The following is a 43658-nucleotide window of genomic DNA, read 5'->3' as shown; positions in this document are numbered from 1 at the left end:
GCCCGGCGCGGCATTGAGGGCGGCGCCGGCCAGCGCGCTCTGGATAAAGCCGCGCCGCGTCAGCGCGGGCGCCGGCCCGGCCTCCGGCGCGTCGTCGGACTGGCCCGCAGCGGGGCGGACGTCAAGTGGATCGGGCATAACGGCTCCTCCTGGAATGGTCAGCCGATTATCCGCCGCCGCCTCGCCCGCTCCGTGCGCTTCCTAACTTAAACGCTTACTCCGGCAGCGGCGGCGCATGCGACGCCGGCACCGCGGTCTGCGCCGCGTTCATCACCATCGCCAGAAACGTGTAGTAGCCGTTGATTCCCATCAGATCGACCACGCCGTGCTCGCCGAAGGCGGCCAGCGCCGCCGCATAGGTGGCGTCGTCCACCCGCTGCCGCTGCTGCAGCTGGATGCAGAAGTCATACACCAGCGCCTCCTCCTGCAGCAGGCCGGCCGGCCGCTGGCGCGCCGCGATCGCCGCGATCACCTCGTCGGCGATGCCATAGTCACGCGCGATCGGCGCGTGGATCGCCCACTCCACCTGCTGGCTCCACTGGCGCGCCGTCACCAGGATCGCCAGCTCCGTCAGCCGCGTGCCGATGGCGCTGCGGTAGCGCAGATACTCGCCCATGCGCTGCGCCGCCGCCATCAGTTCCGGGCTGCGGATCAGCGGCACGAACGGCCCGTACAGCGCCCCGCGCGGCCCATTGATCACCGCCTGCGCCGCCACCTGCTGGGCCGCGCTCAATTGTTCGAAAGCGATGGGCGGCAGTCGATCATTCGTGGACATGTTTTCCTGGGATGACATAGTGAAGGCCACCTCATACAATTTCGCTGGCCTGCGCCAGGAATTCATCTTCCGACAGGATCAAGATTCGCTCCGTTGACGGGACCTGCAATACCACCTGCCGCGTGCGTCCTTTCAGGCCCATGACCTGATACACCTCGGGATCCTGATCCAGCCTGAAATGCTTCCCAAGCATAAGCGACTGGATGGCGGCTGGCTTGAGCAGAGCCTGGCCCTGATTCATTTGCTTTGTCATGGATTTTTCTTTACTGATGGCGCTCAATGTCCCTGGTGAACAAACTAGTGCCTGCTTATATCGTTTGCCACGATCAGGATGACCACCACCATCCACGCAAACGACTTCTCCAGCGCGTCTAAAAAATCCCTGGTTCGCCCACGCTTGCGCTCCATCTCGTTCAGCACGGTCTCAGCATGCACTCCCTGACGCTCAAGGCTGATTTTCTGCGCGCGCGCCGCAAGCAGACCATCCAATAGACCCGGGTATTTCTTCGTCATGCTCAATCCCCGTCAATATTTGACGGCAGAACCAGCCGGCGTAGGAATATTGTTCTTGAATCGTACCACGCTGAATTTCGCCGTCGTCCCCATTGAGTTAAACAGCAGAATCGCCGGCTTGCCGCCCAGGGAAATCGGCACACCACCGTGCATGTACTTGCTGCCGCTTGGCATCAAGGCCTGGAACTCTTTCGAGAACTCGACCATGTGGCCCTTGCAGTCGTTCAAAAACACCTGCGTTGAAACGTTGTTGATTTCATCGCCCCGCAACACCACATCCGGGCAGCCGTCGCCGTTCAGGTCCGCCGCGTAGCTATGAATATGTGAGGCATTGCTCAATTGAAGATTGCTGCCAAACCACGCAACGGTAGCATCCTCGAATGTCAGATTGCCCTTGTTGATCAACAACTGCGTGGTGGAACCGCCTCCGCCGCTGGTGTTATACGAATGGTGCGTGATCAACAGATCCGGCAAACCATCGCCATTGAAATCCGCCGACGTGATCTGCTTGACCGTCAGGTTTTCGCAGTTGCTCTTCTGGTAGCAATCGATTTTGGCGTAAGGACCATTCGGCAGCGCGATCATGGGGCTGCCAGCAAAGCTGCCGTTCGCATCCTGCTTCAAAACGATGGTGTCGACCGAATTCAAGGAAGGATTCACCAGCGCCGCGGAATACGAGTACAGGCTGCCAAGCACCAGCTCGTCGACGCCATCCCCATCCAGATCGACGGCCAGCGCGGCGGTGACCGGAAAATCCGCGCTGGTGAAATAGCCATTCAACGCCGTGCTGGCCACGCCGACATAGTCCGGCAGCCGTCCATTCATCTTGGCCGACGTCCCATCCGGTGCGATCTCGACCAGATAGCTCGGGCCGAAGGCATAGTCGCCGATGAAGGCCACCTTGTTGGCCTTGTCGCGCAGCTTCACGGCGGCGCCGCCATGCACCCAGCTGTAGTAACCAGCCGTCCCGGCATTGTTCGGCAGTTGCGTCGTGACATAGCCGCTGCTGCCTTGCGACAGCAGCGCATAGGTGGGTTCGCCCTTGTTGCCATCGGTGTCAGGCCCGTTGCCGCCCAAGATCACATCGGGCCGGCCGTCGCCGTTAAAGTCGCCCACCATCGAACCCAGTTCGGACTGGAACATCGCGGGAATCCCGCCTTTGACCGCCGACAGCGAGATATCGTCGAAGGTCTTGCCGTTCCATTTCAGCAGGTTCTGCGGCCCGGCCCGGTAACGGTCCAGCCCTTGCAGCGAAAAGTCCCAGTAGGTGTTCCCCACCATCAGCACATCGCCGGCAGCGCCCTGCTGGAGTTGCTGAATCGTCGTCACCAGCGAATAGTGGGTATCGACATTCCCGCCCGAGAAAACGTCAAATTGCAGGTCGACATAATCGGTCAATGTGTGGGTGGCCGGCAAATCAGCCGGACCCGGCACATAATCGATGCCGTCCGCCAGCGTCGGATTGACCCTGGCCTTGTTCTCGGCGCTGTCGCTAAAGCTGAACAACACGCTGGGCCGCGGGGCGCCGTTGGCCATGATGGATTCCCACCATGCGACGCCGGCCGCCTCGCCGGCCCGGTGCAGGATATTGTTGTACAACAGATTGATCAGCCCGGCGTCGCTGACGCTGGCGCCATAGGCATCCTTGAATTCCCCCGAACCGATGAAGTCAGCGGCAACGCCCAGCAAGTCGCGCCCGTTCTGGTTCGCGGCGATCCAGTAACCCAGGCCAGCCAAATCCGGCGTGCGGTTGAAGGCGGCCTGATACAGCCGATATACCTGTCCCGGCGCACCATCCACATCGAACGAGGTAAACACGTCGATAAACTTGATCAGCGATGGTTTGGCATAGGTCTGGACCTCGTTGGTGATCTTGTTGGTCAAGGTCACCATCCCGCTATCCTGGGCCCTGCTGATCGTATAGTTTGCGCGATAACCGGCGACCTGGACTTGATCGGGCTGCTGATCGCTAGCCAGTCGCGCGCCGCCCTCGGACACTTTGGCGACGCGCGGCGCGGCGCTGTCCGTGCTGGAACCGCATGCGGCCAAGACCGCCAGCATCAGCAAACCGCCCCCCAATTTTCCTGCATCCATTCCCCGCTCCCGAAAACATTTCTACGCGATAATAGGTTGCCACTGACTTTCGCGAATCATCCCAAAGGATGATTGTTGGACCAATAGTAACAAACGGGATATATGAAGCAACTGGACAGCATCATCGAGCAGGTCTACGACGCCGCGCTCGATCCGGCGGCATGGCATGGCCTGCTGGCCGACATCGCGTCGGCCGTCGATGCCGTGGCGGGGTTTTATGCCGGACTGGACATCCGCCATGGCCGCGGCGCCTTCTGGTATGCGGTCGGCCATGAACCCGGCATGCAAGCCCTCTACAACGAGCGCTACCTGGCCATCGATCCGACCCTGGCCCACGTCATCAAAATGCCGGGCAAAGCGTTTGCCTGCAGCGACTACCTGTCGGATGCCGAGATCGCCGCGAGCCGGTTCCATACCGAGTTTCTGCTGCCCAATGGCATCCGGCACGTGTTGAGCGGCGTCGTCAGCATGCAAGGCAGCACCCTCAGCTTTTTCGGTTTCCAGCGCCACCTCGGCCAGCCGCCGTTTTCACCCACCGAGACCGCCGTCCTGCAACGCTTGATACCGCATTTCGCCAAGGCCGACCAGGTGGCGGCCAAAGTCAGCACCGTCAGCGCCGCCCGGCGCATCGCCATGGCCGTCCTGGACCGCCTGGACTACGGCATTGTTATCGTGGATCAGACCGGTCATGTACGGATGACCAACCAACGCGCCGAGCAGTGGCTTCATTCCGGCGCGGTGGTGCGGTCACTCCTCGGCAAGGTGCGGTTGACGAACCTCAAGGACAATGAGGCGCTGGACAGCCTGGTGCGCGCTGCCGCGCAGGCCGACGGCGGCGACGTGCAGGCGCACGCCATGGAAACGCTGGCGGCCGACGGCAACACGCGCGTCAACCTCCTGGTGCTGCCGGTCAGCAGCGACGCCAGGAAGCAACTCGATGACGACGGCGCCGATGTCGCCATCATCATCTCGGAGCCCAATCAGCAGCGCGCCATGGCCGCCAACGTTCTGCAGAACTCGTATGGACTGACCGCCGCTGAAACCAGGGTGGCGATGGGACTGGCCGGCGGCCGGACGCAGGATGAACTCAGCGCGGCATTATTCGTCTCGCTGGCAACGATCAAAACGCATACACAGCACATCTACCGGAAAATCGGCATCGGCAGGCAGGTAGACCTGGTCCGCCTGATCTACGGCCTGCCCGCGCTGTTCTGACATCGATTTGCCGTCCGAATTATCCGGCCAGGTTCCGGCGTAGATCAACATCACGCCGGCCAAACGCGGCTACCGTTGGCAGTCTGCCCCGCCAACGAAAGGACGCCATGAGCCACCTCATCCACCGCAACCTGCGCCGCACGCCGCCCGTCGCCGTGCGCGCGCAAGGCCTCACCATCACCGACAGCGCCGGCCGCACCTACCTCGACGCCAGCGGCGGCGCCGCCGTCTCCTCGCTGGGCCACGGCCACCCGCAAGTGCTGGCCGCGATGCACGCCCAGATCGACGGCAGCGCCTACGCCCACACCGCCTTCTTCACCTGCGAGGCGGCCGAGGAACTGGCCGCGCGGCTGGCCGCCGACGCTCCCGGCGACCTCGATCACGTCTACCTGGTCTCCGGCGGCTCGGAGGCGATGGAGACCGCGCTCAAGCTGGCGCGCCAATACTGCCTGGAAGCCGGCCAGCCGCAGCGCGGCGTCTTCCTCGCGCGCCGCCAGAGCTACCACGGCAACACGCTGGGCGCGCTGGCGGTGGGCGGCAACGAATGGCGCCGCCGCCCGTTCGCGCCGCTGCTGCTCGACGTGCCGCATGTCTCGCCCTGCTACGAATACCGCGGCCGCGCCGAGGGCCAGAGCACCGACGACTACACCGCCGCCCTGCTGCATGAACTGGAGCAGGCCATCCTCGCCGCCGGCCCGGAAAACCTGATCGCCTTCGTCGCCGAAACCGTGGTCGGCGCCACCGCCGGCGCCGTGCCGCCCACGCCAGGCTACTTCCGCGGCGTGCGCAAATTGTGCGACCAGTATGGCCTGCTGTTGATCCTCGATGAAGTCATGTGCGGCATGGGCCGCAGCGGCACGCTGTACGCGTTCGAACAGGAAGGCGTGCTGCCGGACCTGGTGGTGCTGGGCAAAGGCCTGGGCGCCGGCTACCAGCCGATCGGCGCGGTGCTGGCGCGCGAGCACATCGTGCGGCGCCTGCGCGACGGCAGCGGCGCCTTCCAGCACGGCCACACCTACATGGGCCACCCGGTGGCCGCCGCCGCCGCGCTGGCGGTGCAGAAGGTGATACAGAAGGAAGGCCTGCTGGGCGCCGTCACCGTGCGTGGCGCGTCCTTGCGGCGCATGCTGCGCGCGGCCTTCGGCCAGCATCCGCATGTCGGCGACATCCGCGGACGCGGGCTGCTGATCGGACTGGAACTGGTGCGGGACCGCGCCAGCAAGGCGCCGTTCGACCCGGCGCTCAAGCTGCACGCCCGCATCAAGGACGAGGCCATGGCGCGCGGCTTGATGGTCTACCCGATGGGCGGCACCATCGACGGCCGCCAGGGCGACCACATCCTGCTGGCGCCCCCTTTCATCGCCACCGAGGCGGAGCTGGCGGAAATCACCGGCCGCCTGGCGGACGCCCTGCGGGCCGTTGTTGCAATTTCGCAATAAAAACCATATGGCAATTAAATAATATTCCCATAAGTCAACATTGTTGCTTATAATTAATATTTACATGCCAATTACGCCAGCCAGCCCATGAAGAAAAGTATCGGTATCCTGCTGTTGTCCACTCTGTGCGGCGCCCTGCCGCTGCAGGCGCAAAACGTCGACAACCTGACGCCCGAGCAGCAGAAACAGCTGCTCAACCTGCTGCTTCTGCAGCAGAAGGTGGCGCAGCTCAACGCGCAAAACGGTTACACGCCGCAAGCGGCGGTGGCCCCGGCGGCGGCCGCGCCACAACGCAGCGACGCCGAACTGGCCGCCGCCTTCGACGCCTTCCCGGCCCTGACCGCCGGCGTCCAGTTCGAGCGCTTCCGCGACGGCTTCGCGATCAACGGCCGCCGCTACATCGACCCGGAAGGCAAGATCACCAGCTACGGTTTCGACGCCCAGTCCGGCGACTTCACCTATCTGGCGGAAACCAATGCCGGCGAATACGTCCTCAAGTCGGGCCGCGCGCTGGCGTCGGCCGAGCCGGTCACCATCGCCACCGCCCGCAAGCAGGGCGCGCAGTGGCAGGTGAGCACCGTCACCGGCAAGAAATTCACGGGCTACCGCCTGATCCCTTCGTCGCGCGGCTTCGTGATCGCGCGCGACAACACCGGCTTCCGTTTCGTGCCCGGCCACGGCACCACCAACATCGTTGCGCCGGAAACCTTCACCATCGCCGCGCTGCAGAACGGCGACATCGCCAACACCGGCTACATCCTGCTGGAGCGCACGCCGGAATCCAACGGCTCGCAGGCGAACAATTCGCTCGGCTCCCTGTTCAACGCGGTGAAATCGCTGGGCAGCGTGGTTGGCGTCGGCAAGAAAGAGGACTACGCGCTGCTCAATATCGAGAACAACCGCCTCGTGCCGGTCAACGTCTCGCTGGAGGACAAGCAGGTGCAGGTGATGAGCGCCTGCCGCCAGCGCAACATGCTGATCGCGCAATGCGACAAAATGGACAGCTATGACAGCGTCTTCCAGCCGAACGGCATGCGCAACATGAGCCACTACTTCTGGCGCATCAACTGGTTCAACGTGCCGGGCCGGCCGATCCTGGTATCCCAGGAAGGCGGCCTGTCGAAGGTTTCGGCGACCGACCTGAACTCCGGCAAAAAGGTCATCCTGTTCGAACGCACGCTGGGCATCGCCAACTTCGCCGCCACCCAGCAGGCCAACGGCAAGATCAGCGTGACGGCGCAGATGGGCTTTTCCAGCGAAACCCGCGACGACGTCGCCGCCCTGCTGGACACGCTGCCGGACGTCGCGGAAAAAACCGCCAACTGAGGCAGCTGGCGGCGGCAGGCTTACTTGGTCGCCTTCCAGGCGATGACTTCCTGCTGCTGCTCGCCCAGGCCGGCGATGCCGAGGCGCACCACGTCGCCCTTCTTCAGGAAGCGCTGCGGCTTGCGTCCCATGCCCACGCCCGGCGGCGTGCCGGTGGCGATCACGTCGCCCGGCTCCAGCGTCATGCACTTCGATACATAGCTGACGATCTGCGCCACCGAGAAGATCATGGTCGAGGTGTTCCCGGTCTGCATGCGCTTGCCGTTGACCTCCAGGTACAGGTCCAGGTCCTGCACGTCGTACAGGTCTTCCGGCGTCACCAGCCACGGGCCGACAGGGCCGAAGGTGTCGAAGCCCTTGCCCTTGTCCCAGGTGCCGCCGCGTTCCAGCTGATACTCGCGCTCCGACACGTCGTGCACCACCGTGTAGCCGGCCACGTACTTGAGCGCATCGGCCTCGCTGACGTACTGTGCGCGCGTGCCGATGACGATGCCCAGCTCCACCTCCCAGTCCATCTTCTTCGACCCTTGCGGCATCATGATCGGATCGTCGGGGCCCGACAGCGCGGTATTCGCCTTCAGGAAGATGATCGGCTCCTTCGGAATCGGCATGCCCGCTTCGGCCGCGTGGTCGGAATAATTCAGGCCAATGCAGACGAACTTGCCGACGCGCGCCACCGGCACGCCGAAGCGCGGATTGCCGCGCACCAGCGGCAGCGACGCGTGCGCCACCTTCTCCAGCTTGCGCAACGCCTTCGGCGCCAGCTGCGCCGCATCGACGTCGTCGATCACGCCGGACAAGTCGCGCAGCTTGCCTTCATCATCGATCAAGCCTGGTTTTTCTTTGCCTGGACGGCCATAACGCACTAGTCTCATACTTCACCCTCGGTTATCAGTTCAACGCCATTCTAACCGTAGCGCTCTTGTCGCAACCATTTGTTGGCGATGATCTTGATCCCCTTGACCACCGGCGCGCCGCCATGCAGCGTCTGCGTATCCGGCTGGTGATTGCTGTCGGTGTTCAGGAACCACAGCGCATTGCCCTTCTTCGGGAACACCTCCAGCCCCAGCGAAGGGAAGACCGTGCCGCCGCCCTGCTCCACGTCGGACAGATACAGCACGAAGGTCGCCAGCCGCTGGCCGCCGCGCGCCAGGTGCGGCCGGTGGCCGGCGCTGTCGGGATCGAGCCAGTCGTAGTGCGGCCGGTATTCCTGCGTCTGGCCGTACTTCTGCAGCTGGAACGGCTCGGTGCATTCGGGCGACCAGTGCGCCAGCGCCGCCAGCCGGCGGTCGATGCGCTCGGCCACCTCCGCCTCGCCGCGCTGGATGAACGCCATCTCCGAGGTGCGGCCCTCGTGCACCACGCTGGCGCCGTCGGCTTCGGCCGTCACCGTCGAGCGGGTGTAGCGCGTGCCGCAATGGGCGACGATGGCGTCGCACTCCGCGTCGCTGAGCACATTCCCGAGCAGGATCACCTGCGGCTTTTTCAGCACGAACAGCACCTCCACCTCGCGGTCCGGCGTGGCGATGCGGTTGCTGCTGACGTCAATATAAGGCATCTCGCGCGGCGCGGAGAAGGCGCTGGCGGCAGCCGGCGCCTCGGCCACATCGCCCGCGGTGGCCGCGCCGGCGCGGATGCGCACCGCCTCGTCGATGGCCGCGCGCGCGGCCGTCATGCTGTACTGGCCGGAGCGCGCCATGCTGTTGGCCATGTCGAGCGGACTGCAGGCGCGCGCCAGGTTTTCCATGATCCAGTCGCGCCAGGTGAGCGGCAATGAAGCAAAGGCGTTTTGATCTTGGGTCATCACGTAATCAGGAGCGAGTCGGACGGGGATTCCATTCTACCGGATTGCGCCTGCCCGCCGCACAAACCAGATCAGTCCCGGGAGCTGCAACAGCACCAGCAGCGCGAACGCCGCCTGATAGCTCTGCGCCGGATAGTGTCCCGTCACATCCGGCCGCCAGCATCCGACTACCAAGCCGAAACCCGCCTGCACCGCGAACGCGCCGAGGAAGATCAGCAGATTCAGACAGGTGGCCGCGCGCCCCGTCAGCGCGCCGGGCAGGCTGAGGGCGACGATGGTGTACTCGATGCCGGTCACCGTGCCGACCAGCGTAAACAACACCGACAGCAGTTGGTAGCTCGGCCGCCAGTTGCACACAAAGCCCACCTGCACCGCGATGAACAGGGCCACGCCGGCCGCCGCCACGCGGATCGGCTGCACGCCGCGCCGTCCGGCCCACTCGGTGATCATGCCGACCGCGATGGCGCCGAAGATCACCGCCGCCATGCCGAGGTACAGCAGGTAGCCGACCGCGTTGTCCGAATAGCGCGCGACATCACTGAGCCAGCGCCCGATCCACAGCCCCTGGATGCCGAAGAACACCGTGTGCGGCACCAGCACCAGCGCCGCCATTTCGCGGAAGGCCGGATGGCGATAGACTTCGCGCATGGCATCGAGCAGCGCCGGCTTGCGCGCCGCGCCGGGCTGCGGCGGCGACAGCGCGCGGATCAGGAAGCCGATCAGCGCCGCCGCGGCCGCCAGCCACAGGAACAGGCCGCGCCAGTCCATGTAGTCCAGCGCCATCCGCACCGGCAGCGTGGCCGCCGCCGCACCGAGGCCGCCGATGGCGATCAGATAGCCCTGCACCGACGGCAGCCGCGCCGGCGCGATCCAGGTGGAGATGGCCTTCACCGCCGACATGAAGCAGCCGCCCAGTCCCAGGCCGATCACGGCGCGCGCCACCAGCAGCTGCGTGAAGGTGTGGCCGCCGGCGAAAGCCAGCGCGCCGACGCCGGCCAGCAGCAGCATCGGCGGCTGCACCGTGCCCGGTCCCCAGCGGTCCAGCGCCATGCCGACCGGCAGCTGCGCCAGCGCGAACGCCAGGAAGAAGGCGCTGGTCAGCAACCCAAGTTCGCCGGGCGTCAACGCCAGCGCCGCCACCAGTTGCGGCGCCAGCGTCGCGTTCACCGTCCGCATCAGGCACGAAAGAAAGTGCCCCAGCGCGAACGGCAGAAACACCATCACAAACACCGTGCGGCCGGACAGCGACGACGCGGCGGCAGCCGGCGACGAGAACGGCGCTGACGCAACGCGGATGGACGACGACTCGGCCGGCGGCGCGCCGATGCCGGACGCCGCGTCGTCTGGCGGCGGCGCTGCGGGCGTGGCGGAATCGTCGCGCATCATCGCCGTCCCGCGTTCAGGCAGCGGTGTGCGAGTCGCAGCCGGCCGCCGACGCCGCGCCGCCCTCCGCGCGCGCCGACAGCAGTGGAATCACCTTGCGCACGCCCGGCGGCTCGGCGCCATACTCGCTGCGGCTGCCGCCCTCCTCCTCGAAGAAAAACTTCTCCCTGCCGAACGCCGGTTTCAACTCATCCATCCACGTCGCCAGCGGATCGAACTTCGCATAAAACGGCTTGCGCACCCAGTCCGGATTGCGCGCCTGCAGGAACTGCAAGGCAAACACCTTCTCGCCGCCGATGGTCGCGATCCCGTCGATCACCACCTTGCCCGGGAAAGCGCTCATCGACGGCCCGCGCACCGTGCGCGACAAGCCGGACACCATCTGATACGCCGCCTGGAAAATCTCATGCGCGCGCGCCAGCGGCAGCTGGAAATACTCGCGCGGCCCGGTATCGCGCTCCACGAACATATAGTACGGAATGGCTCCCAGCCGCACGCCGGTCTGCCACAGCTCCGCCCACGACGCCGGATCTTCATTGATATGCCGGATCAGCGGCCCCTGCATGCGCAAGGTCGCGCCGGTGCCGACGATGCGCTTGACCGCCTGCTGCGCCACCTCCTGCCGCAGCTCCACCGCATGGTTGTAATGCCCCATGATCGCCATGTTCTTGCCCGCCTTGACCACGCGTTCGAAGAGCCGCAGCAAATCATCCGCGTCGCGGTCCGACACAAAGCGCTGCGGCCAATACGCCACCGACTTGGTGCCGATGCGGATATTCTGGATATGCCCCAGCTCCGGCGCCAGCAGCGGTTCAATGTACGCCTCCAGCGACCGCGTATTCATGATCAGCGGATCGCCGCCGGTGATCAGCACATCGGTCACCTCCGGATGCATGCGCAGGTACGACGCCAGCTCGTGCGACTCCTTCGCATCGAACTTCAGATCGTCCATGCCGACGAACTGCGGCCAGCGGAAGCAGAAGGTGCAGTACGCATGGCAGGTCTGCCCGGAACTCGGGAAGAACAGCACCGTCTCCTTGTACTTGTGCTGCAAGCCCCTCAGCGGCGCATCGTTCACGCGCGGCACGTTGTGCGTCATCTGCCCGGCCGGATGGGGATTCATGCGCAGGCGGATGCGCCGCACCAGCTCCACCAGCGCCGCCTGGTCGGCCTTGCCCAGCACCAGTTCCTTGAGCCGCGCATAGTCGTCCGGCGCCAGCATGTCGCGGTGCGGGAACGTCAGCCGGTAAATCGGATCGTCCGGGATGTTGTTCCAGTCGATCAGATGATCGAGCACATATTCGTTGGTGCGAAACGGCAGCACATGCGACACCACCTGAACCGCCTCCTGCAAATCGGGCGGTATCCATTCCCACTGCCGCGAGTGCGAAATGGTCTGGCGTATAAACGGTTTGAATTTAGGCGTATCCATCACGAAGTCCTGTTGTGAAAGGTCGGAAACCCCATGCTAGGCCGCGCGCCGCCACTCAGTCTTGCGCGAACGCAACTCCTGAAATTGCTGGCGGCGTACAGTTCATAGCGTCATCCACCCGACAGGAGTTCGCTCATGAAAACCCTCGTTAGCATCGCGCTGGCCACCTTCACGCTGTCCGCGCTGGCCTCCGAACCGACCGAAAAAGACGCCATCGCCATGGCCGAAAAAGGCGCAGCCTTCATCAAGACCAACGGCCAGGACGCCTTCATCAAAAAGATCGCCGCCAAGGATCCCGATTACCTGCAAGGCTCGCTGTACGTGGACGTGCGCGACATCAAGACCGGCATCGTGCTGGCGCACCCGGTCAATCCGTCCATCGTCGGCAAGGACCTGACCGACATCCCCGACGCCAGCGGCAAGAAGTACCGCCGCGAGATCATCGAACTGGCCGCCAAAAAAGGCCACGGCTGGGTGGACTACCAGTACAAGAATCCCACCACCGGCAAGATCGAACCCAAGACCACCTACATCCTGCGCGTCGGCGACATCGTGCTGGAAGCGGGCATCTACAAAAAATAGGCGCCGCGCCGGCGCCGGGAGGGCATCATGTTGAACAAACTGCGTATCGGTCCCAAACTGCTGCTCGCGCCGATGCTGGTGCTGGTGCTGCTGATCGCCACCGCCACCGCGTCCTACGTCGGCATGGTACGCCAGAACGCGTCGCTGGAAAACCTGGTGCAGGTGCGCGCCGCCCGCCTCAAGATCGCGGCCGACGTCAGCGGCGAAGCGCGCTACGCCCATGCCCACATCTACCAGCTGCTGGCCTGGGTCAACGGCAGCTTTGCGCAGGCGCGCCTGGACGCCCTGTCGCGCGACATCAGGACGCGACACGCCGCCATCGACAAGCAGCTGCGCGACCTCGACGCGCTGGCCGACGACAGCGAACGCAAGATCGTCGCCCAGTCGCTGCAGGCGCTGGCCGCCTACCGCAAGGCCGTCCTCGAAACCATGGACATGGCGCAGGCCGACCAGAGCATCGCCACCAACGCCATGGCCATCGCCGAAAAACAGTTCCTGCTACTGAACGAGCAACTGGCGCAATTATCGGCGCTGGAAAAGCAGCTCAGCGAGGAAGCGCACGCGCAAGCCAAGGCCGATTTCAAGACGCTCAACACCGGCATGACCATCATGGTGCTGCTGTCGATCGCGCTGTCGATCGGCGTGACGATGGCGGTGCGCGGCGCCATGCTGCGCGACATCCGCGCCATCGCCGACGTGGTGATCGCGCTGGCCGCCGGCCGCCTCGCCGCCGGCCGCAGTACCGAGGGCCGCGACGAAATCGCCGACACCGCGCGCATGCTGGACCAAACCATGAGCAACCTGACGCAAACCCTCACCACCATCCTCGGCGCGGTGCGCTCGATCGACACCGCCGCGCGCGAAATCGCCACCGGCAACCTCGATCTGTCGACGCGCACCGAAATGCAGGCCAGCTCGCTGGAGCAGACCGCCAGCGCCATGAACAGCCTGACGCAGGCGGTGCAGGCCAACGCCGCCAACGCGCGCCAGGCCTGCCAGCTGGCCGAAGGCGCCAGCGACCTGGCGCGCCACGGCGGCGCGGCGATGGAGGACGCGGTGCAGACCATGGCCTCGATCCGCGCCAGCTCGCGCCAGATCGTCGACATCATCGCCGTCATCGACGGCATCTCGTTCCAGACCAATATCCTGGCGCTGAACGCCGCCGTCGAAGCGGCGCGCGCCGGCGAACAGGGACGCGGCTTCGCCGTGGTGGCGGCCGAAGTGCGCACGCTGGCGCAGCGCTCGGCCGCCGCCGCCAAGGAAATCAAGACGCTGATCGCCGCCTCGGTCGCCACCATCGACAGCGGCAGCGCCTCGGTGCAGCAGGCCGGCGAGCGCATGGGCGGCATCGTCGCCGCCGTGCAGCAGGTCAACGACATCATCGCCCGCATCAGCGCCGCCAGCGCCGAACAGGCGCAGGGCATCGCCGAAGTCAATCAGGCGGTCGGACAGATGGATGATGTGACGCAGCAGAACGCCGCGCTGGTGGAACAGGCCGCGGCGGCGGCGGCCAGCCTGCAGGACCAGGCCGGCCACCTGTCGCAGGCGGTGTCGGTGTTCAAGCTAGAGCCGTCGCATGGGCTTGCTCAAAAAGCGCGACCCGCCCTCGACGAAGCGCCACGGCAGCTCCACCGCTTTGGAGATGCCGATGCGCGGGCCGGCTAGCACCTCCAGCGGCCGCGCCGCGTCGCGCGGCAGCAGCAGGAACGGCGGCTCCGCCAGGGGCAGATTGTTCAGCGCCCGCGTCACGCCCAGCGCCTGGCCGAGCCGTCCCGGTCCGGCGCACAGCAGCCGCACATCGTCCAGCCCGCGCCGCGCGCGCATCGCCTCCACGCCTTCGACCGGCTCCAGCGCGCGGATCAGCACCCCGGCGCCGTGCCCCGGCGCGCGGCAGACGAAATTCAGGCACCAGTGGATGCCGTGCGACTGGTACACATAGCTGCGCGCCGGCGGTCCGAACATGGAAAAATTGCGCGGCGTCTCGCCGCCGTAGCAGTGCGAGGCCGGCTCCTCGCGGTCGTAGGCCTCGGTTTCGACGATGCGGCCGCCGACGCCGTTGACCAGCAGCGTCACGCCGATGAGCTGCTCGGCCACCAACTCGGATGGCGCGCTGAAATCGATCCCCGCAAGATTCGTAATCATGCGTCTATTCTAAATGGCAAACTGGACCACACGATTACACAAGTCATGCCAAATGATTATCAAATCCCGATAATTCGCGACAAAATATTGCCCGTTGCACAGAAAATCAGCACAAATTCGCGCAATCGCCGGCCGCTTGCGGCGATAATCGAGGGTACGATTGCCTTTACCCCTGAGAATCACAATGACGACAGCAGCTGCCCAAGCCTTGCCAACAGAAAACGCGGTGGAAGACGCCCTGATGCGCTCCATCCGGATTCCGCCTCGGCCGAGCCTGCTCGTCGACCTGCAGCGCGAACTGGCCAAGGACGACCCGTCGCCGCGCCAGATCGCCCGCATCATCGGCAACGACGTCGGCATGTCCGGCGCGCTGCTGAAGCTGGCCAACTCGCCGTTCTTCGGCGCCGCCCGCAAGGCCAAGTCGGTCGAGCAGGCGATCAACTTCCTCGGCATCAACCAGTGCGCGGCGCTGCTGACCGGGCTGCTGGCGCGCCAGGCCATCGAGGGCAAGGAGTCGGACCTGAACGCGTTCTGGGAAGTGTCGGCGCGCCGCGCCCAGGCGCTGGTGTTCACCTCGCGCAAGCTGCGCATCGCGCCGCCGGACATCGCCCATACCTTCGGCCTGTTCTGCGACATCGGCGTGCCGCTGCTGATGAACCGCTTCACCGACTACGCCGCCACCTACGACCAGGCCTGCAACGACGCCGACGGCGTCTTCACCGCCATCGAGGACGCGCGCTACAGCACCAACCACGCCGCCATCGGCTGCCTGCTGGCGCGCAACTGGGGCCTGTCGCCGGACGTCTCCTGGGCCATCCTGCTGCACCACGACTACCGCGTGCTGGACGACCCGGCCACCGACGACGCCATCCGCTCGCTGGTGGCGCTGTCGCTGCTGGCCGAAAAAGGCATCCAGCGCCTGCACAACCGCACCACGTCCTACGAATGGGACAAGGGCGGCGAAAGCGCCTGCCGCCACCTCGGCCTGAGCGAGGATGAAACCGAGGATCTGCTCGACGAGCTGAACGAAACCTTCCACACCGAACGATAAGAACAAAGCAAGCCCATGCCTAAGAACAAGCGCCCCGTACCGCGCAAATCCGCCAACTCCCCTGAAGCCAAAGACGAGCAGAACACCACCGAGCTGTGCACGCTGGCGCTCGACCTGGCCGACGAGTCGGCCGGCGCCGACATCATCGCCGCCAGCACCCGCGAGGAGCTGGCGCAAAAGCACATCGCATTCCAGCGCCTGCTGCGCCGCCTGCTGGCGCAGGGTAAAAATGAAGTGCTGTACGGCGCCATCGAAATGGCGCGCGACGAATCGCTCGACGGCTACCGCTACCTGCGCGGCGCCGCCGAGGAAGGCGCCGCCAACCTGCTGCTGCGCCGCGAGCACGGCGCCGACCTCGAGATCGACGCCTTCGCCATTCCGGTGTTCGTGCACAGCCAGGGCGGCCTCGACCCGGCGGCCGACTTCCAGGACCCGGACGCCTACCAGGCGCTGGTCGACAGCTTCACCGACGCCGGCCTGGAAAGCCCGAAAGCGCAGGTGGTGCTGGTCAGCCACGCCTACGACCTGAGCGAAGTCGAACGCATCAGCTACGGCCAGCTGCACGCCATGCTGCGCGAGGCGGCGCAATCGCTGACCGACAAGAAAATCGCCGCCGCGCCGGCGCTGGAACGCAGCCTGGCGGCCGGCTGGTCGGCCACCAGTTTCGGCGCCGACGACACCGCGGTCGAACTGCGCTTCCTGCTCGGCTTCGCGCTGAAGCGCGCCGACGACGCCTTCTACAAGGTGCCGGCCAGCGAGAAGGCCGCCGACGCCTATTTCGCCAAGCGCGCCGACGCTTATCAGAAATGGACCGAAACGCATGCGCCGCTGGTGGCGCGCTGCCTGGGCCGCGCACGCGGCGCCGCTCCGGCGCTGACGCTCAACTTCCTGTACCAGGACCTGTTCTTCGGCGCGCGCGCGCAGGGCCAGTCGGAATACGACATGCTGGGCCTGCTGTCGACGCTGAACCAGGCGCTGGCCGGCCACGATCCGGCGCAGGCGCAGGCCGTCATCGCCCCCACCGACGATGACGACGAACCGGCGCTGCGGGTCCAGCTGTCGCTCGGCGGCGCCGTGCTGGCCACCGCCGACAAGCCGCTCGACCCGGCCGCCGAGCTGGCCCTTGCGCTGGACGACCTGACCGACGCCCTGTCGAGCCTGGGCCTGACCGATATTGCCGTCTCGCAGGACCCGCTTTCCTGAAAGCGATTTCTCGTTTGACAGCCCTCCCTTAGCCGAGGATACTTTCCAGAACGCGGAACGCAGATTCCGCTGCCTGGTGCGGCGCCGGCTTGTGCTCCGCAGCAAAGGGAGACACGTCATGAAAGCATGGTCCCTCATCCTGTGCGCCGCCGCATTCCTCAGCGGTTGCGCCAGTCAGCAGGTGGCGCACGTCGCGCCCGCACAGCAACTCTTCCACGACCAGTTGTTCCAGCCGGCGGCGGCGCCGATCGACACCGCCAGCGTGTTTGCCGTCAGCCCGGCCATGCACGCCTACCTGCAGCGCGAGATCGGCAAGCCGCTGCCCGGCCGCGACGTGCGCCGCATGCTGTTTGAGGCGCTGTACCGGCGCGACAAGCTGCAGCTCGAATATGACGCCGCCATCACCCGCACCGCCGCCGACACCTTCACCGAGCGCGCCGGCAACTGCCTGTCGCTGGCCATCATGACCGCCGCCCTGGCCCATGAGCTGGACCTGCCGGTGCTGTTCCAGCAGGTGCAGATGGACGAGGTGTGGAGCCGCTCCGGCAACCTGTATTTCGCCAGCAACCACGTCAACCTGTCGCTGGGCCGCCCCACCTCCGGGCAGAATCCCTACCTGGCCACCACCATGGACATGGCCAACACGCTGACGGTGGATTTCGTGCCGATCTCGCCCAAGTCGCGCGAAGCCGCGCGGCCGCTGACCGAGAAGACCGTGCTGGCCATGTTCCTCAACAACCGCGCCGCCGAACTGCTGGCGGTCGGTCAGATCGACGACGCCTACTGGGCCGCGCGCAAGGCGGCCGAGGTCGATCCGCTGTTCACCAACGCCTACAACACGCTGGGCGTGGTCTACCAGCACCACGGCAACCAGGCCGAAGCCGAGCAGGCGCTGCGCTACGCGATGTCGCAGGCGCCCGACAACACCATCTTCCTGTCCAACCTGGCGCAGACGCTGGAAAACGCCAACAAAATGGACGAGGCGGCCGTGCTGCGCGCGCGGCTGGCCCAGCTCGAACCGTATCCGCCGTTCTACTTCTTCAACCTGGGCCAGGAAGCCATGAAGCTCGGCGATTACGGCCGCGCCCGCGCCATGTTCCAGCGCGAACTGGACCGGGTGCCGGACTACCACGAATTCCATTTCTGGCTGGCGCTGGCCAATTACCAGCTCGGCAATCTGCGGGCGGCCGACCTGCACATGGCGCAAGCCATGGAAAACAGCACCACGCGCGGCGATCACGACCTTTATTCGGCCAAGCTGGACCGCTTGCGCGCCTACGCGGCCCAGGTGAAATAGCGGGAGGCAATGGTATGCTGGACAGGCTTTAACTTGACACTGAGTTGCGTTCGCGCAACAATTGCAAGTAAATTAAGCCGCATCCGCCTCTACCACAAGGATTTTCGTCATGCTGAGACTCAGGCCCGCCCACGCCGCCCCGTTGATCATCGCCGCGCTGCTGGCCGGCTGCGGCGGCGGTGGCGGCGGCGGGAGCAGCAGCGGCGGCGGGACCACCACGCCGGTGGCCAGCCCCGCCCTCACCTTCACCCCGGGCAGCCTCACCGGCAGCGTCACGGCCGGCACCTCGCTGACCAGCAACATCGTCGCCGCCGTCACCCGCCCGGGCGACTTCACCAACGCCAGCGTGACCGCCGTGGTGGTCGACAGCGCCGGCGTGCTGCTGCCGAACATGCAGCTGGTGCAGGACACCCCCAGCCAGTACCACGCCGTGCTGCAGACCGCGCCGACGCTGGCCGCCGGCCGCTACCAGGGCAACTTCACCGTGCGCCTGTGCCGCGACAGCGCCTGCGCCAGCCAGTTCCCCGGTTCGCCGGTGACGCTGCCGTATGACTTTACCGTGCAGCCGGCCGGCAGCGCGGCCTTCACCGCCGTGCCGGCCATGCCGCTGACCGCCACCATCCAGAGCGGCGGCGCGGCGCCGGCCAGCGTGCCGGTGGCCATCACCAGCAGCGGCAGCTGGAGCGCCGCCAGCGGCGCCACCTGGCTCAAGCTGAGCGCCGCCAGCGGCAGCGGCAACGCCAGCCTCAGCGTCAGCTACGACGCCACCGGCCTGGCCGCCGGCACGTACAGCACCAACCTGAATATCAGCAGCGCCGACAGCACCGTCACGCTGCCGGCCACGCTGACCGTGCTGCAGCCGACCCTGACCCTGGACAAAGGCAGCCTGACGTTCACCGCCATCAATGGCACCTCGATCGCCAGCCAGATCGTGGCGCTGGACACCGACGTCAAGATCACCACGCCATGGACCGCCAACAGCAACACCGCCTGGCTCAGCGTCTCGCCCACCAGCGGCACCACGCCGGCCACCGCCGTGCTGACGGTGGACCCGACCGTGGGCACGCTGGCCAGCGGCAGCTATCCCGGCTCGATCACCATCCAGCCCACCGGCCTGGCCGCGCGCACCCTGCCGGTCACGCTCAACCTGACGCCGGCCACGCTGCAAACCTCGGTCCCCTCGATCGTCCTGGGCGGCACCTACGGCCGCGACTTCGGCAGCACCCAGGTGGCCCAGCCCTTGAAGATGACGCTCAACACCGGCAGCAACAGCTGGCCGTGGGTGTTCGACTTCGTGCCGTCGTGGGCCAGCGCCGGCACCGCCGGCGGCACCATCAACGCGGTCGGCGCCAGCACCACCTTCAAGGCGGTGGCGGCCACCGCCCCGCTCGGCACCACCGATTCCTCGTTCACCGCCAAGGCCATGGTCAACGGCGACACGATCCGGGCGACCGTGGGACTGCTGCTGAACAAGGACCAGCACAAGCTGCTGCCGGCCGAAACCGCCGTGGCCTTCGTCAGCACGCCGACCTGGAGCCGCATGACGCGCACCATCGCCGTCAGCGACAACTACGGCGCCTTCGGCGGCATGAGCGCCACCAGCGACCAGCCGTGGCTGGTGGCGGGCGTCAGCGGCAACCAGCTGACCCTGACCGCCGACGACAGCCAGCAGCTGACCGACACCGTCGCCACCGCCACCATCACGCTGGCCGCCCTCGATCCCGACGCCAAGGCGTCGGAGCCGATCCGCGTGGCCTTGTGGAAAGGCACGGCGGCGCCGACCGCCGCCATCTCCACCGCGCTGCCTTACACCAACGTGGTCACCGATCCGGCCCGCCCGTATGCCTATGTGCACAACGGCGGCGCCTACATCGACGTCTACAACGTGTACACCGGCCTAAAGGAAGCAAGCATCACCGGCTTCTCGGCGCATCTGGGCGACATGGCGGTCACGCCCAACGGCGACGCGTTGTACGTGGTCGACATCGACAACAGCCGCATCACCACGGTCGACCTGACCACGCGCGCCATCAGCACCCAGCTGGCGCTGGCGGTGCCCGGCAACGCCGCCACCCGCATCAAGCTGATCCGTCCGAACGGCGTCGGCATGCTGGTCTTGAGCGATGGCCAGGTGTATCTCACCGCCGACAACACGCGCCTGCCCAAGCTGCCGCTGGGCACCGGCGGCACGCTGGCGGCCAGCGCCGACGGCAAGCGCGTGGTGCAGCAGGACGAAGGCAACAGCACCATCCAGCACACCACCGTCAGCGTCGACTACGCGGCGCTGGCCGGCGGCACCCTGTTTGCCGCCAAGCTGGCCAGCGCCAGCCACGGCAGCCCGGGCGCGCAGGGCCAGGATCTGTGGGTCAACAGCGACGGCAGCCGCGTGGTGTACGCCGCCACCGCGCCGAAAGCGTGCACCATCATGGACGGCGCCACGCTGGGCATCCTGGGCTACATGCCCATCGGCGACGCCACGCCCAACAACGTGGTGGTGACGCTGGACGGCCGCATGGTCTGCGCCGGCGCCGCGCGCGGCAATACCAACGACGTCTACCTGTACGACAGCGCCGGCGCCAAGCTGATCCAGCAATACAAGCTCAACAACGGCAAGACGCTGCTGCCGCGCCAGCTGGCGGTGTCGGGCGATGGCTGGATCCTGGTCGGCATCACCAATGACGGCGCCCTCACCTTCCTGCCGATCGGCCCGTAAAAAAGCACCCCGACCGAAAGGGTCTGACCCCATGCGGGGTCAGACCCTGGCCGCAGCGCTGTGCGGGTCGAGCGGGTGCCGCGAGCATCAAGGCAAAGCGCGATCTCGCGCCGTGGGGGTCAGTACCCGGTACTCCGCCCCGCAATGACAGGCAACTCATCATCCGTCGTCAACGACCAGATCAGCCGCGCAATGGTTTCCGACGCCACCACCGTATGGTGATTCCCCTGCGCCATCAGCTTTTCGCGGATCTCGCGCCGAACGGCGGGGATGCCGGTCAGGTCAAACAGGATATCGATGCCGCTGCCCAGCGCCACAATTTCATCCAGCGAGGCGATGTTGAGGCCGGCGTCCACCGCCTGCTGGCGGCCGGGCGTGTCGCCGGTTTCGGCCACGCCGACCAGCTCCACGCCGTGGCCGCTGCGGGCCAGCAGATTACGCAGGAAAGCCGAGCCGATGCGGCCCAGACCGATGATGGCGATTTTTTGAGTTTCCACGTTTCCCCCTGTTTTAGCTACACTGTCGTTGTCAGACTAGCATAACCACAAGGCAAGATTCATGCAACGCAATCCCACGCTGGACCATATTTTCTGGCACACCCTGAACGGCGCGCATCGGCAGTGGTCGAGCGGCACCGACACGGCGCGCCGCTACACCCAGGGCTTCTCGCCGATCATCGCCTTTGCCGACCCGGCGCAGCCGGACTTCGCCGCGCTGCAACCCTGGTGCGCCGCCGGCGAGCACTTCTATTGCGAAAACTGGACCGGCGCCGCGCCGCCCGGCTGGCGCATCGACGCCGAAACCACCATGTTCCGCATGCTGTGGGACGGCCCGCTGCCGGCGGCCGACCCGGCGCCGGACGCCGTGCCGCTGCGGCCCGAGCACGCGCAGCAGGCGCTGGACCTGGCGACGCTGTGCAAGCCGGGCCCGTTCGGCATCCGCACCATTGAGCTGGGCGATTATTTCGGCTATTTCGACGGCGAGCGCCTGATGGCCATGGCCGGCGAACGCCTGCGCGCGCCGGGCCTGACTGAAATCAGCGGCGTCTGCACCCACCCGGACGACCAGGGACGCGGCCTGGCCAGGCGGCTCATCGGCAAGCTGATCCGCCGCCACATGCTGCGCGACGAGCGCTCCTTCCTGCACGTGATGCGCACCAATCCCGCCCACCAGCTGTACCTGAAGATGGGCTTCAAGGATTACCTGGAATCGACCGTGCGGGTGGTGGTGGCGGAATAGTCAGCCGAAGGCGGTGTAGGCGACGCCGTTCTGCATCACGCCGACCAGCGCGGCGATGTTTTCCGCGCTCTGGCTGAAGCTGGCCAGCACGTCGGCGGCGGTGCCGCCGTGCTTCATCGCATCGACCCAGTAATCGAAGCCGGCCTGGTCCGGCGTCCGGTGCAGCACGTTCTGGTAGTAGCGCCCGACAATGTCGGCGTTGCTTGGCTGCGCGCCATACAAGTCCTGGAACTCCTTCGAGCTGACAAAGGACTTGCTGACGTCGAGCAGGCTGCCGCCGTGGTCCATCACGCTGATCCAGTAACCGAGGCCGGCGGCGTCGGGGGCGCGGTTGAACGCGGCCTGGTACACGCGGTAGGCCTGGCCGGCGACGCCATCGACGCCGGTGTCGAGCGCCACGCTGGCGTCGCTGAATTGCAGCCGTTCGACGCCGTGCAGCAGGTCGGCGCCGCTCGCATTGCTGACCTTGTAGCCGCCGTCGCCCTGCCTGGCGATGGTGTTGGCGGCCAGCGTGTCGCTGGCGTAGGCCACCTTGTCGAGGCCGGCGCCGCCGTCGATGCTGGCGCCGCGCGGACCGGCGGTAAACAGATCGTCATGCGTGCCGCCGACCAGCTGCTTGAATTGCGCCGAGCCGTACAGATGCAGGCCGGCGTCGGCGCTGCGCGACACCAGCATCTTGTCGCTGTCGATCACATGCGTGCCGTCGCGCACCACCAGCGCACTGGCGGCCAGCGACGGATCGATCACCACGTCGAGCGACCAGTGGCCGCTGGCGTCGGCCTTGGCCTGCGCCAGCAGCGTATTGTGCTCCAGCACGCTGGTGGTGGAACCGGCCTGCGCCGTACCGCTCAGGTGCAGCAGGTTGCTGGTCATGGCGCTGCTGACGGTGCTGCCGGTCACCACCGGCTTGACCAGGCCCTTGCCGGTCAGGCTGCCGTCGGACAGCGCCAGGTTGTCCGGCATGGTCACGGTATAGCCGAGGCCTTGCAGGATCAGCACGTCGAGCTGGCTCATCTCGTAGTGGTGGCCGCCGTAGAAGTACAGGCCGTTCATGATGTCGTCCAGATAGCCGGCCTGCAGGTTGGTGGCGTCGCCCAGGTGCGAATTGTTCTGCGACACCGACGTGCTGCTGACCTCCACCGGATCGATGCCGTGCGACGCGAAGTTCGGCATGTCGAGATACAGCTTGCCGTTGGCGGACGTCACGTATTTATCCCACACCGTGCGCCAGATGCCGTTGTACTGGGTGGTGGCGGTGTCGCGGTAGGAATTGATGCCGAGGCCGTGCATCAGCTCGTGCAGCACCACCGACAGGCCGTCGGTCATGGTGTTGGGCACCGAGCGCGGGGCGTCGTAGGCGCCGCCGTCGAAGTACAGGCCCTTGAAATAGCTGCTGGTCGGATCGACGTAGATGGTGAGGTCGGCGGCGCTGCCGTTCAGGTTGGCGCCGGCCGCGAATTCAGCGGCGGCTTCGGCCTTTAAAATATTCAGGCCGTTTTCGGTGGTGTACTCCGCATAGTTGGCGCCGCCGCCGGCAAAGCGGCCGGTCGACGTGGCGCTGACCGACACCGTGACATTCAGCGTGGTGCTGCCGACAATGAACTGGTTCAGGTACGTCACGGCCGACTGGATCGCCGCGTTGAACAGCGTCTTGTCCGTCATGAAGTTGTTCGGGTCTTCATACGTAATTGCAACGTTCCACATCCGCGGCTCCGATCATTTTAAGATCGTCAATATTACCACTGGGAAATTAGTTGTCAATATAAGAATCTAGCGCGTGACGCTGAAATGGTTGACCGTGGTTTTGCCGGTGCCGGAAATGATCTCCGTGCCCATTTCGATCGAGTTCATGTAGTTGTCCGCCTTCAGCCAGCCTTTGCCGATCAGGTAGTCGTTGATCGACTTCATCTTCATGCTGCCGCGCAGGTGGTCCTCCTTCACCAGCAGCTCGACGTTATAGCGCGGGATATTCTTGGCCACATCCATTTCCACCTGCATGTAGACGTAGTAGGTGATGCCGTCGATCACGGTGGTTTCGATGAACTGGTGCGGATTGCCGCACTCGTCCATGCAAACCTTGGTGGGCCGCAGCATCACCGTCACCGAGGACAGCCATTCATTGGTGTCATGCGTGGCGATGTAGGTGCCCTGGATGAAGGTCTGGTCGATGCCGTCCGACGCCACCGCGACATCATGGTTTGCCACCAGGTCCACCTGCGACACCAGCAACGGCAATACCGAAGCGGCCGAGGTGGCGCCGCCGAGCTGGCGGCCGTAGATGATTTCGGGGAAGGCCTTCACATAGCCGGCGGTGTTGGTGGCGCTCTCGGGATAGCGCCAGTCCGCCTGCGGCAGCGACCAGTTCCACGCCGCGCTGATGGCGTTGTCCGCCAGGTCCTTGCCGCCGGCGCACTCGGTGTAGGCGAACGGCAGCGGCTTCGGATGGCCGGCGGCGTCGACGATATTCCACTCGTTGGTCGAGACGTTATAGCCCGAGAACACCAGCGGCTTGTCGGCCGGCGTATGCGCGCAGACGCTTTGCGCCGTCGCCGGCACGAACGGCACATAGTCAAAACCGTTGGCCATCACCGGCTGCAGATTGGCTTTGTTCTCGGGCGAGTCGGCAAAACTGAACAGCACGGCGTTGCGGAGCGCGCCGTTGTTCAACTGACCCGCCCACCAGTCGACGCCGGCCGCCTCGCCGGGACGATGGAGTATGTTGTTGTAGAGGGCATTGGTGAAGGCGACGTTGGACACGTTGTCGCCATACAGCTGCCTGAATTCGCCCGAGCTGATGAAATCGCTGGCGATGCCCGGCAAGTCCCGCCCGCTTTGATTGACGGCGATCCAGTAGCCCAGCCCGGCCAGATCCGGCTGCCGGTTGAAGGCCGCCTGGTACAGGCGATACACCTGCCCCGGCGTGCCGTCCACCTCCAGCGACACGTAGCGGTCAAAAAACTTGAGGAGCTGGGCGCCGGCATAGCGGGCGGCCGCGCCGCTCTGCTGGTTCGTCACGGTGACCACGCCGTCCGCCGCGCGGGCCACGCTGTAATCAGCGCGGTATCCCGGAACCCACACCACGGAGGCGGCGGCGCCGGCGGCGCCCAGCGCGGCCATTTTTTTCTGTGGCGCATCCTGCGTCGTGCCGCCGCAGGCGCCCAGAATGATCGAGACGGCAACAGTCAGCAAGCGTTTCATTTTTCTCCTGCGGCAAGCAATGGACGTAAGCCCAGCCAGCTCTCAAGCTTTTTATCGACGGCCAGGGTATACGCCGGGCTGGAGGACGGGAGTTCAACGGTGCGGATGGCGTCATGGGCGGCCGCCAGCTGCTTGAGCCCGAGCCGCGCGGCGGTCTTGCCATTGAAGGCCACCGCCCGTAATTGCGGCAGCGTGCCGACAAGGCCGGACAGGTCATTGCTGCGGTGATCCCTGATACGGCTGTCCAGGCTGCCATCCCTGGTGGCATCGGCCACCACATCCCACAAGCCGACGCCGTGCGCCAGCAGCGTGGCCAGCCGGTCCGCATAGTCCAGCCCAACCAGATCCGTCCCCAGCAATTGGGAAAGCAGATACCAGAAGGCGTTTTGTTTGTTGGCGTAGTACTGGCCTTGCGCCAGCGACTTGTCGCCCGGAAGGCTGCCTAGAATCAGGATTTTTGTGTCGGCATTCACGACTGGCGGAAAGCACGCTTTACTGCTCATTCTTCGTCCCGGACGTCTCGTTCATACGCGTCATTGTAGGTGTAGAATCATTATCAGTCGATAACAATAACTTGCCGGAGACAACCATGCCGCAACACCGCACGATCGATACGCTGCTGGCCAAATACAGCGAAAGCCACCTCAACCACACCAACGAACTGATCCATTTTGTCTGCGTGCCCGTCATCGTGTTCACGCTGCTGGGGATGTTGTGGGCGCTGCATCCCCTGGTGGCGCTGGGACTGGCCGCGGCCTCGATGCTGTACTACTTCCGCCTGTCGAAGCCGTTCGCGGTCGGCATGCTGCTGATGGCGGCGCTGATGCTGGCGATCCTGGCGGCGCTGCCGCCGCAGACTGTGCTGCCGCTGTCGATCGCGATTTTCGTGCTGGCGTGGATCGGCCAGTTCATCGGCCACAAGATCGAGGGCAAGAAGCCGTCGTTTTTTGAAGACCTGCGCTTCCTGCTGATCGGCCCGCTTTTCGTGCTCAGCTTCCTGTACCGCCGGCTGCACCTGGCGTACTAAGTCAGCGCAGCAGCGCGTAGAACATGGCCGTGGCGGCGCCCTGCATGCCATCATCGGCCAGCATCAGCACCAGCGCGGTGCTCAGGGCGACATAGCCCAGCAGCGTGACGACCTTGATTTGCAGCGCGGTGCTCATGGCGCCCTCCGGTTGGCGATGATTTGGGGTGTGATTTCACTATACTTGGTCTTTAGACAAATACTGCTGAATTTACACGCCAGATACAACTTCGTTGGCAATCTGTTGCGCCGCAACAAAAAGCTGGCCGCTAGGCAAGATGCAAGCCGGGCAGCTATACTCGTTCGATGTCCTCGCCACTCTTATTCCTTACCGCCTGTTTGATCTGGGGTTCCACCTTCTTCGCTATCACGCTGCAACTCGGTGAGGTCGCGCCCGCCGTCTCGGTGGTGTACCGCTTCGCGCTGGCCTCGGCGGTGCTGTTCGCCTGGTGCGCGGTGCGCGGCGACCGCCTGCTGCTGCCGTGGCGCGTGCAGCGCTGGATGATGCTGCAAGGCGCAGCCACCTTTGCCGCCAGCTACATCTGCACCTACACCTCCGAGCAATACCTGGTGTCCGGCCTGGTGGCCGTGCTGTTCGCGCTGATGGTGTTCTGGAATCCACTCCTCAACCGCATCGCTTTCGGCGCCGCGCTGGGCTGGCGCACCTGGGCCGCCGGCATCGTCGCCATCTGCGGCATCACCCTGCTGTTCCTGCACTCCATCGGCGACGCCTGGCAGCAGATCCGCAGCGGCGGCGACGGCCACTTCCTGCTCGGCCTGATGCTGGCGCTGACCGCCACCCTGGCCAGCTCGGTCGGCAATGTGGTGGTGGTCAAGGTCCGCCAGCAATCCGACAATGTGCTGCTGACCATGGCCTGGTCGATGCTGTGGGGCACGCTGCTGGTGGCGCTGTGGGTGATCGTCAGCGGCCAGCACTTCAGCCTGCCGACGACGGCGACATACTGGGGCGGCCTGCTGTGGCTGTCTCTGCTGGGTTCGGTGATCGCGTTCGCCGCCTACTTCACGCTGATCCACCGCATCGGCTCGGACAAGGCGGTCTACATCGGCGTCGTCACGCCGGTGATCTCCGTGCTGTTGTCGATCCAGCTGGAACATTACCGCCCCGGAACCATGGAATGGCTGGGCATGATACTGTGTCTGTCCAGCGTCGCCTGGGCGCTGCAACCGAATTCTTCCACTACCTCCAAAACCTGATGAGCTCTTCCGAACTGACCATCCGCCCGGCGACGCCGGCCGACATTCCCGCCATCTTCGGCATGATCTTCGAGCTGGCCGTGTTTGAAAAACTCGAACACATGGTCGTCGCCAACGAAGCCATGCTGCACGACAGCCTGTTCTGCGACAAGCCGGTGTGCGAGGCGCTGGTGGGCGAAACCGGCGGCGAGGTGGTCACCTTTGCGCTGTTCTTCCACAACTTCTCCACCTTCCTGTGCAAGAAGGGCCTGTATCTGGAGGATCTGTACGTGCAGCAGTCGCAGCGAGGCAAGGGCTACGGCAAGCAGATGCTGGTGGCGCTGGCGCAACTGGCGGTGGAGCGCGACTGCGGCCGCTTCGAATGGTCGGTGCTGGACTGGAACGCCAATGCGATCAAGTTCTACGAAGGCATGGGCGCGACCGTGATGCCGGATTGGCGCATCTGCCGCGTTACCGGCGACGCGCTGGCGCAGCTGTCGGCGCAGGGGTAGCAGCTCGCGGCACCAACCCAACCCGCACACCGCTGCGGCCAGGGTCTGCCCCCGTACGGGGTCAGACCCTTTCGTTTGGGGTGGAAGCATGCGCACGTAAAAAAATCCCACCCAGCGACAAGCGCTGGATGGGTGGAACCCGTTGTCAGTGGGAGGGAGATTGAATCAACGGATTCACTATATCTCCCGTCGCAACCGCGCGCCGCAGGCCTTACAAATCATTACGGCGCCTTGAATTCGCTTACACCGGCTTTACAGAAAAGCGATGCCTGTTAAGCACAGCATGCTCCAGCAACTCGAATACACCCTGTGTCAGCAATGCCAATATTGCTGCTGGGATAGCGCCAGCCAGCAACATATCGTTGTCGTTCAAGGCCAGGCCGATGGTGATGCGCTCGCCGAAACCGCCGGCGCCGATGAAGGCGGCGATGGTCGCCGTGCCGACACTCAGCACGGCGGCGGTTTTCACGCCGGCCAGGATCACCGGCAGCGCCAGCGGCAAATCGATATGCACCAGCCGCTGCATCGGCCGCAGGCCGATCGCCTGCGCCGCCAGCTTCAGTCCCGGCGACACCTGCAACAGCCCGGTGCAGGTGTTGCGCACGATCGGCAGCAGCGCATACACCACCAGCGCCACCAGCGCCGGCGCCGTGCCTATCATGCCGAGCAAGGGAATCAGCAACGCCAGCAGGGCAAGCGACGGTATCGTTTGCAGCATGCCCGTCAGGCCGAGCACCACTTGCCGCAAGCGCGGCAGCCACGCCGCCAGCACGCCCAGCGGCACGCCGATCACGCAGGCGATCGCCACCGCCAGCAGCACCAGCGTCAGATGCTGGCGCGTCAGATGCCCCAGATTCTTGTCGAAGATTTTCGCCAGCAGGCCGTCGCGCGCAGCCGGCACGGCGCCTGGGGCCGCAGCAGCGATGGCGCCGGCAGCCGCTGCGCCAGCTGCGGGCGCCGACAGCGGATGCGCCGCCAGCCAGTCGCTCGCCACGCGCGAAAAACTCTGGCCATCGATTTCAGCGGCCGCATTCATCGCAATCATATCCTTCTCGCTGATACGCCCTTCCAGCCTGCTGATCGCCTGCCACGCCGCCGAAAACCGCCTGGCCGCGTCGAGCCGGTACAGCAGCACCGCATCGTAACGCGGGAAGTATGCGCGGTCATCCTCCAGCACCCGCAAGCCATACTGGCTAATGCGCGCCTCGGTCGAATAAATATCCACCACATCCACCTGCTTGTGTCGCAACGCCTCATACGCGATACCGTGGTCCAGTCCCTCCGGCCGCTGCGTCAGACCATAGCGCGCCGCCAGTCCCTGCCAGCCATCCGCACGGCCGATGAACTCATGCGACAGACCAAAGCGCAGCTGCGTGCGCCCCGCCAGCTCGCTCAGCTTGTGCGGCGCATCCGCATCGCCGCGCATCGCCAGTGCATAGGTATTGTTGAAGCCCAGCGGCACCGCCACACCCAGCCCCATCGCCGCCAGCTCCTTGCGGATCTGCTCCATCGAAGCCGGCTTGGCGTGCTTGAGGATCTCCAGGTCCAGCGTGCCTACATACTCGGGATAGACATCGATCCGCCCGGCCTCCAACGCCGCCAGCACAATCGCCGTATTGCCCAGACCTTGCAGATGCTCCACCTTCGCATGCGGCGCCGCCGTCTGCGCCAGCACCTCACCCAGGATGTACGACTCGGTGAAGCGCTTGGAACCGATATGCAGCGTATCGCCCGCCGCCATTGCAGCCGGACCGGCGAACACCATCGCCAGCCCGGCCATCCATCGTCGTCCCGTCATCGTCACGCCCCCGCGCGCAGCATCGGCGCCTTCAGCGCCTGCCCCAGCGTCTCGTAGCTTTCCGACAGATGCGCCTTGGCTTCGCGGCTCATCGGCCTGCCCATGGCGCCGCGCAGATCGCGCTCCAGCTTCAGCGCATTCTCGCGCTGCAAACTGCGCACATCGGCCGGCGTGGTCGCCGACACGCGCAACAGCGACGCCACCAGCCGCTTCAAATGCTCGCGCTGAAGATTGCGCCGCATGCCGTTGATATCCTTGCCGGTTTTAAGCTCGCTCCACACCGAATCCTGCACCGTGGAATACAGCTCGGGCAGTCCCAATGCCTGCTTGCGATTGTCCACCTTCTCCTGCGAGTCGAGCAAACGTACTGCCACCGCATCGGACATCAGCTGGTCCAGCGCCGCCGATTGCAGCGACAGCACGCGGCTGTTCACCGACACATCCGGCCGGCCGCGCGTGTTGAAATGATCCGATCCCAGGCGACTGATGGTCGCCGGCGAAAACTGGAAGCTGTCCGCCTTGAACAGGCTGGCGGTCAGCATCTGTAAAGCCTCGCGCTGACGCGGCAGCGGAACCGGCGTGAAGGTCGCGCGCCCCGTGCCCGCGTGATCGCGCAGATAGGTCACGCCGCCCACATACTTCACCACCACCGGCAGCGTGCGCGCGAACTGCTGGAAGCCGTAATCAAAACTGCGGCGCAGCACTTCATAACTCTCGCCCGGCTTGAGCGTGCGGCGCTGTATGCGGTCCCACAGCTCGCGCGAAATCGTCAGGCGGCGCTGGAAGTACGCCAGCGGATCGCTGCCCAGGTCGAACACATTCACGTCCGGGTCCATATTGAAGCCGTTCGCATCCTGGTCGGTGCCGAAGGCCAGCAAAGGCTCGCTGGAGCGCGCGGCGATCTTCGCCAGCGCTTCCTTCTCCTGCGCCGGCTCGATCGGCTTGTAGGCATACTCGATGGCCCAGAAATCGTAAGGGCCAAGCGCCGACGTCACGTACTCGCCCTGCTTCTCGCCTTTCAGCGACAGGTTGAACGGCGTGTAGTCCATCACGGATCCGGCCATGCCGTTCTTTTTGGTGAATTCAGGGTCTTGCAGCTGCTTCAGCGTGTAGATGGTCGATGAACGGAAGTTATGCCGCAGGCCCAGCGTGTGGCCCACCTCGTGCATGATGACCGACTTCACATACGCCTGCGCCACCGCATCCGCTTCAGGACTGCCCATTTCCAGCTCGCCGCGCGCTTCCAGAACGTCCATGGCGAAGCCCATCTCCTGTGCCGATTCGGCCATGTAGTCGCAGCGGTCCTCGCCGGTAGCCGGCGGCGACAGATCGAAACTGTCCTCGCCCACCATGCGTCGCGCGCCGCGCGCAAACACGTCGGACATACCGATATCCGCATCCAGAATCTCGCCGCTGCGCGGATCGACCTGGCTAGGCCCGATGGCGAAACCGACATCGCTGCCGACGAACCAGCGGATCGACGCGTGGCGCGCATCCATGGTGTCGAATTTGTCCGTCGCCGCCTGTTGCTTGACCACGATGGCGTTCTTGAAGCCGATACGCTCGAAGGCCTCGTTCCAGGCCAGCACGCCCTGCTTCACCGACTCGCGGTACTTCTCCGGCACATTGGCGTCGATCCAGTAGACGATGGGCTGCTTCGGCTCCGACAGCTCGGCCGCAGGGTCCTGCTTCTCCAGCCGCCAGCGGTCCACCAGGTGCACCGCCGTCGTCGGCGTCACGTCGTCCGAGTAATCCTGGCTGGTGCTGACGAAATGGCCGATGCGGTCATCGGCGCGGCGGCCATGCATGGCCTGCGCCGGCAGCGGCATGAAGCTGTAATAGAAACCGAGGAACATGCTGCGCGGATCCGGCAACGTGGTGGGCGGCGTCGCCAGCGCCAGCGGCACCGGCGGCGCAACCGCAGGCCGCGCCGCAATGCGCGGCACGAAGAAGTGCGCGTTGACCTGAAGGCCAGTCATCGATTCGTCCGAACGCACCGTCAGGAAGCTGCTGTTGCGCGCGTCCATCACGTAGGGCATGCGGAACGCTGTCTCCAGCTTGGTGGTCATCGACGGGATATCGCCGAACAGCAATGCATTCGCCTCGATCAGAATCGATTTCGATTGCGGGTTAGGGCCGCTGGCCACCGGCGCAATCGCCAGCAGGCTGTCCGAGAAGGCCTGCTGCACCGCCAGCGCCTGCGGCGTGCCGCCCTTGGCGCCGAAGTCGGTGTTCTTGGCGATCATCTGCACCAGATTACCAATGCGGTGGAACACCACCACCTGGCTCATGCCCATCTGGCTGCCGTAGATGCCACGCTCGCCGATCCCGTTCGGCATATTCACCGACATGAACAGCGGCTGGTCGAACTGGTCCGGCCGCAGTTCGATCCAGACCTTTTCCTCTTTCTGGTACAGGCCCAGGAAGCCTGCCACATGCTGGGCGCCGCGCACCACTTCCACAAACGGCCGTGGCGCGGCGGTCGGCAGCACAATCGCGGGCGTCGGCGTGGCGGCCGGTTGCAGCGGCGTGGTCGCCACCACCGGCACTTCCGGCGCATGGGGGACAGGTGGCGTTGGCTCCTGCGCCAGGGCCTGGGCACTCAGCGCCGCCAGCACGGCGACACGTACTGATTTCAAGACGAACATGGATATCCTGCTTCGTTGGATGACATCCGATTAATGTAACCGAAAGCACAACGCAGCGAACAGCTTTTTACATGGCCGGAGAGCGCAAAATGCCTGCGTTGACGACACCGCGGCAGGGATTGAGGCCGATGGCGTACGACAGATCCGCCGGGCGGGCGATCCGCCACAACGCGAAATCGGCGCGCTTGCCCACTTCCAGGCTGCCGATCTCGCCGTGCAGTCCGAGCGCGCGCGCCGCGTGCAGCGTCACGCCGACCAGCGCTTCCTGCGGCGTCAGACGCCACAGCGTGCAGGCCATGTTCAGCGCCAGCAGCAAAGACGTCATCGGCGAGGTGCCGGGATTGCAGTCGGTGGCGATCGCCATCAATACACCCGCTTCGCGCAGCGCCGCCACCGGTGGCGGCGTGGTGTCGCGCAGGAAGTAGTAAGCGCCGGGCAGCAGCACCGCCACCGTGCGGGCGGCAGCCATGGCCTGGACGCCGTCCGCCGTCAGATGTTCCAGATGGTCGGCCGACAGGCCGTTGTAGCGCGCCGTCAGTTCCGCGCCGCGCTGGTCGGACAGCTGTTCCGCATGCAGCTTGACCGGCAAGCCGTGTGCCTGCGCCGCCTGGAACACACGCTCCGTCTGCGCATGAGAAAAGCCGATGCGCTCGCAGAATGCATCCACCGCGTCGACCAGCCCTTCGGCCGCCAGCGGCGCGATCATCCTGCAGACTTCATCGACATAATCGTCGGCGCGGCCGGCAAACTCCGGCGGCAGCGCGTGCGCGCCGAGGAAGGTGGTGGCTACGCGCACGGGCAGCTCGCGGCCGATGCGGCGCGCCGTGCGCAGCATCTTCGCCTCCGATTCCAGCGTCAGGCCGTAGCCGGATTTGATCTCGATGGTGGTCACGCCCTCCGCCAGCAGGCTGCGTACGCGCGGCAGGCTTTGTCGCAGCAGTTCCTCTTCGGACGCCGCGCGCGTGGCGCGCACGGTGGACATGATGCCGCCGCAGGCGCGGGCGATGTCTTCATAGGTGGCGCCGTTCAGGCGCGCCTCGAATTCATCGCTGCGGTTGCCGGCGTGGACGATGTGGGTGTGGCAGTCGATCAGCCCCGGTGTCAGCCAGCTGCCGCCGCCATCGTGCACGGTGACGGCCTGCTGGCCCTTGGGCATTTCCGCCTGTGGCCCCAGCCACGCGATGCGGCCATCCTTGACGGCGATGGCGGCATCGCGCACCTCGCCATAGCTGCCATGAGCGCCATCGGCCATCGTGGCCAGATGCACGTTGGTGAACAACACATCCCACATACCGCAACCTTCGTCTTATTGATTGATGATATCGACCACCAGCACGGTGGCCCGCTGCGCTTCCAGCGTCCAGTCGTCGTCCGCCGCCATCACCAGCGTGTCGTAGCGGACCATGGCGATGCGTTCGCGCGTGCTGCTCAGGGTCAGGCTCTCGCCGTCGGCCAGGAACAGCAGCGTGGTGCCGCTGCGCCGCTTGAGCGCCTCCTTGCCCGATACCGTCAGCAGTTCCAGCCGGTGGCGGCACAGGCCGCGCCGCGTCATCACATTGAAATCGGTGGTGTGCTGGCCGGTGACGGTGGCGTGCACCGCGTCCTCGCCGGCGAATTCGATCAGCGGTTCGCTGGGGCTGAGAACAAAGCGCTCGTCGCCGAAATCCAGCAGCACGCCGTCGCCGTCAACCAGCGCCAGCGAACGGTCAATGCCGGGGAAGGAAGAGAATGGGCCGTCCTGCGAAATGGTGGCCAGGCTCACGCGCCACTCGAATTCATCGAACGTGGCGCCGGCTGGCGAGACGGCGATTTCAGTGGTGCAGCCGCCGCCGTTTTTCCACGGTGCGGAACGCAGGTTTGCATACTGGATCAGCTGGGTCATCGGAACTCCCTCAGTTCGGCCAAGGTCTGCTTGAAGCGCGCAGCGATCGCCTGCTGCGCCACATGCTGCTGATTGCGCACTACCCACTGGCCGCCGACCATGACGTCCTTGACCAGATTGTCGTTGCCGCTGAAGACAAAGCTGCCGAGTACTTCGTCCAGCACCAACCCAAACATATTCGGATGATCGTCATCCAGCACGACCACGTCCGCGCGATGGCCCGGCGCCAGTGCGCCCACCGGCCGTCCCGCCGCCAGCGCGCCGCCCCGCAAGGCGCCCTGCCACAGGAAGTCGCCGACATGGCGCTCGCTGTCCGACACCGCGATATTGCGGCGCTGGTGTTGGAGCCGCTGTCCGTATTCCAGCCAGCGCAGCTCCTCCACCGCGCTTTGCGACACATGGCTGTCGCTGCCGATGCCGAAGCGGCCGCCCTGCGCCAGGAAGGGTTCCAGCGGGAACAGGCCGTCGCCGAGATTCGCTTCCGTGGTCGGGCACAGGCCCGCCACCGCGCCGCTGCGGGCGATGCCGCTGACTTCCTCATCGTCCAGATGCGTCGCATGGATCAGGCACCAGCGCTGGTCCACATTCATGTTCTCCAGCAGCCACTGCACCGGGCGGCGTCCGCTCCAGTCCAGCGATTGCTGCACTTCCGCCTGCTGCTCGGCGATGTGGATGTGCACCGGACGCGCCTTCGGCAGCGTCGCCAGCACTTCCTGGATCTGCGCCACCGAGGCCGCGCGCAGCGAATGCGGCGCCACGCCCACTTCCACCTGCGCATCGCGCAACGGTTCCAGCGCCTCGACGATCCGCAACACATCCTGCGCATCGGTTTTAAAACGCTGCTGCTCCGGTTTCAGCGCCTTTTCACCAAAGCCGGAATAACTATACAACACCGGCAGCATGGTCATGCCGATTCCGGCCAACCGTGCGGCGGCAATGACGCGCTCCGCCGTTTCCGCCGGCCGCGCATACATGGCGCCGTTCGGCGCCCGTTGCACATAGTGGAACTCGCATAGTGACGTGTAGCCATGGCGCAGGCATTCGCTGAACAGCTGCGCGGCGATGGCTTCGATGTGCTCGGGCGTGATGTTGCGCGCGAAGCGGTACATCAGCTCGCGCCAGGTCCAGAAGCTGTCTTTGCTGTCGCCGGCCTTTTCCGTGCGGCCGCCCAGGGCGCGCTGGAAGCTGTGCGAATGCAGGTTGATCATGCCAGGCAGCGCATATTCGACGCGCTCCACACCGTCACCAGGGGCGCCGGGCGTCACCGCCGTGATGGCGCCTGTGGCATCCCACTCGATCAGCACATCGCCGGCCCAGCCATCCGGCAGCAGGGCATGGCGTGCAAACAGCTTGCTCATGCACCCACCCAGTCGGCGGCGGCCTGCATCATCGCGCGCAGCGGCTGCTGCACCTGCGCGGCCAGGTCGGCGCGATAGCCATACGGGGCATCTTCATCCATATACGTCGATTGGCACATCTCCAGCTGGATCGCATGCACACCCCGCGCCGGCTCACCGTAGAAACGCGTGATATGCCCGCCCTTGAAGCGGCCATTGACGGCGATGGTGTAGTCGCCGCCCTGCGCGCGCGCAACGATGGCGTCGCTCAGGCCAGCAGCGCAGCTCTTGCCGTCGGCCGTGCCGAAGTTCAGGTCCGGCAGCTTGCCCTCGAAGAAGCGCGGCACTACCGAGGCGATCGAATGCGCATCCCACAGCACCACGCGGCCGTGCAGCGCCAGCAGGCGATCCAGTTCGGAGCGCAGCTGGTCGTGATACGGCTTCCAGTACGCCTGCAGCCGGCGCTTGACCTCCGCCTCGTCCGGCGTGCGGCCTTCGCGGTACAGCGGCTCGCGGTGGAAGGTGTCGACCGGGCACAGGCCGGTGGTGTCCTGCCCCGGATACAGATTGGTGTTTTCCGGCGGCCGGTTCAAGTCGATCACGTAGCGCGACCAGCGCGCCGACAGCACCGACGCGCCCATCTCACCAAGGAACTCATACAGGCGCACCAGATGCCAGTCGGTGTCCTGCTTGTCGACGGCGGCCGGCGTCATCGCCGCCAGCACGTCGTCGGGAATGTCGGTGCCCACATGCGGCATGGACACCAGCAAGGGAATACTGCCTGCTTTGAATTGATAATCCATGCGCTACTCCTTACGGATGCAGAGACGTGAACAGCTCCTTGCACGACGCGCTCAATTCGCCGCGCATCACCATGCCCTTGGCCGCTTCGATGTCCGGTGCGAAGAAGCGGTCTTCCTCGTAAAACGGCACCTTCTGGCGCAGCTGCTCATGCACGTGTTCCAGATGCGGCGAGGTTTTCAGCGGACGGTGGAAATCGATGCCCTGCGCCGCCGCCAGCAGCTCGATGCCGATGATGACAGCCGTATTCTGCGCCATATCGTCCAGGCGGCGCGCCGCGTAAGTCGCCATGCTGACATGGTCTTCCTGATTGGCCGAGGTTGGAATGGTGTCCACGCTGCCCGGATGCGCCAGCGACTTGTTCTCCGACGCCAGCGCGGCGGCGGTCACGTGGGCGATCATGAAGCCCGAATTCACGCCCGGATCACGCACCAGGAACGGCGGCAGGCCGGACAAGGTGGCGTCGATCAGCAACGACACGCGGCGCTCGGAGATCGAGCCGATTTCCGCGATGGCCAGCGCCAGCGTATCGGCGGCAAACGCCACCGGCTCGGCGTGGAAGTTACCGCCCGAGACCACCACCGACAGTTCGCCATCCTTGAACAACAGCGGATTGTCAGTGACCGCATTGGCTTCGATCAGCAGCGTGCGCGCGGCGTTGTTGATGATGTCCCAGCAGGCGCCCATCACCTGTGGCTGGCAGCGCAGGCAGTAAGGATCCTGCACGCGTTCGTCGCCCACCAGGTGCGAGGCGCGGATCGCACTGTCCGACACCAGCTTGCGATAGATGGCAGCAGCGGCGATCTGGCCCGGCTGGCCGCGCACTTCATGCACGCGCGCGTCGAACGGCGAATCGGAACCCTTGGCCGCATCCAGCGACAGCGCGCCGGACACCATGCCCGCTTCCAGCAGACGCTCGGCCATGAACAGGCCATGCAGCGCCAGCGCGGTCGACACCTGGGTGCCGTTGATCAGCGCCAGGCCCTCCTTCGCGGCCAGCACCACCGGCTCGATGTTGGCGGCCTTCAGCGCATCGACAGCGTCCATCAGCACACCGTTGACGCGCACCTGGCCCACGCCCAGCATCGCCAGCGTCATGTGCGACAGCGGCGCCAGGTCGCCCGATGCGCCGACCGAACCCTTGGCCGGAATGGCCGGCATGATGCCGGCGTTGTACAGCGCGATCAGCGTGTTGACGATCAGCGGACGCACGCCCGAGTAGCCGCGCGCCAGACTGCCGATTTTCATCAGCAGGATCAGGCGGCAGACGGCGTCCGACATCAGCTCGCCCGTGCCCACCGAATGCGACAGGATCAGGTTGCGCTGCAGCTGCTCCAGCTTTTCGTCCGGGATGCGGGTCTTGGCCAGCAGGCCGAAACCGGTGTTGATGCCGTAGGCGGCGTCGCCCTTGGCGACAATCGCCTGCACGGCGGCGGCGGCGGCTTCGATCACAGGATAGGCTTCAGCGGCCAGCGTCAGCGGCGCGGCGGCGGTCCACACGGCGCGCAGTTCGGACAGCGTCATGGCGCCGGGTTTGAGAGTCAGGTTCATAGCTTCAATCATTTAATCATTGGAAGGTTCAGGCCATTGCGCTTGGCGCAGGCGACTGCGGTTTCGTAGCCGGCATCGGCGTGACGCATCACGCCCGAGCCGCTGTCGTTGACCAGCACGCGCGCCAGGCGCTTGGCGGCGGCGTCGGTGCCATCGGCCACGATCACCACGCCGGAATGCTGCGAGTATCCCATGCCGACGCCACCGCCGTGGTGCAGCGACACCCAGGTGGCACCGCCGGCGGTGTTCAGCAGCGCGTTCAGCAGCGGCCAGTCGGAGACGGCGTCGGTGCCGTCCTTCATCGCCTCGGTTTCGCGGTTAGGGCTGGCGACCGAGCCGGTATCCAGGTGGTCGCGGCCAATCACCACCGGCGCTTTCAGTTCGCCGTTGCGCACCATCTCGTTGAACGCCAGGCCGGCGATGTGGCGCTCGCCCAGGCCCAGCCAGCAGATACGCGCCGGCAGGCCCTGGAAGGCGATGCGCTCGCGCGCCATGTCCAGCCATCGGTGCACCTGCGCATGGTGCGGGAACAGCTCCTTGATCTTGGCGTCGGTCTTGTAGATGTCCTCCGGATCGCCGGACAGCGCCACCCAGCGGAACGGGCCGCGTCCTTCGCAGAACTGCGGACGAATATAGGCCGGCACAAAGCCGGGGAAATCGAAGGCGTTCTGCACGCCGTGGTCGAACGCCACCTGGCGGATGTTGTTGCCGTAGTCGACCACCTTGGCGCCCAGCGCCTGGAAGTCCAGCATCGCCTGCACGTGCACCGCGCACGATGCGGTGGCGGCGGCCTTCAGTTCCGCATGGCGCGCCACGTCCTGCTGCGCCGCCTTCCAGTCGGCCACGTTCCAGCCTTGCGGCAGGTAGCCGTTGATGAGGTCATGCGCCGAGGTCTGGTCGGTGACCACGTCCGGCACGATGCCGCCGGCCTTGGCGCGGCGCACCAGCTCCGGCAGCACGTCGGCCGCGTTGCCCAGCAGGCCGATGGAGATCGCGTCGCCGTTCGCCTTGTGCAGCTTGATCAGTTCCAGCGCCTCGTCGATCGACGCGGCCTGCTTGTCCAGATAGCGCGTGCGCAGGCGGAAGTCGATGCTGCTCTGCTGGCACTCGATAGTCAGCGACACGGCGCCGGCCATGGTGGCGGCCAGCGGCTGCGCGCCGCCCATGCCGCCCAGGCCCGCAGTCAGCACCCAGCGGCCTTTCAGGTCGCCGCCGAAGTGCTGACGGCCCGCTTCGGCGAAGGTCTCGAAGGTGCCCTGCACGATGCCCTGGGTGCCGATATAGATCCACGAACCGGCCGTCATCTGGCCGTACATGAACAGGCCCTTGCGGTCCAGTTCATTGAAGTGTTCCCAGTTGGCCCACTTCGGCACCAGGTTGGAATTGGCGATCAGCACGCGCGGCGCGTCTTCGTGAGTCTGGAACACGCCGACCGGCTTGCCGGACTGGATCAGCAGGGTTTGATTGTCTTCCAGCTCACGCAGCGACGCCAGGATCTGGTCGTAGCACTCCCAGTTGCGGGCGGCGCGGCCGATGCCGCCGTAGACCACCAGATGCTTCGGATTCTCCGCCACTTCCTTGTCCAGATTATTCTGGATCATGCGGTAGGCCGCCTCCGCGCCCCAGTTCTTGCAGGTGCGCTCCGGGCCACGCGGCGCGCGGATGTCCCGGCTGGCGTCGTAACGTGGGTCGTTGTCGAATTGGCTGGTCATGGGAAGTCTCCTGCGGCGGTAATGGAATAACCGCAGCATAGGTTGTATAGACAACCAAGTCAACCCATAGCGTTGCCTATTTTTTATACACCCGCTTGCCCCCCATCCAGGTTTGCAGCACCTGCGTCTTGCCCAGTTGCTCAGGCGAAATTTTGAAGATGTCGCGGTCGACCACGATGAAGTCGGCCCACTTACCCGGCTCCAGCGAGCCGATGACCTTTTCCTGGTGCGCCGCCCAGGCCGCGTCCAGGGTGAAGCAGCGGAACGCTTCGGTCATCGTCATGGCCTGGTTCTTGTACCAGCCGCCCACCGGCACGTTGGCATTGTTCTGGCGCGTGACCGCCGCGTGCAGGCCTTCGAACGGATTCGGCGACTCGATCGGGAAGTCCGAACCGCAGGCGATCTTCGAGCCCTGGTCGAGGAAGGTGCGCCAGGCGTAGGCGCCCTTGATGCGCTCATGGCCGACGCGCTGCTCGGCCATGTTCTGGTCCGAGGTGGCGTGCGTCGGCTGCATCGACGGGATGATGCCCAGCTGTTTGAAGCGCGGGATATCCTCCAGCGTGACCACCTGCGCATGCTCGATGCGGTGGCGCAGTTCGACGTTCTTGTACTGCGGGATCAGTTGCGCGTAGGCGTCGAGGATCTGGTGGTTGCCGGCGTCGCCGATGGCGTGGATGTTGACCTGGTAGCCGGCCTTCATCGCCTTGCTCATCTTGGCGCGCATCTCGGCATCCGGGTAGAACAGCAGGCCCTTGGTCGACGGCATGTCGGAATATGGCGCCAGCAGCGCCGCGCCACGGCTGCCCAGCGCGCCGTCCGAATACAGCTTGACCGCCGCCAGCGCATACACGTCGTTGGCGTAGGACTTCAGCGGACCGTCCTTGGACAGCTCGTCGAAATCGGCCGTGGTGTCGCCGATCATGGCGTAGACGCGGGTGGTCAGCTTGCCGTGGTCGGCGTAGTCGCGGTAGATGTCGTCCTGCACCACCTTGATGCCGGCATCGTGCACGCTGGTCAGGCCGACCTTGGACAGCTGCGCCAGCGCCACGTCCAGCGTGGCGCGCGCCTCGGCCGGCGTCGGCAGCGGCACCACCTTGTTGACCAGCTCCATGGCCGCGTCGACCAGCACCCCGGTCGGCTTGCCGCTGGCGTCGCGTTCGATCTTGCCGCCGGCCGGATCGGCCGTTTCGCGCGTCACGCCGGCCATTTCCAGTGCCTTGGTGTTGACCCAGATGGCGTGGCCGTCGACCCGGTGCAGCAGCACCGGACGGTCGCGCACCACCATATCCAGCTCGGCGGCGGTGGGGAAGCGGCCCAGTTTCCAGATCTCCTGGTTCCAGCCGAAGCCGATGATCCAGGCGTTTTTCGGGTGCGCGCGGGCGAAGTCCGCCACCGCTTTCACCGCGCCGGGGAGCGAGGTGGGGCTGTAGAGCTCCACGCCGGAGGCGATTTCGCCCAGTTCGAACACGTGGCCGTGGGCGTCGATCAGCCCTGGCAGCAGGGTCTTGCCCTGCACGTCGATGTGCTCCGCGCGCGGCAGCGCGGCCGCCGTTTCCGCCTCGCTGCCGACCGCGACGACACGGCCCAGGTCATCGAAGGCCAGCGAGGAAAACCGCTGCAACTGGCCGGCGGCGGTCAGCGTGTAGCCGTTGGCGCGGTCGATGATGGTGTCGGCATGGGCCGGCAGGGCGAAGGCAGCCAGCACGGCGGCGGTCAAAAAGGTGGGGCGCATCGGGTTCTCCATTCAGCAGCAAGATTCAGAGTGTAGCGAAGTTTGCGTTTTGGTCAACCGAAGCGTGCAGAACTGGGCTGAGCGAGTGGCCGGACGGGTACAATGCGGGCTTCCCGTATTTATTAGCGTGAATAGCCAGTGTCAAGCCGCCAACTCTATCTTCGCCTCATCAAGGAATTCCTGCCCTATGGCGGAATCATGCTCGTCACGCTGCTGGCGGTCGCTGTGGCCGCGGCCACCGACGTGCTGCTGCTGGGCCAGCTGCAAAATGTGGTCGACGCGCTGACGCCGGCCAACGCGCTGGGCGTGATCAAGACGCCGTCGACCGGCATGATGGTGGCCATGAAGCAGGCGCTGGGCGATTTGCTGCCGCGCGATCCGTCCAAGGCCGCACTGTGGACCATTCCGGCCATGATCTTCGCGCTGGCCCTGCTGCGCATGGTGTCCAGCTTCGCCGGCGAATACGGCGCGGCGTGGCTCAACAGCCGGGTCCAGGCCAATCTGCGCGAAACCATGTTCGCCCGCATCATGCGGCTGCCGAACCGCTATTTCGACCAGTCGTCGACCGGCACCACGCTGTCGCGGGTGGCGTTCGACGCCGCCCAGGTGGCGCAGGCCGGCCTGACCGTGGTCAACGTCGCGGTGCGCGACTCGGTGGCCACCACCGGCTACCTGATTACCCTGTTCGTGGTGGACTGGCAGCTGGCGCTGTTTTGTCTCGGCCTGCTGCCGCTGGTGGCGACGGTGGTGGTGTTCGCCGGCCGCCGCATGCGCGCGCTCAGCAACAGCGCCCAGGCCGCCATGGGCGAGCTGACCAATGTGCTTGACGAAAGCATCAGCGGCCAGCGCGTGGTGAAGATTTTCGGCGGCCAGCAGTATGAGCGCGACCGCTTTGGCAAGGTGGTCAAACTGAACCGCCAGCTGGCGGTCAAGCACGCCGCCACCTCGGCCTTCAACTCCGGCCTGATCATGCTGCTGATCGGTATCACGCTGTCGTCGGTGATTTATTTCGCGCTGATCCGCGCCCAGGCCGGCGCGCTGTCGGCCGGCGGCTTCGTCGGCTTCCTGACCGCCCTGATGGCGATGCAGTCGCCGATCAAGAACCTGACCAAGATTAACGAACCGATGCAGCGCGGCCTGGCGGCGGCGGAATCGGTGTTCGGCCTGATCGACCTGGAGTCGGAGGCAGACCAGGGCCAGAAGACCATCGCCCGCGCCGAAGGCCGCCTGTCGGTGCGCGACGTCAGCTTCCATTATCGCGGCGCCGATGGTGTGCCGCTGGACCCGGACGCGCGTCCGGCGCTGGAACATGTGTCGCTCGACATCGCCGCCGGCGAAACGGTCGCGCTGGTGGGCAGCTCGGGCAGCGGCAAGACCACGCTGGCCGGCCTGCTGCCGCGCTTCTACGATGTCAGCGGCGGCAGCATCGCACTCGATGGCGCCGACCTGCGCGACTACACACTGGCCTCGTTGCGCCAGCAGATCGCGCTGGTGTCGCAGGACGTGGTGCTGTTCAACGACACGCTGGCGGCCAACATCGCCTATGGTGATCCGGCGCCGTCGATGGAGCGCGTGGAAGCGGCGGCGCGCGCCGCGCATGCCCATGAATTCATCGTGCGCCAGCCGGAAAGCTATAACTCGCCGGTCGGCGAGAACGGCTTGCGCCTGTCCGGTGGCCAGCGCCAGCGCCTGGCGATCGCCCGCGCGCTGTACAAAAATGCGCCGATCCTGATCCTGGACGAAGCGACCAGCGCGCTGGATACGGAATCCGAGCGGCTGGTGCAGCAGGCGCTGGAAGTATTGATGAAAGGCCGCACCACGGTGGTCATCGCCCACCGCCTGTCGACCATCGAAAATGCGGACCGCATCGTGGTGCTGGATCGCGGCCGCATCGCCGAAATCGGCAGCCACGCTGCGCTGCTGGCGCAGAACGGCATCTACTCCCGTTTATATCAAACGCAGAAAAGCATTCAAACCTGAAAACCGGGGTCAGTGCCGACATTCGGACACGGCCTCAGCCGCGCGCGGCTGAGGCCGTGTCCGAATGTCGGCACTGACCCC

The 43658-nt window shown here is 65.5% G+C and carries 37 protein-coding genes; 14 read left to right on the top strand and 23 right to left on the bottom strand.

Annotation, left to right across the window (positions count from 1 at the left end; all coding sequences use genetic code 11):
• Nucleotides 1–214: 214 nt before the first annotated feature.
• From GJ695_RS26445 to GJ695_RS26430, 4 genes are read right to left on the bottom strand one after another with little or no spacing between them, the layout of a single operon-like run.
• Nucleotides 215–775 (bottom strand): carboxymuconolactone decarboxylase family protein, encoded by a 561-nt coding sequence (locus GJ695_RS26445; protein ID WP_154370111.1) that lies wholly within the window; start codon nt 773–775, stop codon nt 215–217.
• Nucleotides 776–806: 31 nt separating this feature from the next.
• Nucleotides 807–1028 carry a hypothetical protein gene (locus GJ695_RS26440; RefSeq protein ID WP_154370109.1) on the bottom strand — a complete coding sequence of 74 codons (222 nt, stop codon included), beginning with the start codon at nt 1026–1028 and terminating at the stop codon, nt 807–809.
• Nucleotides 1029–1072: 44 nt separating this feature from the next.
• On the bottom strand, nt 1073–1288 hold the full coding sequence (locus GJ695_RS26435) for a hypothetical protein (RefSeq protein ID WP_154370108.1): 216 nt from the start codon (nt 1286–1288) through the stop codon (nt 1073–1075).
• A gap of 12 nt (nt 1289–1300) precedes the next feature.
• Nucleotides 1301–3382 carry a DUF4214 domain-containing protein gene (locus tag GJ695_RS26430; RefSeq protein WP_154370106.1) on the bottom strand — a complete coding sequence of 694 codons (2082 nt, stop codon included), beginning with the start codon at nt 3380–3382 and terminating at the stop codon, nt 1301–1303.
• Between the two features lie 102 nt (nt 3383–3484).
• Between GJ695_RS26430 and GJ695_RS26425 the strand changes: the two genes are divergently transcribed.
• The 3 genes from GJ695_RS26425 (at nt 3485) to GJ695_RS26415 (ending at nt 7362) form a co-directional block, all read left to right on the top strand.
• Nucleotides 3485–4597, top strand: a complete 1113-nt coding sequence (locus GJ695_RS26425; RefSeq protein WP_154370105.1) for a helix-turn-helix transcriptional regulator — start codon at nt 3485–3487, stop codon at nt 4595–4597.
• Between the two features lie 107 nt (nt 4598–4704).
• Nucleotides 4705–6036 carry an aspartate aminotransferase family protein gene (locus tag GJ695_RS26420; RefSeq protein WP_154370103.1) on the top strand — a complete coding sequence of 444 codons (1332 nt, stop codon included), beginning with the start codon at nt 4705–4707 and terminating at the stop codon, nt 6034–6036.
• Between the two features lie 87 nt (nt 6037–6123).
• The gene (locus GJ695_RS26415; RefSeq protein ID WP_154370101.1) at nt 6124–7362 is read left to right on the top strand and encodes a hypothetical protein; all 1239 of its coding nucleotides are present in this window, start codon (nt 6124–6126) and stop codon (nt 7360–7362) included.
• A gap of 20 nt (nt 7363–7382) precedes the next feature.
• Here GJ695_RS26415 and GJ695_RS26410 read toward each other — a convergent pair whose 3' ends face one another.
• The 4 genes from GJ695_RS26410 to GJ695_RS26395 are packed head-to-tail and all read right to left on the bottom strand — an operon-like array spanning nt 7383 to nt 11981.
• Nucleotides 7383–8237, bottom strand: coding sequence for a fumarylacetoacetate hydrolase family protein (locus GJ695_RS26410; protein ID WP_154370099.1), 855 nt, complete (start codon nt 8235–8237; stop codon nt 7383–7385).
• A 32-nt stretch (nt 8238–8269) separates the two neighbouring features.
• Nucleotides 8270–9166: a 2OG-Fe(II) oxygenase gene (locus GJ695_RS26405; RefSeq protein WP_229260652.1), complete on the bottom strand. Its 897-nt coding sequence runs from the start codon at nt 9164–9166 to the stop codon at nt 8270–8272.
• A gap of 36 nt (nt 9167–9202) precedes the next feature.
• Nucleotides 9203–10552, bottom strand: a complete 1350-nt coding sequence (locus GJ695_RS26400) for an MFS transporter (RefSeq protein WP_229260654.1) — start codon at nt 10550–10552, stop codon at nt 9203–9205.
• Between the two features lie 13 nt (nt 10553–10565).
• The gene (locus tag GJ695_RS26395) at nt 10566–11981 is read right to left on the bottom strand and encodes a KamA family radical SAM protein (RefSeq protein ID WP_154370097.1); all 1416 of its coding nucleotides are present in this window, start codon (nt 11979–11981) and stop codon (nt 10566–10568) included.
• Nucleotides 11982–12116: 135 nt separating this feature from the next.
• Between GJ695_RS26395 and GJ695_RS26390 the strand changes: the two genes are divergently transcribed.
• Nucleotides 12117–12563: a cache domain-containing protein gene (locus tag GJ695_RS26390; RefSeq protein WP_154370095.1), complete on the top strand. Its 447-nt coding sequence runs from the start codon at nt 12117–12119 to the stop codon at nt 12561–12563.
• Between the two features lie 27 nt (nt 12564–12590).
• Nucleotides 12591–14228, top strand: coding sequence for a methyl-accepting chemotaxis protein (locus GJ695_RS26385; RefSeq protein ID WP_154370094.1), 1638 nt, complete (start codon nt 12591–12593; stop codon nt 14226–14228).
• Here the strand turns inward: GJ695_RS26385 and GJ695_RS26380 are convergent.
• Nucleotides 14127–14705: a DNA-3-methyladenine glycosylase gene (locus GJ695_RS26380; protein WP_154370093.1), complete on the bottom strand. Its 579-nt coding sequence runs from the start codon at nt 14703–14705 to the stop codon at nt 14127–14129. The genes GJ695_RS26385 and GJ695_RS26380 overlap by 102 nt on opposite strands.
• A 184-nt stretch (nt 14706–14889) precedes the next feature.
• Between GJ695_RS26380 and GJ695_RS26375 the strand changes: the two genes are divergently transcribed.
• The 4 genes from GJ695_RS26375 to GJ695_RS26360 all read left to right on the top strand — a co-directional run bounded on the left by GJ695_RS26375 (nt 14890) and on the right by GJ695_RS26360 (nt 20969).
• A complete protein-coding gene (locus GJ695_RS26375; RefSeq protein ID WP_154370092.1) occupies nt 14890–15756 on the top strand; it encodes an HDOD domain-containing protein in 867 nt (288 codons plus the stop codon).
• A 15-nt stretch (nt 15757–15771) separates the two neighbouring features.
• Nucleotides 15772–16959 (top strand): hypothetical protein, encoded by a 1188-nt coding sequence (locus tag GJ695_RS26370; protein ID WP_154370091.1) that lies wholly within the window; start codon nt 15772–15774, stop codon nt 16957–16959.
• A 118-nt stretch (nt 16960–17077) separates the two neighbouring features.
• Nucleotides 17078–18256, top strand: a complete 1179-nt coding sequence (locus tag GJ695_RS26365) for a tetratricopeptide repeat protein (RefSeq protein ID WP_154370090.1) — start codon at nt 17078–17080, stop codon at nt 18254–18256.
• A 109-nt stretch (nt 18257–18365) separates the two neighbouring features.
• Nucleotides 18366–20969, top strand: a complete 2604-nt coding sequence (locus GJ695_RS26360; protein WP_154370088.1) for a BACON domain-containing protein — start codon at nt 18366–18368, stop codon at nt 20967–20969.
• 119 nt (nt 20970–21088) lie between these two features.
• Here GJ695_RS26360 and GJ695_RS26355 read toward each other — a convergent pair whose 3' ends face one another.
• Nucleotides 21089–21466, bottom strand: coding sequence for a Gfo/Idh/MocA family oxidoreductase (locus tag GJ695_RS26355; RefSeq protein WP_166455341.1), 378 nt, complete (start codon nt 21464–21466; stop codon nt 21089–21091).
• 61 nt (nt 21467–21527) lie between these two features.
• On the opposite strand from GJ695_RS26355, the gene GJ695_RS26350 reads away from it, so the two are divergent.
• Entirely contained in the window at nt 21528–22208 is a 681-nt protein-coding gene (locus tag GJ695_RS26350) for a GNAT family N-acetyltransferase (protein ID WP_154370086.1), read from the top strand.
• Here the strand turns inward: GJ695_RS26350 and GJ695_RS26345 are convergent, their stop codons facing one another.
• The 3 genes from GJ695_RS26345 to GJ695_RS26335 all read right to left on the bottom strand — a co-directional run bounded on the left by GJ695_RS26345 (nt 22209) and on the right by GJ695_RS26335 (nt 25909).
• A complete protein-coding gene (locus GJ695_RS26345; RefSeq protein WP_154370084.1) occupies nt 22209–23912 on the bottom strand; it encodes a DUF4214 domain-containing protein in 1704 nt (567 codons plus the stop codon).
• A gap of 66 nt (nt 23913–23978) precedes the next feature.
• Nucleotides 23979–25406: a DUF4214 domain-containing protein gene (locus GJ695_RS26340; RefSeq protein ID WP_154370082.1), complete on the bottom strand. Its 1428-nt coding sequence runs from the start codon at nt 25404–25406 to the stop codon at nt 23979–23981.
• The gene (locus GJ695_RS26335) at nt 25403–25909 is read right to left on the bottom strand and encodes a DNA-deoxyinosine glycosylase (protein ID WP_154370080.1); all 507 of its coding nucleotides are present in this window, start codon (nt 25907–25909) and stop codon (nt 25403–25405) included. Before GJ695_RS26335 ends, GJ695_RS26340 begins: the two co-directional genes overlap by 4 nt.
• Before the next feature lie 86 nt (nt 25910–25995).
• Between GJ695_RS26335 and GJ695_RS26330 the strand changes: the two genes are divergently transcribed.
• Nucleotides 25996–26433: an Mpo1 family 2-hydroxy fatty acid dioxygenase gene (locus tag GJ695_RS26330; protein WP_154370078.1), complete on the top strand. Its 438-nt coding sequence runs from the start codon at nt 25996–25998 to the stop codon at nt 26431–26433.
• A gap of 1 nt (nt 26434) precedes the next feature.
• Here GJ695_RS26330 and GJ695_RS30410 read toward each other — a convergent pair whose 3' ends face one another.
• Nucleotides 26435–26569: a hypothetical protein gene (locus GJ695_RS30410; RefSeq protein ID WP_267874284.1), complete on the bottom strand. Its 135-nt coding sequence runs from the start codon at nt 26567–26569 to the stop codon at nt 26435–26437.
• A gap of 167 nt (nt 26570–26736) precedes the next feature.
• Between GJ695_RS30410 and GJ695_RS26325 the strand changes: the two genes are divergently transcribed.
• Together GJ695_RS26325 and GJ695_RS26320 are read left to right on the top strand one after the other, a co-directional pair.
• Entirely contained in the window at nt 26737–27645 is a 909-nt protein-coding gene (locus GJ695_RS26325; protein ID WP_154370076.1) for a DMT family transporter, read from the top strand.
• Nucleotides 27645–28136, top strand: coding sequence for a GNAT family N-acetyltransferase (locus GJ695_RS26320; RefSeq protein WP_154370074.1), 492 nt, complete (start codon nt 27645–27647; stop codon nt 28134–28136). Before GJ695_RS26325 ends, GJ695_RS26320 begins: the two co-directional genes overlap by 1 nt.
• Before the next feature lie 241 nt (nt 28137–28377).
• Here the strand turns inward: GJ695_RS26320 and GJ695_RS26315 are convergent, their stop codons facing one another.
• The 9 genes from GJ695_RS26315 to GJ695_RS26275 all read right to left on the bottom strand — a co-directional run bounded on the left by GJ695_RS26315 (nt 28378) and on the right by GJ695_RS26275 (nt 41609).
• On the bottom strand, nt 28378–29934 hold the full coding sequence (locus GJ695_RS26315; protein WP_371866608.1) for a glycine betaine ABC transporter substrate-binding protein: 1557 nt from the start codon (nt 29932–29934) through the stop codon (nt 28378–28380).
• Between the two features lie 2 nt (nt 29935–29936).
• Complete coding sequence (locus GJ695_RS26310; protein ID WP_154370072.1) at nt 29937–32582, bottom strand: zinc-dependent metalloprotease; 2646 nt, start codon at nt 32580–32582, stop codon at nt 29937–29939.
• 67 nt (nt 32583–32649) lie between these two features.
• Complete coding sequence (gene hutI / locus GJ695_RS26305; protein WP_154370070.1) at nt 32650–33873, bottom strand: imidazolonepropionase; 1224 nt, start codon at nt 33871–33873, stop codon at nt 32650–32652.
• 15 nt (nt 33874–33888) lie between these two features.
• Complete coding sequence (locus GJ695_RS26300; RefSeq protein WP_154370068.1) at nt 33889–34464, bottom strand: HutD/Ves family protein; 576 nt, start codon at nt 34462–34464, stop codon at nt 33889–33891.
• Nucleotides 34461–35822, bottom strand: a complete 1362-nt coding sequence (locus tag GJ695_RS26295; protein ID WP_154370065.1) for a formimidoylglutamate deiminase — start codon at nt 35820–35822, stop codon at nt 34461–34463. Before GJ695_RS26295 ends, GJ695_RS26300 begins: the two co-directional genes overlap by 4 nt.
• Nucleotides 35819–36604: an N-formylglutamate deformylase gene (hutG, locus tag GJ695_RS26290; RefSeq protein WP_154370063.1), complete on the bottom strand. Its 786-nt coding sequence runs from the start codon at nt 36602–36604 to the stop codon at nt 35819–35821. Before hutG ends, GJ695_RS26295 begins: the two co-directional genes overlap by 4 nt.
• Nucleotides 36605–36614: 10 nt before the next feature.
• Nucleotides 36615–38153, bottom strand: a complete 1539-nt coding sequence (gene hutH / locus GJ695_RS26285; RefSeq protein WP_371866607.1) for a histidine ammonia-lyase — start codon at nt 38151–38153, stop codon at nt 36615–36617.
• An 8-nt stretch (nt 38154–38161) separates the two neighbouring features.
• A complete protein-coding gene (gene hutU, locus GJ695_RS26280; protein ID WP_154370058.1) occupies nt 38162–39865 on the bottom strand; it encodes a urocanate hydratase in 1704 nt (567 codons plus the stop codon).
• A 76-nt stretch (nt 39866–39941) separates the two neighbouring features.
• Complete coding sequence (locus GJ695_RS26275; protein WP_154370054.1) at nt 39942–41609, bottom strand: amidohydrolase; 1668 nt, start codon at nt 41607–41609, stop codon at nt 39942–39944.
• Between the two features lie 186 nt (nt 41610–41795).
• Here GJ695_RS26275 and msbA point away from each other — a divergent pair, with 186 nt between their 5' ends.
• Complete coding sequence (gene msbA / locus GJ695_RS26270; RefSeq protein ID WP_154370051.1) at nt 41796–43577, top strand: lipid A export permease/ATP-binding protein MsbA; 1782 nt, start codon at nt 41796–41798, stop codon at nt 43575–43577.
• Nucleotides 43578–43658 lie beyond the last annotated feature (81 nt).

It is taken from the genome of Duganella alba, from assembly GCF_009674495.1.
Classification (GTDB): Bacteria; Pseudomonadota; Gammaproteobacteria; order Burkholderiales; family Burkholderiaceae_D; genus Rugamonas; species Rugamonas alba.
The sequence above is the reverse complement of the archived record's forward strand: the minus strand, read 5'-3'. Positions and strand labels throughout refer to the sequence as shown.

Coding starts and splice junctions, on each gene's coding strand:
- GJ695_RS26445 (WP_154370111.1), bottom strand. CDS start 775: ATGTCCACGAATGATCGACTGCCGCCCATCGCTTTCGAACAATTGAGC.
- GJ695_RS26440 (WP_154370109.1), bottom strand. CDS start 1,028: ATGACAAAGCAAATGAATCAGGGCCAGGCTCTGCTCAAGCCAGCCGCC.
- GJ695_RS26435 (WP_154370108.1), bottom strand. CDS start 1,288: ATGACGAAGAAATACCCGGGTCTATTGGATGGTCTGCTTGCGGCGCGC.
- GJ695_RS26430 (WP_154370106.1), bottom strand. CDS start 3,382: ATGGATGCAGGAAAATTGGGGGGCGGTTTGCTGATGCTGGCGGTCTTG.
- GJ695_RS26425 (WP_154370105.1), top strand. CDS start 3,485: ATGAAGCAACTGGACAGCATCATCGAGCAGGTCTACGACGCCGCGCTC.
- GJ695_RS26420 (WP_154370103.1), top strand. CDS start 4,705: ATGAGCCACCTCATCCACCGCAACCTGCGCCGCACGCCGCCCGTCGCC.
- GJ695_RS26415 (WP_154370101.1), top strand. CDS start 6,124: ATGAAGAAAAGTATCGGTATCCTGCTGTTGTCCACTCTGTGCGGCGCC.
- GJ695_RS26410 (WP_154370099.1), bottom strand. CDS start 8,237: ATGAGACTAGTGCGTTATGGCCGTCCAGGCAAAGAAAAACCAGGCTTG.
- GJ695_RS26405 (WP_229260652.1), bottom strand. CDS start 9,166: ATGACCCAAGATCAAAACGCCTTTGCTTCATTGCCGCTCACCTGGCGC.
- GJ695_RS26400 (WP_229260654.1), bottom strand. CDS start 10,552: ATGATGCGCGACGATTCCGCCACGCCCGCAGCGCCGCCGCCAGACGAC.
- GJ695_RS26395 (WP_154370097.1), bottom strand. CDS start 11,981: ATGGATACGCCTAAATTCAAACCGTTTATACGCCAGACCATTTCGCAC.
- GJ695_RS26390 (WP_154370095.1), top strand. CDS start 12,117: ATGAAAACCCTCGTTAGCATCGCGCTGGCCACCTTCACGCTGTCCGCG.
- GJ695_RS26385 (WP_154370094.1), top strand. CDS start 12,591: ATGTTGAACAAACTGCGTATCGGTCCCAAACTGCTGCTCGCGCCGATG.
- GJ695_RS26380 (WP_154370093.1), bottom strand. CDS start 14,705: ATGATTACGAATCTTGCGGGGATCGATTTCAGCGCGCCATCCGAGTTG.
- GJ695_RS26375 (WP_154370092.1), top strand. CDS start 14,890: ATGACGACAGCAGCTGCCCAAGCCTTGCCAACAGAAAACGCGGTGGAA.
- GJ695_RS26370 (WP_154370091.1), top strand. CDS start 15,772: ATGCCTAAGAACAAGCGCCCCGTACCGCGCAAATCCGCCAACTCCCCT.
- GJ695_RS26365 (WP_154370090.1), top strand. CDS start 17,078: ATGAAAGCATGGTCCCTCATCCTGTGCGCCGCCGCATTCCTCAGCGGT.
- GJ695_RS26360 (WP_154370088.1), top strand. CDS start 18,366: ATGCTGAGACTCAGGCCCGCCCACGCCGCCCCGTTGATCATCGCCGCG.
- GJ695_RS26350 (WP_154370086.1), top strand. CDS start 21,528: ATGCAACGCAATCCCACGCTGGACCATATTTTCTGGCACACCCTGAAC.
- GJ695_RS26345 (WP_154370084.1), bottom strand. CDS start 23,912: ATGTGGAACGTTGCAATTACGTATGAAGACCCGAACAACTTCATGACG.
- GJ695_RS26340 (WP_154370082.1), bottom strand. CDS start 25,406: ATGAAACGCTTGCTGACTGTTGCCGTCTCGATCATTCTGGGCGCCTGC.
- GJ695_RS26335 (WP_154370080.1), bottom strand. CDS start 25,909: ATGAGCAGTAAAGCGTGCTTTCCGCCAGTCGTGAATGCCGACACAAAA.
- GJ695_RS26330 (WP_154370078.1), top strand. CDS start 25,996: ATGCCGCAACACCGCACGATCGATACGCTGCTGGCCAAATACAGCGAA.
- GJ695_RS30410 (WP_267874284.1), bottom strand. CDS start 26,569: ATGAGCACCGCGCTGCAAATCAAGGTCGTCACGCTGCTGGGCTATGTC.
- GJ695_RS26325 (WP_154370076.1), top strand. CDS start 26,737: ATGTCCTCGCCACTCTTATTCCTTACCGCCTGTTTGATCTGGGGTTCC.
- GJ695_RS26320 (WP_154370074.1), top strand. CDS start 27,645: ATGAGCTCTTCCGAACTGACCATCCGCCCGGCGACGCCGGCCGACATT.
- GJ695_RS26315 (WP_371866608.1), bottom strand. CDS start 29,934: ATGACGGGACGACGATGGATGGCCGGGCTGGCGATGGTGTTCGCCGGT.
- GJ695_RS26310 (WP_154370072.1), bottom strand. CDS start 32,582: ATGTTCGTCTTGAAATCAGTACGTGTCGCCGTGCTGGCGGCGCTGAGT.
- hutI (WP_154370070.1), bottom strand. CDS start 33,873: ATGTGGGATGTGTTGTTCACCAACGTGCATCTGGCCACGATGGCCGAT.
- GJ695_RS26300 (WP_154370068.1), bottom strand. CDS start 34,464: ATGACCCAGCTGATCCAGTATGCAAACCTGCGTTCCGCACCGTGGAAA.
- GJ695_RS26295 (WP_154370065.1), bottom strand. CDS start 35,822: ATGAGCAAGCTGTTTGCACGCCATGCCCTGCTGCCGGATGGCTGGGCC.
- hutG (WP_154370063.1), bottom strand. CDS start 36,604: ATGGATTATCAATTCAAAGCAGGCAGTATTCCCTTGCTGGTGTCCATG.
- hutH (WP_371866607.1), bottom strand. CDS start 38,153: ATGAACCTGACTCTCAAACCCGGCGCCATGACGCTGTCCGAACTGCGC.
- hutU (WP_154370058.1), bottom strand. CDS start 39,865: ATGACCAGCCAATTCGACAACGACCCACGTTACGACGCCAGCCGGGAC.
- GJ695_RS26275 (WP_154370054.1), bottom strand. CDS start 41,609: ATGGAGAACCCGATGCGCCCCACCTTTTTGACCGCCGCCGTGCTGGCT.
- msbA (WP_154370051.1), top strand. CDS start 41,796: ATGCTCGTCACGCTGCTGGCGGTCGCTGTGGCCGCGGCCACCGACGTG.